Below are 57,671 nucleotides of genomic sequence, written 5' to 3'. Positions count from 1 at the left end.
GCCCCTATCGGCAGGCATCATCAACAACACCGCTCATACAATGGTATTAACCATGTATAGGGCGGTGATTTTTTTTGGACCCCTTGAAACGATTCGGTAAGCAGGCGATCTTTGTTTATTTGCTCGCATGGTTCATCGGCAGTCTCTGGATGATGGCCGTACTCGGCAGCGGGTCCGTTCAGGGGAAGCTGTTAGGCATTGACGTAAGCCTATATCATGAATATGCCTGTTTTGGCTTTGCCGGCGCCTTGGGCGGAGCCTTATACGGCCTCAGGATGTTCCACGAACATTATCACGACCTGACTTCACAGTGGATGTACTGGTACTTCATGCGGCCTATCCTCTGTTTCGGCTCAGCGATCATCACCATCGTCTTGTTCGAGAGCGGCATCATGCTGCTGCAGGTCGGCGATTCCATGTCCGCACGCATTTCTATCGCTTTTTTGACCGGTTACGGATATGGTAAATTTATGGAAAAGATCAAGGCGCTTACGACGACCTTTTTCAATGGAAATGGAACGACAGGCGGGAACGGAAATGGCAATGGCAGTGAAAACGGAAGTGGACCGCCGAAATCTTGAATTCCTTTCAGGAGAATTGGAAACGCTACTTGTACCAAATCAACGAAGGAGACATCATGAGAATCATTGCAGCTTTGTGTATTTGCTTGTTTTTGATGCAGCCATTAGCAGCCAGCGCCGCCCCTAAGAAAGACCGCAGCTACTATGAAAACCGTGGAGAAATTGTCTGGGAAGTGAATACGGATGAGAAGGTAATAGCCCTTACTTTCGATGACGGACCGCATCCTAAATATACGGCGCAAGTTCTGGAACTGCTAAAGCAGTATGACGCGAAGGCAACCTTTTTCGTCGTCGGCAACAAAATTCAGCTCTATCCCGATGTGCTGGAACAAACAGCCCGAGAAGGTCATGAGATTGCTAATCATACATACAGCCATGCCTACATCGGGCGGAACACCAATATCAAGAAAGAGCTGAATACGACGGAGGATCTGATTGTTGGAAAAACAGGGCAGCGGTCACAATTGTTCCGTCCGCCTGGGGGCTTCTACAACGAACGTCTTGTGTCCGTTGTCAAAGATGAAGGCTACAAAATGATCATGTGGAGCTGGCAGCTGGATACGAAGGATTGGGATACACCGGGGGTCAATCGGATTGTGAACACGGTACTGAAAAATGCAAAAAATGGGAACATCGTTCTTTTTCATGACTATATTGAAGGCCCGACGCAAACCATCGCCGCCTTGAAGATTATTTTGCCTGAATTAAAAAACAGGGGATACAAGTTAATCACCGTATCGGAGCTTCTGGGCTATAACAAGGCCATCCCCGCGAAAATTCATTAAGACAGCACACGCTTGGCCTTAACAAAACGATCTTTCCAAACGGCATCCAGCTCCGAGACCGTTACACCGATGCCGGAACGGAAGGTATGCAGGATAAGTCCATTGCCTATATAGACCGCCACATGGCCGATCTGTTCGGTACCTTCTTTGTTTTTGCGCTTGGGCGTCGTGAAAAACAAGAGATCTCCCTCGCGCAATTCGCCCATGGACACCTCGGTCCCTCGTTCACTTTGCTGACCTGTATCACGAGGCAAGCTTACCTCTTGGGCCGAAAACAGATATTGGACAAAGGAAGAACAGTCGAACGCATTGGTTTGGCCTCCCTTCGCTCCGAGTACGTAAGGGGTACCAAGGAAGCTCATTCCTTCGATAATGAGAGGGTCGGCTTTACGTTTCCACATTTCATCCTTGCTATCGGAAGCCGCCTTTTGTTCGTACTGTTCTTTGATTTTCACAATTTCGGCGGAGGCGAGATTCACCTTCTTCACACCCGGAACAGGGTCATCTCCCTCTCGAACTTGTTCGATCGCAGGCTTTATTGAAGGCGTCGCAGCTATGACCACTGTCGGTGTCGGGCTTGCCTGCGGTGCCATGTTTTCTTGTGCTTCTATCGTTGCAACAGGTGTCGCCGCTGGGAGACTCTCCCCTTCACCAGGTAGAGTCGCAGGTGGCGATAAGCTTGAGGCTGCTGCTTTTGGCGTCGTTGATGGTTTCGCTATTGGCTTCGCTGTCCGCATCGGAGATGGCGTGGAAGGTGTTGCCTCTATCGTACTTTTTATTATAGGTGCTGCCGAGGGGGTTGGTTCCGGCGTCGCCGATTCGGCTGATTGTGCCGGTTCTTTTGGTATGGTTTGATGATCGTTCGTATTCGTCAATGTCGCGTTCAGCGCCATGTTTTCCGGATTTTTCACCGTAAACCCAATAAGTACGGCAAGTGCGATGACTAATGTAGAAATCGTATATTTAGGGGCTAGCATGTCTGACCTCCTGTGTATGTGCAGATATAGCAAGTCTCTACATACCATTCTAACACTACCTCCGTGGTTAGGGGGTCGTAATGATTGGAATTTCATGGATGAGAAAAAGCCTTACCGTTAGCCATCAGCTTCCGGTAAGGCTTTTTGTTATTTCGGCGCATCGAAGGTATGCGCCTTCGTCCAGTTCACACCACCTGTGCCGGTGGTGTACATCACGCCCCGCTGCTCATGGTCATTCGTGATCAGCCAGCCTTGATTCGCATCTGCCATGCCCAGCAGAAGCTCGCCGTAGCCGGTGAACGTCTCTTTGCCGTTCACCCAGGTTTTGCCGCCGTCCTTCGTCCATCCGACGGAGTTCGGCTTGTCGCAGCTCGGGCATTGGCCGCCCATGAAGGCTACGTCGGGACTTACGACGTAGAGCGGCCCGGGCTTCGAGCCCGTGTTCTTCGGACCTGCGGTATCCCCTGCAGGGATTCCGGGGGCCGGCCCGCCTCCAGCGGTGCTGTTCGCGAGCACCGTCTGCCAGGTCTTCCCGCCGTCCTTCGTGTGGAACAAGGAATACGAGGTTTGGGTCATCCCTGACTCCCCGATCAGCTCAATCCAAGCGTCGTTCGCTCCGGCGGAACGAATGACAGCGCCAGTGAGGCCCGCGGCACTTTTGCGGGACATCACGTTGTTCCAGGTTTTCCCACCATCCTGGGTTCTCATCACTTCCACCGTGTCTTTTCCTTGCTTGACGGCCCAACCATTACTGGCATCATGGAAATAAGCATCTCCTGTAATACCTTCAGGTACAGGCATATTCGTCCATTTTACGCCGCCATCCACGGTGTGTGCATTCCCGCTGAACGCTTCCCCCTTCGATACAAAATGAAAGAATGCGGCGTTCGGCATTTGACCGACAGATGCCCAATGTTGGCCTCCGTCCTGAGTGCTCAGCAAGCTGCCTTCCGTCCCGACACTCGCCCAGGCTTCTTTCCCATTCAGAGCAAACAATTGTTTGACTTCGCCTTTGCCTTCATATTGAACCTGCCACTTTGCACCGCTGTCCACCGTATGTGCAATCCACCCATTACCGCCAATCCAGCCGGATTTGGCATCCGCCAAGCGAACAGCCGTCACCCCCGTCATCGCAACTTTTGATGGTTTATCACTGGTTCCGGAGACGGGTGTGCCAGAGGGAGTTGTCGTTTGATCCGTCGGTTGTACGCTTGGTTCTGCCGTTGGTTGTGAACTTGCAGCCGCTGTCGACTGAGGTGAATCGGACACGCTCACAGCCCCGTTCGTCGTTCCGGACGACTCGCATCCGGCGAGCGTCATAGCAGCTAACGCCAATACAGGTATATATTTTTTCAGCATCCTAATCACTCCTTTCACTTCTTGTACTGCGCTACTCTTCCCTATAGACGTAATTTTCCCTAAAAAAGTTGAAACGGAGACATCCTGCCTACACCCAAATGTATACCCAAATTTAGTATGTCCTGCATCAAGTAATTCATTGGCTGATTCTTGCAATTTAATAAATTAGGCATGACTCTTCTACTTTTCGAATACAATCCAATCAAGGAGGGGGGACATTTATTACGGAAAGGAAGAGGATCGGTTGAGATTCATTTGGGGTAAAAAAGAATTAACCTTCATGATCATTCCGGGCGCCAACCGCCGTACCGTAAGATTTAAGCTGCCGCACAGTAGCTTGTATATTGTGCCTAGCGTGATCCTGCTCGTGCTGATTGGTTTTTTTGTCACGATATACTTTATGAATACCTACTCCCATCAAACGAAAGAAAACTTGCAGCGAACGTTCGATGGACAAGAACGCCAACTAGTTAATCAAATTACACTTAAAGATAATGAACTTGAGCAGCTTCAAGCAAATTTGATTGACTTATCCCAGCAAGCAGATGAGTTTAAGAGCAAGCTCGAAGAAATTAAGAAACTGGATCATGTCATACAGTTAATGAGCGAATCAGAAGAACCAAACAGGACAAGCAAAAAGTTGTCCGCATTAAGTGACTCTACTTCCAACTCGGATGTTGGCGGCAACGAGGTCCCGGTCACTTCACAGGAAGTGACTCAGCTTGTGAGCAATACCAAACAAGGGCTTTCCTCCTTGGTCGGGGATATCAACGCACTGCTTGTGAATCTCAGCGAGTCGGAAGCGCGATTGAAGGAAGCCGACTATTTGCGCAGCATCACGCCAACCCTCTGGCCCATCACCACGCATAGTCTTACTTCCGGTTTCGGCATTCGCAAAGACCCCTTCACAGGCAAGCCATCCATGCATACGGGCCTTGACCTCGACGGTGAGTTAGGTGATCCCGTCTATGCAACGGCTTCAGGCAAAGTAATCGAAGCCAGCTTCGACAATGAGTACGGCAACCGTATTATTGTCGATCATTCGCGTGGCATTCAAACCGGTTACATGCATCTGAATAAAATGCTCGTGAAACGCGGAGAATCAGTAACAAAAGGTCAACTGATCGGCCTGCTTGGTTCCACAGGACGAAGCACGGGTTCTCATCTGCATTACGAGGTACAGAAAAACCGTGTCCCCATTGACCCCACCCCTTATCTAATAAGCAATAGAAAGGATGAACGCTAATGCTTGGAAGCTCGAAATCGAAGCGCATAGATACGAAAACAACGGACACGTTAATCGGGGCAAGTACGATCTGCGAAGGAAAAATCATGTCCGAAGCCAGCCTTCGTATTGAAGGCCAGCTGCATGGCGACATTGAATGCGCAGGCGACATCACCATTGGCGAAAATGCTGTCGTCCAATCCAACATCCAAGCGCGCGACGTCATCATTGCCGGCAAAGTGAAAGGCAACATCCACACCAAAGGCAAGCTCCTCGTCACCAGCTCCGGCGTGCTGGTGGGCAACATCGATGTCCGCTCCTTCATTGTTCAGGAGGGCGGGATTTTCCAAGGCAGCAGCGCGATGCAGATCACTGCCGTGAGCGACAAAAGCGGCGGTGGCAAGGTCATCGACGCGCAGGCGCATAAGCAGCAGAAAAACGAGCAGCAAGCTGCTTCGGGCGGAAATTAATAAGGACTGTCCTCCAAAGAAGTAAAGTTTCTTTGGGGGACAGTCCTTATTTGTGTGTGTCCAAGGGAATTACAGGGCCTAAACCAATTTCTTCTCCAGCTCTAACAAGTTGGCTAAACTGATAGCCAGACTATCCATTGGATTACCTGGGCAATAATCCTGCTCGACAGCGAACCATTCAACGCCATTTTGCAATCCCCATGTCAGAATAGGCGCAAAATCGATGAGTCCTGTTCCGATCTCGGCAAAATATTGTTTTCCGTCAGAAGTCATATCCTTCAAATGAAGAATCGGCATACGGAACGCGTAGTTGCTGATAAAAGAAAGCGGGTCTTGACCTGCTTTTTGGACCCAATACGTATCGATTTCCGGATAAACAGCCGGGTCTTCCAGCAGATATTCGAGCGCAAATTTTCCATCCAGCGTCGTATGAAATTCAAAGTCATGATTGTGGTAACCGACTCGGTAGCCTGCGCCGCTTACCTGTGAAGCAACTTGATGCAAATCGTTGCGCACGCTGAGGTAGCCTTCCGGATTTTGCAGGCCATTCGGCAAGGAATGGCAGATAAAATCCCTCGTATCGAATAATTTGGCTTCCTCCAATACAGCCTCAAGATCGTATTTCATCCGCTCTAAGCCTACATGCATGCCTGCCGTTCGCAAGCCGGTTTCCTTCATGACAGCCGCAATGTCCGCGGCAGGATACCCATGCAATCCGTCGATTTGGACGGCTGCCCACCCCATCTTTTTCAACTCTCTTAACACGCCCGGAAAATCCTGTTTAAGTTCGTTTCTTAACGTATACAACTGGGCTGCCAGCTTCTGCCTAATCATTTCGCAGCATCCTCCCGTTCTAAATTCAACCACGCAAGATCCTCCGTCGTAAACGGAATATGCATAGCTTCAATCGATGATTGCAGTTCTTCAGGATTCCTCGGACCAATAATCGCACAAGTCGGAAAAGGCTGATTCAGCACATAGGCTAACGCAATTTGAATCGGGCTGACGTTTTTTTCCGCGGCAAGTTTGGCCGCACGGCGGTACCGCTCCCAATTGTCATCGCTATAGTAAACCCTAACCATTTCAGGATTTTCGTGATTATCCGGCGTAAACTGGCCAGAGAAAAAACCTCCAGCCTGCGAGGACCACGCAAGGAGCGGCAGTTGAGTGCCTCTATGCCAAGCGCAGGTGTCTGCATCAGCCGATACACAGCCTTCCCATCTGGGCTCTTTCGGCTTAGCAAGGCTTAGATTCGGGCTGCTGAATGTAAATCCGATCAATCCATGGGAAGCAGCATATTCATTCGCTTGCTGAATACGCCCAAAGGACCAGTTCGAAGCTCCGATAGCCCGGATGCGTGATGCCTGAATGTGCTCATTCAATTCTTCCACGATCGGGCCTACCGCTATATCAGGGTCATCGCGATGGAGCGCGTACAAGTCGACATAATCCGTGCCTAATCTGTCCAAGCTCTCCAACAGATCCTTGCGAATGGCCTGCGGATTCACCCGAGGACCGGGACTGCCGTCGTCATGATGAGCGCCCTTCGTGAGAATGACAACCTTCTCCCGCAGCTGCTTTTCCTCCAGCCACTGGCCGAGAATAACCTCTTTATTCCGATACTGGTGTGCCGTATCGAAGGTATTGCCGCCTGCGCGAATATAAGCATCCAGCATCATCCTCTGCGGTTCCTCTAACTTCCTCAAATCCCCAGTCCCCATGATCAATCGGGAAATGGCTTTGTCTACACCTTGTATGTGCATAGTCTGCATGCCGAATCCTCCTCACCTGTTTTGCCTGATAAAAGCTTCCAGCCCTTCACGGTCTGGCGTTCCTGTGCTGCCGCCGTAAGCTCCAACTGACAAAGCTCCGCATACATTGCCGTATAGCAGGCATGTCTCCACATCCAGCCCCGTCAAAAAACCATAGATATAGCCGGCGTTAAACGAATCCCCTGCTCCTGTCGTATCAACAGCTTCAACCGGGAATCCTGGGCTCATCGTTTGCAAACCGTCTTTCATCGCTGCCGCTCCTTGCGGTCCAAGCTTGGTGACGACATGAGGACTGAAACCCGACATGTAGCTTAAGCTATCCTCGATGCGCTCAAATCCTGTATAATGGAGGGCCTCCGTTTCGTTCATCAAGAAAACATCCACATGCTGCATCAACTCAAAAACACCCGAATACCATTCTCCGGTATCATCCCAACCTACATCGCAAGAAAGGGTGGCCCCCGCTTCCTTTAATCGCTTAGCCATGGCCACGAATTCCGTGTGGTTGCGCCGCCCTCTGTAGCCGGTAACATGCACATGTCTGCCTAACGCGATTTGCCCTAAATCCAGTTCCTCTACATGCAGTTCAGCATTGGATCCCACATAGGTAATAAATGAACGATCCAGCTCGGGATTAATCGCTATCGTGATCCCTGTCCGACTTGTTCCGCTTGTTCGGACCATACTGGTATCGATACCATATCCAGCAAAACGTTCCCGGATATAATGACCGTAGCCATCATTTCCAAGAACACCGTCAAATGCGACATGCAGCCCCAGCTTGGCTAATGCAATCGTAAATAAAGCTGCGCCTCCGCCTACATGCATCATCATGTTATCTACGAAAATTTCTTGTCCAGGTTGAGGGATTTGATTACAGCCCACTACCACGAGATCAATATTGACATCGCCGATGACTACCGCATCAAACTTCTTCACGCCGCTCTCCCTCTTCCGCTCTGTTCTCTGCCTATCTCTCTTTTGGATATATCTTACAGCTATCGCGAACGACAAGCTTGTGCTTCAGTATCAAATCTTCCCGCGGACTGGAGGCGGGATTCGAGATGATGTCAATCATCGTATTTACCGTAATTTTCCCCATCTCCTGAATGGGCTGCTCCATCGAGGACAACCGCGGTCGTACAAGTTCTGTCAGTTGGCTTCCATCAAATCCGATAATCGATATATCGTCAGGGACTTTAAGCTGATGGTCATGAATACAGTTCATAGCGCCTACTGCCATATCATCACTCACTGCAAATAAAGCGGTAGGACGAGGTTCACAGGCCAGCAGCTCCTTCATCATGTCATATCCGCTTTGCGTCTTATAGTCGCCAAATCGGATATAGTCGTTGATGATTCTCACACGTTGGTCCTTCAAGGCATTCCGATAACCTACGTAACGATTCTGACCTGAGGTAACGTCTCGCATATCCCCGCCTATAAAAGCGATCCGCTCGTGGCCGAGCTCGGTTAAATACTTGGTCGCATCATAAGCCGCCTCGTAATCATCGATAATGACAGAAATAAACTTATGATCGACAGGTCTTACACTAGAAAAAATGATGGGAATATCCAATTTATGAATGAAATTGCGAATTTCCTCACTTAACTTTTCATGCATAATAATGATGCCGTCTACACGCATCTCATGAAAGACATTCAAATATTTCAGTTCTTTATCCGTATCCTCGATAATGTTGCAGACCAGCAGGTTGTAATCATTCAAGCTCGCCGTTTCCTCGATACTGCTCAAGATCGTCGAATAGAAGCTTGAGGTTAGATCGGGAACAATCACGCCAATTAGGTTCGTTTTCTTCCGTACCAAACTTCTCGCGATATGGCTGGGCGCATAACCAAGCTCGTCAATCGCTCGTTTTACTTTGGCCTTCAGATCGTCCTTCACGTACTTCTCTCCGTTTAATACTCTGGAGACCGTGGTGACGGATACTCCCGCTTTTTGGGCTACATCTTTGATTTTGGGCGCCATGATTATCATCCTTCCTTACTCGCAACATGAACAATTTTCTCTGTTCGTCGACAGAACCATATTTATACATTTTATCACACATTGGGCATGGCGAAGGTCATCAATTATTCGGCTGCAAACCGTTTATTCTTTGACCGATCCGATCATGGCTCCCTTTGCAAAATATTTCTGTATAAATGGATAGGCCGCAATAATGGGCGCCACAACGACAATAATCGTCGCCATTTTCAGAGAATCACCAGTTAGCTGTATCCTTTCGAGCATTTGAAACTGGGACGAGCCTGCCGCCTGCATCAGGGACTCCCGAATGGCATCCTGTTTGGTTAGCATCTCCTGCAGCAAGGTGGATAACGGTCTCAGCGATGCGGTTCTGACATAAAAAGCCCCTGTGAACCAGTCATTCCAATGACTCACCGCCGTAAACAAGGAGATTGTTGCCAGCACAGGCTTACTTAACGGCATGATGATTCGCATGAAAATGCCGAAATCGCTGCAGCCATCCAGTTTCGCCGACTCTTCCAGACTGATGCTGATCTGCTGGAAAAACGTCCGCATGATGATCAAATTCCACGCGCTATACAGGCCCGGAAGAACATAGACCCAGATGGTGTTCGTCAAATGCAAGCTTTTGAGCAGCATGTAATAAGGAATAATGCCGCCGGAGAACAGCATGGTAAAAAAAACCATCAGCGTAAAAAATCGGACGCCCGGCATCGTCTTGCTTTTTAGCGTATACGCAGCCATGGCGGATAGAAATACGCCGGCAATCGTACCCAAAGCCGTACGAAATATAGAAATGGCAAAGGCTCTGCCGATATTAGCCGATGTGAACACTTCACGGTAATTTTCCAGTGTCCATACGCGGGGCCAGAAATAGATGCCTCCTCTTTCGGCGTCCTTACCAGCGTTAAAGGAAAGCGCCAATATATTCAGAAATGGAAGCACGATGGACAAGCACAGGAGAATAATCAGGGCATAATTAACGAACTTAAATATTTTCTCGCCTGCCGAGAGCTTATAGAATTCATTTCCCACGTTAATCTCTCCCCATACTAGAAGTGCGCTCCCGCTATTCCTGCGGAAGCGCCAGCCTCCCAACTCAGCTTTGGACTATTTGAGAATAACTTTCGTTTTAGGATCGCTGTCTTTTTTCTGAAGCAGCGCTTCAAATTGATCCAAGCCCGCTGCCTGCAGCTGCTTTTTCGATGCATCTAGAATTTTCTGCGCTTCATCCATGCTTTTGGCGTAAAATGCACGAATGATGCTTTCATTATAGTTGGTTAAAGCCGTCTTCAACTCATTGCCCGTTGGAAGCTCGTTAATGAAGGAGAGCGGGCGATAACCATCGTTGATATTGGCGTTTTTCTTTTTCTCATCGTAGCCCCAGTAGTCGGCAATTTTCAGCGGTGTCTCATTAGCTTCCGGAGAGACGCTATCAGCATACTGCATTTCGCCGAAATCACCCAGCCTGTTGATATCCGTACTGCCGAGATAACCTCCCCAGCCATTGCCTACGCCGTCAAAGCCCAATTCTTTGGCCGCCTTCGGATCTTTGTTGCGAAGCTCCAGCACTTCTTTTTTGACCAATGGATTGCCTTTGGCATCCAGCGTATAGTCCCGCCCTTCCAGACCGTACTGCCAGATCAGTTTCCCTTCGCGACTAGCCAGGAAATCTGCAAATTTGACGACGTCTTGCGGATTTTTCGTTGTTTTTGGAATCGACCAGGCCATATACCCGCTCTTATAATCAACGTTCATCCGGTAAGTTCCATCCACAGAATTAATAGGCCCTAGCGGGATGTAGCTCATATCTTTATTGAACTCCAGATAGTTATGCATATCGCCGATAATACCAAATGATCCGTTAATGGCTCCTTCCGTTGCTTTGTTTTCCTGCATGGCGTAATAATCCGGCACCATCAATTTTTCCTTCAAAAGCTTCTGAACAAACTCAATGCGCTTTAGCGGATATTCCGTTTTGCTTTCATGAACAATTTTACCGTCCTTATCCTTGTCGAAACCTTGATCAATGGCCCCCCAGGTTAAACTGCTGAATAGCGTGCCGTTCTCATGGTTGCTGTTTCCCCAGTAGCGAGGACCAATCGGCGTGATATCTTTACCGTTTTTATCCTTGAAGTTGCCTTCTTTAATCTTCTGGGCGAGCTCATACACTTGATCGGTTGTGTTAATCTTCCGTGGATCAACGTTCAGCTTCTCGGCAATGTCTTTACGGATATAAGGGCCGGAAACATACTTGCGTTCTTCGTAGCCGCCTTCTCTTGGGACGTTCATATGGACAAAATAGCTGGAGCCGTTAAATTCCGGCCGGAACATCACACCGTTTTTCGTATCCAGCGGTAAATACTTATCATCCAGGTACTTGCTGAACACCTTGGTTCCTTTTATAAGAGGAGTTAGATCGGTTAACATGTCTTCTTTGGCGGCTTTCAAAATGACGGGCATTTCCGGGCGGCCGCTGTTGTTCAGATAATAGACGATGAAGTCCGGCAAATCATTGGAAGCCAACCCTGCAATGAGTCCATCAATCGCATGCTGTGAATTTACACCCTCCATTTGCAGCGTAATCCCTGTCATTTCCTTCACTTTTTTAGCAATTTCCGGATTGATATCTTTCGTTATGTCATCGCTGTCAATAAACAGTAGTCCTTTAATGGTTCGATCTGCAATCCAAGTTGCGGGCTTACCGCTGCTGACTGTAGATGGAGATGTCGTAGAAGCCGTGTCCCCTCCTGCCGCAGGCTGAGTGGAGCTTTCACATCCTGCTAGCAGCAAGCTTGCCGCCAAGGGCATAGTCACCCATTTAACCCATCTTTTGCTCATCCCATACTCCCCTTTTCCATTAAATATTATGAAAACACCTGGCGGTGATCTTCAACACATCCTCTGTCGAAAAGCGAAAGATTTCTGGTATCGCTACCATATTGACTCATCAAAGAACTTTTTTGAAGCCCGATTCGCAGCCACAACAAGAATCAATCCGATAATGCCTTGCATTAAACCAACAGCTGTCGCATAGCCGTACTGTCCATTTTGAAGTCCTACCCGAATGATGTAGGTATCTAGAATATCTGCGAGTTCCATATTGCCAGGAGTACGCATGAGATAGATTTGATCAAACCCCGCCTGCAAAATGTTGCCTAGCGATAAAATAAACAGAATGGAAATCGTTAATCGAATACCTGGCAAAGTAACGTGCCAGATTTCGTGCCACTTATTAGCGCCATCTATTTTTGCGGCCTCGTGCAGTTCAGGATTAATGCCTGCTATAGCGGCCAAATAAATGATAGAATCCCAGCCAATGCTTTGCCAAATATGGCTGCCGAACATGAGAGAATAAAAGTACTTGCTTTCCATCATGAAAAACGTACTTCCGTCTCCGCCAAAAAATCGGATCCCTTCATTGAGCAGTCCAGTATCTGGAGCAAGTATCCGCTGCATGAGGCCGATCACGATAACCCATGAAAGAAAATGCGGCAGATACGAAATGCTTTGGGCGATTCCTCGGAATCTCCGATGTCTGATTTCATTAAACATTAGGGCAAGCAGAATCGGAAAAGGCAATCCCACGAAAACTTTAATGCTGCTAATAATCAATGTGTTTTTAATCAGTTTCCCGCTTTGATAGTCGTTAAAAAATGCCTTGAAATACGTGAGTCCCACCCATGGACTGCCCAGTATCCCCTTGTTAAACTGATAATTCTTAAAAGCCAGCATCAATCCGCCCATAGGGATATACGAGAAAATAACGAAAAATACAAGACAGGGAAGGAGCATGAGGTACATAATCTTGTGCTGTCGTATTCGTTTTCCCAGATCAGCATTTCTCTTCTTCACCGCAGCGCCGACACTAGCTTGCGGCAGATTCGTTTCCATGTCATGACCACCTTCCTAAGACATTCTCATTTTTCTGGTATCGATTCCAGATTGTTGTCAAATAAAATCCTCATGACGAGGATTAGGTGTAGGAAAGCGGTTTCTGGAATCGCTTCCATATGGAACTAATCTCAGTATAGATGAGTTGGTTATATTTGGCAATGACTTTTTTAGTTAAAAAAGCCCATATCCATCCAACGTTCGGACCAACACAGGCTTCTCGCTTACTTCCCACTCTTCACTTCTTCGAGCATGGATAAATCAACAAACTTGCTGAGATCCAGCTCATTTTCCTTAATGCCCTTAATATATCGGGCAGCAATCGAGACCCTTGCCATCTCTTCCATCACTTTGACATCAACATCAGTCGTGAGCTTCAGTCGGCTAAGCGAGGCTTGGATCAAGCCTTTGTCCATTCCTTTGCCGCTATACTGCTTCAGCTGGTTGTTGATGAGCTCATAGGCTTGCTCCGGGCTGTTCTGAATGAACGCGATACCGTCCATATTGGCTTTAATCGCGCCCTTGACCATATCCCGGTGGCGCTGGATCATCGGATCGCTCGCCACCATAATGACTGTCGGGTAGTCTCCGTTATTCGGCGGGATTGCCTGCCAATCGACGACGACCTTGCCGAGCCCGGCCTTTTCGATCTGCGTCCCCCATGGCTCGGGAACGAGCGTTGCGTCAATTTCCTTCTGCCGGAAGGAAATCAGCGCATCCGACGGGGAGCGCACGATGAGATGTGCGCTTCCCGCTTCTCGACCTAAAGAGATGCCTTCTTGCTGCAGCAGCATCCGCAGGGAAATCTCATTCGTATTCCCTTTAGACGGGATCGCAATCGTTTTATCCACCAAATCTTTAACGCCATTAATTCCTGCGCCATTACGGGCAACAAGAACCGCACCGCCATTATTGGAGCCGGAAACGACCCGATAGTTCCCGCTTTTCAGAAAAAAGGTTGTCGCAGGTCCCGGACCTACGAACCCTATATCAATATCACCTGTCGCCATCGCAATCGATAAGTCAGAGCCGTTATCGAAGGCCGTGACCTCGATCTTCACGTCATCGCCCCACTCTCGGGCGAAATAGCCATTTTCGAGTGCGATATAGGCTGCGGCATGCGTGACATTTTTAAAAACACCAACCCTGACCACCTGCGGCTTGCCGGAAGCTGTAAGTTTCTCCTCGCAGGCGCTCAGCATCGTAATGACGAGCAAAAGCAGCAGCAGCATCCATGCTTTTTTTCTCATGCGATCCGCTCCCTGCTAAGATTTCGAGCCGGCGAGGCCGTAGCGCTCCAGCACTTTATCTTCCAGTTTCTTAAAGCAGAAGTGGTCAGAGACCGTACCCAGTACAGCGATAATGATGACGATACACAGCATCAGCGAAGTGTCGCCTAAATTACGCCCATCCTGCAGCAGTTGGCCGAGCCCCGCCCCTTTGGCGATAAGTTCCCCGGCAACAAGGGCGCGCCAAGCAAAAGCCCATGCCGTACGAACCCCGTTGATCAAGTGCGGGAAAGCCGCTGGAATCATGATCTGCACGAACATTTTATACCCGTTGCCTGTTCCCATCGTCTGTGCAGCACGCAGGTAAATTGGAGGAATGTTTTTGATCCCTGTGCGGCTTGCCAGCGCCATCGTCCAGGTCGCACCAAGCGTCGTAATGAAAATAACCGAGGATTCGTTAAGACCGAACCATATAATAGCAAAAGGCAGCCAAGCAATACTAGGAATCGTCTGCAGCGAAACGACCAGGAAACCAAGCGTATCATCCAGCAGACGGTATCGTGCGAATAAGAAACCTAATGTCGTCCCAATGGCAAGCGACAAGGCGAAGGAAACCAACAGCCGGATCATACTGGCCAAAGTCGCTGCAAGCAGCTCGCCATGCACCAATCCGTCATAAAAAGCTTGCAGCGTCTGGGTCGGAGAAGGAAATTTCCAGCCCCAATTAAACAGCCTAAATCCCGCCTCCCAAGCTATCAGAAGCAGTACCAGAAAAATCGTTCTTCTTAATGCGGTACTCATCGCCCGTCTCCTCCCTTACCACCTTCTCAAGCTCGTCCGCCAGCGCGTCCATGGCCGCATTCTCCACATGGTGCAGCAGCGGATCTGCAGCATCCCGGGGTCTTGCCGCCTGTACGGTGAATTCCTTCTTAATCGTACCAGGGCGTGTGGACATGACGACAACGCGATCTGAGAGGATAACGGCTTCCCGAATGTTATGGGTGATGAAGAGAATCGTTTTACGCGTCCGCATCCAGATTTCTTCCAATTCCTTATGCAAAATAAGGCGGGTCTGCTCATCCAAAGCCGCAAACGGCTCATCCATCAGCAGGATCTCGGGATCCATCGCCAGCGCTCTCGCAATCGCCGCCCGCTGCTTCATCCCGCCGGATAGCTCATGCGGGTAACGATCGGCGAAGCGGCTGAGATGCACCGCTTTGATCTGCTCCATGGCGAGCTCGTGGCGCTCTTTTTTGGGAATGCCCTTCTGCTTGAGGCCAAAAGCCACATTGTCCAGCACAGTAAGCCACGGAAACAGACCGTGCTCTTGGAACACGACCACGCGGTCGGCTCCAGCGCCGGTAACCTTTTTACCCTTCACTTCAATCGTGCCTTCACTTTGCGTATCGAAGCCTGCAACGAGGTTCAGCACCGTCGATTTCCCGCAACCGGACGGCCCCAGAATGGAGACGAATTCTCCCTTTTTTATCGTTAACGTGATATTGTCCAGCGCCTTATAATTGCCGCCGATTCGCTGTACGAACGTCTTGCTGACACCTTTTATCTCGATCAAAATGCTTCCCCCCACTCGGGTATATCCCGTAGTCGTTTCCCTTAAAACAGCATCTTTAATCCTGCCAGACCAAGCCCGATGATAAATCCGCAGATCGCACCGTTGACACGAATCCACTGTAAGTCCTTGCCAATCTTATCTTCCATCAGCTGAGTCAGCTTCTCGTTATCGAATTTATCCAGGTTCTCTTTGACAAGTTGACCGATTTTGCTATGATTTTTCTCCAAATAAGAAGCAATTTGCTCCTGCACCCAGATCTCGCCGCGCTGCAGCAAAGCTTCGTTCTCCTTCACGGATGCAAGCACATTCCGAAGGATCGGAACGACATGGACAGGGACAAAATCAGGCTGGTCCACAAACTCTTCAGCTCTAGCTTTCAGACGTACAAGAAGTGCAGACAGCTTCGCATCCATTTCGAACATATCCGGCAGCTTCGTTTTGAGTGATTCCAGCTCGGCCAAAAGCTTCGGATTTCTCTCCAGCTTATTCAGTTCATTGCGGATAAATGAAAGCACGGCCTCTCTACGCGGATGCTGTTTCATGCGCATTTGCTCAATGTAGGAAAGCAAGAAATTCTGGATAATGCCCCCGATTTTCTCCTCATTGACCATCCCGATGAACGCATTCACGGCAAACGCCATGAAGCCATTGGATTGCAGCCCCTCGAACGCCTTAAGCGCCATAGCCCCAAGCTGATCGCGGGTCTCTGCTTTAAATGCCCAAGCTTCCACTTTATCGAGGACAAAATCAAACGTCTTGCCGTCATAACCGCCATCCTTGACCGTATCGACAAGCGCGCGAACCAGGCGGCTCGTATCCACGTCCTGGAGCGCTTTGCTAATCTCATCCGCCAGCAGCGGTGTTAATTTTTCAAGATCAATAGCGGATAACGCTTGTTTGGCAAGCGTACTCAGGCCTTTGTGAAGCGCCTCGCTATCCAGATGGCTTTCCGCCAGCTCAAGCCCTCTTTCCAGAAAACGAATTTGCTGCAAACGGGCGCGGATGGTTTCTTTGGAAAGCAGCTCATTTTGAACCGTGGAGACAAGGGCGTTCGTAATTTTCTCGCGATTCTTCGGCAGCAGCGCCGTATGCGGAATCGGAATGCCCATCGGGTGACGGAATAAGGCGCTAACCGCGAACCAATCTGCCAAACCGCCCACAACCCCGGCTTCGAAGCCGCCTTGCAGGAAACCTCCCCACACCGTGGAAGCTACAGGAAGTGTAGCCAAAAAACCTGCTCCCATCACACCTAAGGAGACCGTTGCTATATACTTTGCTTCTTTTTTCATCGTCATAACATCTCTTTCTTTCTCGATTTTCAATCGCTATTCGTTCTATTTTACCACAAATTCCGACGAAAGCTGTTCTCGAACCTGAATCTGTTGAATACACTTCGGTATGTGAAATATCGGCAAGGCTTGACCCGAAGTTAAGAGACCTAGGAGGAACCTTTCCATGAGCCTGAATGAAACCATTACGCCTTGGCAGGAACATTTGTTTTGGGTTGAAATCCTGCAGGATCATGCCATTTTTGTGGACGAGGCGCTTGCCAATGAAGAGGTGCAATGGATCGGGATTGCCAAACGGTACATAGCGGCATTCACCGAACTGCGCAACCGTATTTTGAAAACAGATCCTTCCCTCCCGGTCTCCTCGGAAACCATGATTCAGCTCTCTAAAGACATATACCCCGTTGCGCATGGGTACTACCAGTTTGAGGGCTTTATGCAGCATTTACGCATAGAAAATAAGATCGTAATTTCGCTGACGCCTGTGTATTTCAACGGAACTTTATTGGAAAACGGCGAGTATCTGCGGATTTTGCACGCTTGGATGAACGGTGTGCCTTACGAGCCCCTGCCGCTTGTTGCGCTGATGGAGATGTGGCTGGAGGATCAACTTGGACATACCGTGCTGCTGGGCAATCATTTGGATCCCACGGAAATGGAGCTGCTGAAAAGCACCCAGCAGTACGCGCAGCAATTCAGCGCCCATATCGTCAAAAACACCGCCATCCGCGGGTTCCTCCGCTTCACAGCACCGGGTTTCCCGGTTCAGCAGAAGTTCGCCAGACAAGTTGCAGAGACAGTGATCGGCTTCTATCGACTCGTCGAAGAAGTCATCCGCGAATATCAGGATACGGAGCTGCTTAGCCGCCTGACCTTGCGTTTCCTTGAGCACCACCTGCCGGAAACTTGCTATTTCTTGCATAAGCTGGCTAATTACAACGTGGAGATTCTTAGTTTGCCGAATTGTCCGCTGACGAAGCCGTCCTTTGAGTGATGGAGGTGGCGCCTAGCTGGAAAAAGACAAAAAAAACCGTCAGGCTCTTTATTCTTAGCCTGGACGGTTTTTTATAATGAAATTAGCAGGAACAAATGGAGCAAATTTCATCATGCGTCGATCAGTCGATCGATTGAGCTGGAAAAAATACTGTTAATTCGAGCACATTCACCTACTTTTGGGGTTCCATTGGAATTTAGCTGGAGCAATTCCAGTTATACCTCCAAGTTGGCTTCATCCGTGTGAAATTAACGGGAGATTATCCCGTTAACAGCCAAACCCGAAAGTCGGCATCGCACGCCGCTTCCTACCTCAAAGCAAAGCAATTACCGCTCACCCTCCCACTCGGCATAAAACTGCTCAAGGTACTGCTCCATGAAGCGGTGCCGCTCCTCCGCAAGCTTGCGCGCGTAGGCGGTATTCATCAGCTCCTTCAGCTTAAGGAGCTTCTCGTAAAAGTGATTGATCGCGGTGTCATTTCCCGCGCGATATTCCGCTTCCGTCAGCTGCTCGCGCGCCATGACGGAGGGATCATGAATCGGGCGGCCCTTCCAGCCCGAATAAGCAAATACGCGCGAGATGCCTACCGCGCCTATGGCATCCAACCGGTCGGCATCCTGCACGACCTGGCCCTCAAGCGTGCGCATCGGAGGCCGCGCGCCGCCCTTGAACGACATCGTGCTGATGATCTCCAGCACGTGATCCACGGCGGCCGCCGGCGTACCGCTGGCGGCCAGCCATGCTTCCAGCTCGCGCTGCGCAGCGGCTGGATCGGCGTTCAGCTTCTCGTCGACGACGTCGTGAAGCAGCGCCGCAAGCTCGCAGACGAAAGCGTCGGCGCCCTCTTGGGCGGCGATGCGCTTCGTCGTCTGCACGACGCGATAGATGTGCCACCAGTCGTGGCCGCTGCTATCGCGCTCTAGCTTTTCCTTCACGAGCGCCTCCGCCGCGAGTAAAATGCTCTCTTGTTGTTCTATCGTCAAGTGTTCTCCATCATGCGGTATCATTTCTTCTTTTTCCTCTTTCCTTCACCTGTTTTACTTTCATCCATTGTAGATGCCGGTTCTCCCTCAACGGGTGGCATATCCTTCTCTCTGCCTTCGGAAGCAGTATATTTCTGGATAATTTTCTTAAAATTTTTCCCATATTTATCTTCGAGCTTCGCGCCCATATCCTGCTGCAGCTCGTGAATCACCACATCACGCCAAAAACTATTGAGCAGCAGCTCAACCATCGCTGGATGCTCGGTCAACATCGCAAGTGTCGGCTCATCGCCGCCTCTTGTACCGACAATGGCCAGCTTGCGGTCGATCAGCAGCGTAAATTTCCTCCCGCTCTGTTCATTCCACGTAGCATCACGTTTATGCGAGAACTGCTTTACGCTGCTTAGCAGAGCCGCATCTCCGATCGCCGAAACAAGCAGGCGCACACCTTGTGCGGGTACTTTCCGCAGTTCTTCCTTCAGCAGCTGCGCTTCCTGCGCCCAAAGATCGCAAAGGACTTCCTCCTTCGCTTTCCTCAGCTCTGTTCGAATACGATCAAGCACCTTCGTGTCGCCTTCCAAGCTGAAATACTCCGACCGGTGCGCACCTTGCTTCGGCATGTGCTCTTTCACGTAGCGGATTGACGCTTGCAGCTCCGCCTCAACACGATCGCCGATCTCCTCGATCGGCACGCTTTGGTAGTGCGTCGGCTCACCGTGACTGGTGAGCACGGCGCCTTTCTCCGCAAGCTTCTGGAGCGCGGAGTACACATTCGAACGCGATACGCCAAGCTGCTTGGCGATTTCATAACCCGTCTGTGTGCCGCTTTCGGCAAGCACATGCAGGCACTTGGCTTCCAAGTCGGTGAAACCGAGATTTTTCAAATGCAGGTGGATATCCTCCATGCCAGTTCCCCTTTTCATAAGCTGCGATAAGTTCATGTTTTCGATATTGTAACATGATTTCTTCCTCGAAGTCGTATAGTCCTTCCTTGCCGGCCATCACAGCAAAAAATGTTCATTCTCAATATATTCTCAATTATATATTGACAATGATAATCATTATCAAATAATATGAAGATGGTTGGTAACAGCAGGATATTTACAAGATGACTACATACCTATAAAAATATTACGTGGAGGGATTCCCATGCCAAAAATCATTATCGTTTACGCCAGCATGTCAGGAAATACGGAGGAAATCGCTGAAGAAATCGCAGCAGGTATACGTGAAGCAGGCATTGAGCCTGTAGTGAAATCCGTCATGGATGTGAGTGGTGTAGATCTCGTGAACTACGATGGTATTCTGCTTGGAGCTTATACATGGGGCGATGGCGATTTACCAGACGAATTCGAAGATTTCTACGATGAATTAGAAGATCTGGATCTAAGTGGACGCAAATCCGGTGCTTTCGGTTCCGCTGACTCCTCCTACACACACTTCGGTGCAGCTGTAGACACAATTGAGGAGAGACTTGCCGAAATTGGAACTGAGAAAGTGTTTGACGGTTTGAAAATCGAATTTAATCCGACTAGCGAGCAAAAGAAATTATGTCGTGAACTAGGCGCAAAATTCGCTGCTGCTGTCGCTGTTTCGGCCTAATACATGTTGGCGGGCTTTGGCATTTCGCTGGGCTCGCTTCTCATTGACACTCCCACCAATGTTGCACTTTTTACAATCAAATTGATTGTTTTTAGCACCACGTTCGCTTTTCGTTGTACAATGTGCAATTATTTTAGCTAAAATCGTCCCATTCACCGCCATTTGGCTGATTACGTTGTACTTAGTACAACGAACTGCTCTTCATTCTGCAAAAAGCACCACTTTCACTGCAAAAAAGGCAACGAAGCTCTCCAAGCCGCTCAATTGGGCTCCAAACAAAAAGGATCGGAACCCAGCTGCTTCGCTGCTGCTCCAACCCCTATCTACAAAGTCTCTACTTCGGCCATTTCAATATACGGCATACTCTTTAACTCTTCATATACTTCAGATGCATACTTACGGTCAATGAAAACAATGAAATTGAGTTCCTGCAGCTCATGACTCAACTCTTTGATGTGTACACTTTTCATTCTATACCCTCTAGCAATAATGTCCTTGATGATATGCGTTAAACTACCCTCATGGGATACGATGAGCTTGACCCGCAGATCCTTCATCAATAGCGGTCTTGGCCCCATTTTCTTAATATAATACGGCAATACCACGACACTCACCATAATTAGCAGCAGTCCCACAAACGCTTCAACAAAAAAACCTGCACCAATGGCAATTCCCAGTCCAGCCGCTCCCCAAATCATTGCCGCCGTCGTTAGTCCAATAATGACATCATTATGCTTCCGAAGGATGACTCCTGCACCAAGAAAGCCGATTCCGCTAACCACCTGCGCTGCAAGCCGCATAGGATCCATGACATGAAGCCCTGGAACCGCATATTTATTCGCAGATTCAATAGATACTATTGTTAGCAAGCAACTGCTTAAACAAATGACTAGAGAGGTTTTGAGTCCAAGAGGTTTATTTCTGATTTCTCGTTCTAGGCCAATAATTAAACCGAAGATAGCTGCAATTCCTAATTTTATTAAATCATGCATGTCTACAGTTACTAGCATCGTTGTTGTCTCCCCTATTCTAGATGTCATTTACAATATATTAACATTTAAACCTCATAGATATATAGGTATAGATGTTTTACTTTTTAAGAAAAAACAAAAAGGCTCGGTTAGAGTTCGTACTCTTTCCAAGCTTATTCTAGTTTTCATGGTTACCTGCATTTCATAATTCTATCCTCTGATTCACTCCTAACCCCAAAATAATATTGACCACAAGTCATTTTATTGTTATAAATGTACTTATATAATGTTAATCATTAGGTTTTTATTGTACTTCCATAGACCACGTATCAAATATCCTTACTCATTCGAACCGCTCAAATCAAAAAGTTGACCAAAAGTCATACTTCATGCAATATCAGATCTTATACACCATTAATAATTAGGGGGCTCAATCATGGCTGCTCGTTCAAAACAACCGAAAGACGATATCGTAAGAACAACCGGAAAATTCGTACATAAAACGGGTTTTCTAGTCATCCTGACCGCCGTTGCGCTCGCAGGCTGCTCCAACGAAGCCCCATTATCTACCGCAACAACAGCTGAGCATGCGGCCGAGGCAGCGATCAAGCCTGTAAAAACGGCTAAGGTTGCCACACAAGCATGGGCAGGTGCTAAGACACTCACAGCCGACGTGGTTCCTTCATTAGAGTTGAATGTCGTGCTCAAAGTGGATGGCGACGTGAAGTCCGTCCTGAAGAAACGCGGGGAACAAGTCCAAAAAGACGATGTGATCATTGAGCTGGATAATAAAGATTTGCTTCGCCAAAAACAAAAACTGCTTTATGCCAGAGCCAGTCTTGAAGAACAGTCGTCCAAAGCCAAAAAAGATTGGGATGACGGCATTCTGGAGTTAACCAACAATATTGCCATAACCCAGCAGTCCTTGGACGATGCCAACAAGCAGTATAACCGGATTCTGAATGATTATGACACCGGACAGGCAACGAAAGATCAGAAAGAGCAAATGGAATCTCAGGTCAAACCGTTGAAACTTAATCTTCAAACTTTACAGCAAAAGCTTCAAACGCTTCAAAACACGCAACCGCTAGCCGCCATCCAATACCAATTGCAGGCTAACGATATTGATTTACAGGATGTTGATGTCAATCTCGCTTATTTTGAAGTCAAGGCGCCTGCGTCCGGACTTTTGACCGAAATGCCTATTGAAGAAGGAATGACGCTGGCCAGAGGACAAAAAATCGGCGTCGTGCAGCGGCAATCACCGATCAAAATCCGCGCTGAAGTAACGGAAGCGGACTTACCGCTCGTGCAGGGCAAACCGAGCCTGTCCTTTCAAACGTCGGACTCACCAGATACATATGAAGGTAAAGTGATTTATTTGGCGAACACGGCCAATACCCAGACGAAAACCTATTCACTGGAACTTGAAGCCGCAAATGAAAACGGCCGCCTCAAACCCGGCATGCGCGTGCAGCTTCAACTGGCTGGAGGAGGCGAACAGCAGGTCATCTCCGTGCCGGCGGGCAGCATTCTACGCGAAGATGGCGAGCCGTATGTATTCATTTTGAATAGAGACCATGCCGAAAAAAGGACCGTCAAGCTCGGCCGCAGCAAGGATGACATGACGGAAATTACACAAGGGTTAAAGGCAGGCGAGATATTGATCGTCTCCGGTCAGTACCAACTTAAACATATGGAGAAAGTAGCGCCCGGCCAGTAGTTTATGATTTTCTAACTGGAACAGCTGGACAGAAGGAGTGAACCCGCTTGATTGCCAAACTGATCAAATATCAAAAGATTACCCTGCTATTCTTTGTCGTGCTCGTGATGCTGGGCGCCTTCAGCTTTTTATCGTTAAGCCAGCGTGAGAATCCGGAAATCACAGTATCCATGGCTACAGTAAAAACGATCTATCCCGGCGCTTCACCCGAAAAGGTCGAGCAGCTCGTCACCAAGCCATTGGAAGAGGAAATTAGAAAGATGGAGTCCATCAAGTCGATCGATTCGACTTCCTCTACCAATGTGTCCCTCATAACTGTGGAGATGCAGCCCGGAGTCGATAACAGCCGTGCATGGGATACGCTCAGACAAAAGGTGCAGTCAGCGCAAGGCAAGCTGCCCGCAGAAGCGGATCAGCCCGTGATTGATGATGATCTAGCCAAGACTTCTGCGCAAATCATTCACTTAATTGTGGAAAACCCATCTGAGCTGGAGTCCTTGCGGTCCATTTCTACAACATGGAAGGACCAATTGCGCACAGTTTCCGGTGTCAGTGATGTTGAAATTGTTGGGCTTCCCGATCAGGAAGTGAAGGTGATTCTGGACAAGGAGAAGCTCGAAAGCCTGCAGCTTCCTTGGACCCTGGTTATGCAGGCGCTCACCACCTCGCACGACCGCACACCGATTGGGAATGTGGTTGCCAATAATAACAACACTTATGTTCAATTAACCGGCGAATGGAAGTCCGCCAACGATATTGCCGATACGGTTGTTTACCGCCCTGCAGGGCAAGGCAATTCGCTGAGCATTAAAGATGTCGCTGAAGTTAAAATAGGCCCTAAGAAAACGGAAGAGGAGGTCTTCTATCAAGGAAAACCCGCCGTTGATGTTGTCATTTATCCGGCTAAAGGACAAAATATTCCAACTTTGCAAGATGGGATTGATGCAAGGGTTTCCGAATTGCAGGCTCAGCTCCCTGCGCATGTGACGATGGTTTCGTTATTTACGCAAAAGGAGAACGTCGATCATCTGTTTGCCGATTTGTCGCGGGAAATGTTGATCGGGATGGCTGCGGTACTCGTTGTCTGTATCTTGGGGCTCGCTTTCGGAACGTCGATTATTGTCGCACTCGCGATTCCCGTTTCCATCGCGCTCGGCTTCCTCCCGATCAGCATGACGTCCATCGATCTTAATCAGATCTCCATTGTCGCGCTGGTCATTGTACTTGGTATTCTTGTCGATGATGCCATTGTCGTTAACGATAATATCGAACGCAGATTGTCTCTGGGCGATTCTCCCCTGGACGCCTCGTTGAAAGGCAGCCAGGAAGTTGCGGTTTCGATTCTTACCGCAACGATTGCTACGGCAGCCGCTTTTTTCCCACTGTTTTTCTTAAAAGGAAATATCGGGGACTTTATCAAGCCGATTCCCGTCGTCGTTAGCTTAACTTTAGCCGCGTCGATGGCCATGTCATTAACCATCATTCCGATTTTCCGCAAATGGAGCAGCGAACGCAGTCTCCGCAAAGGAGTCTCAGCTCAGAATAAGCTGCCTGGACTTTTGGGTAAGCCTATATGGCTCCTAAGCGAGTTCTATGAAAAGCTCATTCGCCGGCTGCTGCGAAAACCGCTTTTAACTGGAATGATAGGCCTTGTCATCGGTACGGCCAGCTATGGGCTTTTGCCCTTTCTAGGCGTTCAGTACTTTCCGAGCGCGGAACGAAGCGAATTTTTGCTTGATGTGAAAATGCCCGTGAACGCCGACTATAAGCAAACCGCCGATATGATGACAAGTTTATCGGTTTGGGCGGCTAAGCAGGACGGGGTTCAGTCTGTTTCTACCTATGCCGGTAGGACAACACCTAAGTTTTACTATGCGGAAACCGCTAATGTCGGAACAAGAATAGGCCAGCTATATGTCAAGGTCGACGAGTCCCGAACCCAAACTGGCAAGCTTGTTTCCGAGTGGCGAGATCAACTTAAGCGTATATATCCGGACATCGAGTTACTGCCCAGAGAACTGGAACAAGGCCCTCCTGTCGGTGCGCCGATTGCCGTTCGAATCAGTGGCCCGGATTTGAGCGAACTAACATCGCTTTCCAAACAGCTGCAAACGATACTGAAAAACATCCCGGGCACGACTAACGTCTCCGATAGCGTCGGTGATGAAACCTATACCGTAGATCTGCAGCTCGATCAGGAGAAAGCACGTTATTACGGCGTCACGGAGAAGGATTTGTCGGGAACCGCCCGACTCGCAACCGACGGAATTGAGGTTTCCAAATTGCAACTAGGCAACGAGGATATTCCCGTTACCTTATTCAGCAAGGCCAACCAGATGACGTCCGACGAAACGATTGGCGAACTGCTCGTTCCTTCGCAATCCGGGCAACTGTATCCAATCAAGCAGTTCATCAATGTGCAAAACGACCGAATGATCACCTCCGTGCAGCATCGCAATCTGGTACGAACGATTACGGTAAGAGCTTATACGGACGGAAGATTGCCGGCAGATATTGTCACCGAGCTGCAGCAACAAGTAAATAAACTGGAAAAACCTAACGCCTACACGATTGAATTTGCAGGCGAGAACGCTGATCGGAACGACGCCTTCACCTCCATCGGCAAGCTTTCAATTGTTGTTGTATGCCTCATTTTCATCATTATTGCAATTCAATTCTATTCATTGTCGATACCGTTCCTTGTCATGATGACTGTTTATTTGGCTATGGGGGGAGCTTTAATCGGTTTATTCATAACCGGTGCGCCAATTGGATTCATGGCGCTCATGGGCTTTGTCAGTCTGGCGGGGATTGTCGTGCGCAACGGCATCGTGCTGGTTGAGTTTATCGAAGACGCCAGACATCACGGCATGGCCTTGCACGATGCCATTGCCGAATCCGGCCGTGCGCGGCTTCGCCCCATACTCATGACGTCTGCTACCGCAATCAGCGGCCTCCTGCCCATGGCGATCATGGGAGGCAGCCTATGGCGGCCGATGGCTGTCGTCATCATCTCAGGGCTTATTGTCTCCACGATCCTTACGCTCATTATCGTCCCTTCCTTCTATTTGCGGCTAGCTCTGTGGAGAGATAAACGCAAGCTGAAGCGGAAGGCGGCGACAGTGACAAACCCTCCGTCCCATGGCGGAACAACTTCTCTATAAATTCCAAACACAAAAAGACTGCACATGCCCCACATCCGGGAGCAATGGCAGTCTTTTTCTTCTATATAAAGCTAAATCCGGAACCGGTACCCCGCACCCCAGATTGTCTCAATATACTGCGGATTCGAAGGATCCTGTTCAATCTTCTCGCGCAGCTTGCGGATATGCACCGTAACGGTCGCGATTTCGCCCATGGCATCCATCCCCCAGAGGAGATCGAACAGCTGCTCTTTGCTGTACACGCGATTGGGATTCATCGCCAAATGCGTCAAAAGGTCGAATTCTTTGGTCGTAAACACGACCTCTCGCTCATTCACAAATACGCGGCGCGCCGTTTTATCAATCATTAAACCGCGAATGCGGACCTCATCGTTTTTCGCTTCTCGCCGCCCCATTAACCTTTCGTAACGGGCCAGATGCGCTTTGACTCTTGCCACCAATTCGCTGGGGCTAAACGGTTTGATCATGTAATCATCCGCGCCGAGGCCCAAGCCGCGGATTTTATCGATGTCTTCCTTTTTCGCGGAAACCATCAAAATCGGAATGTCCTTTTCGCTGCGAATGCGCCGGCATATTTCGAAACCGTCGATTTTCGGCAGCATCAAATCAAGAATAATCAGGTCATACTCCGTCGAGAGCGCAACCTGCAGCCCTTTGTCCCCACTGTTCTCGATGTCGACCTCGTAGCCGCTAATTTCCAGGTAATCCCGCTCCAGCTCGGCGATGCTTTGTTCATCCTCTATGATTAAAATCCGGCTCATTCCTGACTCTCCTCCTGCTTGTTAAGCGGTAATGCCATATAAACGGTCGTCCCCTGTCCGATCATGCTGGTTGCGCCAATACGTCCGCCGTGCTCTTCCATGATTTGTTTGGCGATCGCCAGACCCAGCCCGCTTCCCCCGGTCGCGGTGTTGCGCGAAGGGTCCGCCCGGTAAAACCGGTCAAATATATGAGGCAGTGCCTCTTCGGATATGCCTTGACCAGCATCTTTTATTTGAATGACGGCGTTACCGTCGATTTCTCGGAGTGTTAAGGTGATGCGGCAATTGCCTTCATCACTGTATTTGATTGCATTTTCGATGATGTTCAGCAGCACACGCCGCAGCTTATCGCGGTCTGCCGTTACGAGCAAAGGCTCATCTGGCAATTCCGCCAGCTTGAACTGTACGCCTTTTTTCTCCATATCGAATTGCAATTCTTGCGCGCAATCCTGCACATACTGGCCTAGATCCACGGTTTCGAACTGAAACGGGACTTTCCCCAAATCCAGCTTGGAAAATAAAAAGAGCTCGTCAATCAGTCGATCCATATCGGCCGCTTTCGTGTAAATCGTTCGAATATACTTCTCCAGCTTATCCGGAGAGTTCGTGACGCCATCCATAATACCGTGGGCATATCCTTTAATGGCGGTAACCGGCGTCTTCAGATCATGCGAAATATTAGAAATCAGCTCTTTGCGGTTTTCTTCATATTGCAGCTGAAGGTCAACGGATTTCTTGAGCTTGCGCCTCATTTCCTCAAAAGCTCTGCTGAGCTCCCCGATTTCATCATCGGACTGCTGCACCACTTCAAAATCCAGATTGCCTTCTTTGATCTCCTCCGCCGCTCGTTTGAGCGCCTTCAGAGGTTTAATGATGCTGCGAGAAACGAAATAGGTCAGCACACCGTTCGTACCCACAAGGATGAGGATGAATGTCAAAACAACCGATTTGGAAAACTGGTGCAAATATTTCTGAAAGGGGCCTCCATCCAAGAATACAAAAACGGATCCTTTACTTTGATCGGAAAACAGGAAATCCTGCTGCCGAGTTATCCACAGGGAACCCTGATTGCGCTGAAATTGGCCTGATGAGGTACCATAAGCGGGAAGTTTGGAGCTGTTCTGCGCTTCGCCCTCTTTCAAATAGGGAGAGCTATACGTGATTTCTTTATCCTTGCGGATGATAATGCCCATATTGATTTTATGAAATCGGTCCTCCAAATCCTGAATAAACACGGGATCGAGGAACGCGTCGGGTTCGGTTTCCGTTTTTGCTTTCATGTAAGCGACGTTCTCGAGTTCTTGTTCAACGACGCGTTTGATCGGGTTGCCTTGGGAGAAGTCGACCTGAAAGCCGGACTTCAATGTGCCGAACGTTGCGATGGAGATTAGAATCACGGCTAGCCCCGATAGGACGAGAGGTACAAGCAGCATGGCAATGTATGAGAGTACCAGCCGTAAGCGAATCGACATCGTGCTCAGATCTCCTTTTTATCGAACAAATAAAAACCTGCTGTAAAAAACAATATACTACACGCTATCAAAAACATAAAGATGCTGCTCACCTTGCCAAGCGCCATGCCGCTTCCAATCAGAAGCATATGCCAGTCTGTGTACGCCGTAGGCGAATAAGTGGCGATTTGCGGGATGAAAAAGGCAGCCACCTTAAACGCCAAATAAAGAAGTATGCTCACCGTCAATGCAGAAGAGGAGCTGGAGAAGAACTGTGCCAGAAACACAGCGGCAATGCTGAGCACAAGCAGTGGCAGAAAGGCCGCACCATACGCGAGGAACCAATTCATCACTGCGCCAAAGCCGCCAAAGTGCTGGAAAAATAGCGCTGAGATAACGGATGCCAGCAATCCGGCAATTAAGTACAGCGCAATAAAAACACCAAGCGCTATCTGCTTGGAAGCGAACACTTTGAACCGCGAAATGGGCCGCGTCAATGTGATCTTCATCGTACGGTCGCCCATCTCACCCGAGAATACATCGGCAGCTCCCATGAAAACGAATAACGGCAGAAAAATACTCGTTAGCAGCCCCAGCATGATGATAGGAAAATCCTGCGAGGCAATTGCTCCGATTCCGATACCGCTTTGAAACTGCGATAACAGCAGCCCTGCCAGGAGCGGAAGCAGCAGCGTAACCGCAAGGAAAAAGATCGTTTTTTTCTTGGACGTTATTTTGACCGTTTCGTTCCAAACGTTGGCGGTTAGGCTATGCATGCGCAGCGAGCCTCCTTACTTCTTTAATTTCGCGCAGATACGCTTCTTCCAGCGTCGCGCTTCCTTGCGCAATCTCCGACACAAGACCCTCACGGACAAGCCGTCCTTGATGGATGATGCCCATGCGATTGCACATCAGCTCCATTTCATGAATCAAATGGCTGGAGATTAGAAAGGTGATGCGCTCTTCTCGCGCCAGGTGCATAATAATTTCGCGGATATGAACCATCCCCTCGATATCCAGTCCGTTCGTCGGCTCATCGAGTATGAGCAGTTCCGGCTTCGACAGCATCGCTGCCGCGAGCCCTAGCCGCTGCTTCATGCCCAGCGAGTACCCCGCTACCTTTTCCTTTTGAAAAAGGGTAAGTCCGACGATCTCCAAGACTTCGTCTATGCGATGCTTATCGATGCCCGGGTAAAATCTCGCGGCCAGCTCCAAATTCCGTCTGCCGCTCATATAGGAATACGCTTCGGCGGTTTCGATCAGGACGCCTACCTTGGCCATCGCCTGCTCATAGTGCGTTGACACAGGATGGCCAAAGAGTTTCACTTCTCCTTGCTGCGCTCTGGCAAGGCCGGTCATGATCTTCATGACGGTCGTCTTTCCGGCGCCATTGGGTCCGAAAAACCCATAAATGTCGCCTTGCTGCACGGTCATATTCACCTCGTGGATACCACGCAGGTTATTGTAAATTTTCGTGAGACGATTGATTTCTACAACAGGCTTCATGCATTAGCCGCCTTTCAAGATAATAAGGAGGTGGGGGGTGCCCCTGCCTCCTTCCTTTTTCCCCTTAGTTTCTGTGGTGGGACTTCTCAGGGTCGATCTTGACGGTTTCCAGCTGCTTCCCTGTCAAATCTACCGTATCCGGCGTTGTCGAGTTCAGGCTGGACAGTGTCATATCCACACTCAATACGACGTTGTGTGCTGCACCTTGTGCATCTTTACCGGAAATATGAATTTGTGCGGTTTGATTGGTAATATGATTATCGCTGTCCACGCTGGCGTTCACCTCAACTTCATCCATTTTGATGTCGGAAGTTAATTGCGGTAGGCTGTTTTTGAGTGTCGTCACATCAACACCAAGCGTATCTGCCTTGGATGGCATTGGCCGTTGACTATTTTCCATCGTAGCATGCTTGATAGCCAGCGAGCCGATCGTGTTGACAACCGGAGAAATTTGGCTGCCTGACAATTTGAAATGAATCTCCTTCACGTTGCCTGCCGCTTCATCCATGGTGACATAGTTTTTGAGATTGCCGACAAGGGCGTCAACCACATTTTCCACTTCGCTAACGACTTGAGGGTCCGGTGTATGCTCTGCGCCTTCATGATCTTTGAATTTGCCGCCCATGCCCTCTCCTTCCAGCACTTTGTACACATCGGAATCATTTGTTTTTATAATTTGTTTGCCGTCTTGGTTGTAGAAATGAATGGTTTGTTCGTTCGTGCCGTTATTCACGGTCACTTCTGCGCTTCCTGCGTGATTCTCACCGCTGCTTTTAATCGTGGATTTTACGTTAAGCAATGGAGCTCCGTTATCCTGCAGCGTCACGTTCACTTGGCGTGTTACATTGTGCACGGTTGCCGTCTGTTTCACGGCTGATTTAAATGTCTCATACCCGGGCGCATCGCCCACACCGGCGTAAACCGACGTCACCAGCATCATGCTGCCTACCGCCACGCCTAATCCTATCATTGCTAATTTCTTATTCATACCTGCCTGCCTCCGCGTCTTCTAACGCTTTATCTAATTTGGATGCGTTCCCCGCTTCCATGTATTCATCTTATCCCCCCGATCTTAATTGCCTCTAAAACACCTATTAACCTCGCCTAAAACAATTCTTAAATATTTCTAAACTGATCGGGTCGGGCTGCGCGAAACTGCGGGAGATTTTCCAGTTATTTGGCTATACAACAGAGATATGAATAAATTAGCGGTAGTTTTTCCAGCTAAAGAACAAATAAAAAAAGGCAAGCTTTCGCTCACCTTTTACAATTACTGCGTGCAAAGTACTATTTACAAGTATCAGTACTGCTGATCTTGTACCCTTTCTTTCAACATCCCAGTATGCGTGAGTTGAACGTCCACTTGAACGTCCCCTAACTGGTACCCTTCAAGCGGCTGCTCGCCATTCGAGGTCAGCTTGGCCCATAACTGGAAATTCTGCTTATATAAGATGTGCTCCAGCTGATAGATATCGACGCCTCGGTTTTTTCCCTGTTTAAACGTTTCTTCGATTTCATCTGCGATCTGCTTTTCAATTTGTTTGCGCACGGAAGCCTCATCTACGGTCTCCTGAGATTCAATCGTGATTGACTTGCATCTCATGTGAACATCAAAGATCAGATTATCTCCCTTGCGCAGTGTGATCCGCGGTTTCGGACTATGGATGGAAACGGTTTGCACGGGCTTCCCTTTGATATAGACCACTAAAGGCGAACGGGCGGTGCTTTTCTCCATCCAACGGTCTCCTATAAACTGATTATCTGAAAACCATTCGACCACATTGTTTTTTCCCAAAGCATAGACACCGCTAACTTCCAGTTTGGGATCCAACTTCTGATTTTTCTTCCAAACATCGTCCCGAATGCTCAAAGTCGGTATCATCAACGTATAACCAGGTTCACGCAGCAAGGCGGCTGCCCTGTACAATCGGAATGGGCGTATAAAGGAAAGTTGGCGATAATTTTCAATAGGATTCATCAAAATGGAAGCCATCGGAGAGACATTAAAGAAAGGAACAACAGAGAAAATAGCTTCAATTGATTCATCTGTACTATAGATCCATTGAGTAAATCTGGTTTCACTGTATCGAACCGACCCATCCATAAATTTACTGATCCCTTGCTTCAAAGCCGCACTAGAGAACAAGTAGGCGCCGACATGTCCCCAAAAAACACGCTGCTGCGTCGTTTTGTACAATCGATTGAAGGCTTCATTCACCGTGGCTCCTTCTTCGCGCCCTACCCAAATCTGAGGCGGCTGCCCGGCTTTGCCCCCCTCCTGTTTCGCGACGGAGCTGAAATCCAGCATCTGCGCATAGACGATGTAACGCCCCTTTTGGAAGTCGAAGCCTATCGCTGTAAAGTAGTTCGTGTCCTGGATTGTTTTGATATCCCAACAGCCTGTTTGACTGACGAGAATCAGCACGCCAAAAATCATCCGTCCAATTCGTTTCATCATGATCATTGAGGATCCTCACTCTGGCGTGTATCATCCTTTGGGCTTAGCATCTTCGGCCTGCTCTTCATACTGCTGAAAGGTTTGGCGAAAATCGCCGTAATCATTTCCCTAAAGCGGGGTGGCGACAAAGGCGACAAGTATGGAACGCCGAATGACTCTAAGGTCGACATGTATAAAACAAGCCCGATCAGCGACACCATGAACCCATAGATGCCAAAAACCGTCGATTCCAATAAGATAATTACCCGCAAAATCGTCACGATCCCTGCAAGTGTCTGGTTCACGAGGGTATACATCGCTATCGTCGATATCGAGGTTATGACAAGAGTCGTCGGGCTGGTGATACCCGAACGAATCGCCGCGTCGCCCACAATCAGCCCTCCAACAACGGTAACCGTTTGTCCGACGACTTTAGGCAGCCTCGCCCCAGCTTCTCGAAACAATTCAAACAGCAGCAGCATAATGATAAAATCCATAGGACCCGATAGCGGTAATCCCAGCCTGGAAGATGAGATGGTAGCGACTAAAGAAAAAGGGATTTGATCGATATTAAAGGCGGACAGCGAAATCCAGAAACCGGGTAGAAGTGTCGCAACGACAAGGCCGCCCAAACGCAACACTCGTTCGAAAGCCACATAGTAAAAAGGGCTGTGCACATCTTCTGGCGATTTTAAAATAAACATCAAATTTGCCGGGGCGATGAGGGCCATCGGGGAACCGTCGACAATAATGACGAATCTTCCGCGCAGCAGACAATCCGCTACAAAGTCAGGTCTTCCCGCATAGTCCAGCAGAGGAAAGAAATTGTATTTTTGTTCCGATAACAGTTCTTCCAATTGCGCACTGGAAATGACAGCATCAATATCAATTTCTTGCAATCGGCGCCTGGCTTCCTGAAGCACATCCGAATCGATGACATCATCGATATACATAAGAGCTACGGAAGTGTGGCTCCGCGTACCAATTTCCATTTTCTCGCAACAAAGACTGCGGGTTAAAAGCCTTTTGCGAATCAGAGCGATGTTGGTAATGATACTCTCCGTGAACCCATCCCTTGGACCTTTAATCGAAGTCTCCGTATTGGATTCTTCCGGCGACCGGTTAGGCGGGTTGGACAAATCAAGGCCAAAAAAGCGCTGCTGCTCTTCAAAGTACATCACGAGAAACCCTGAATATAGATTCACCGTCATCGTTTCCATAAGATCAGGTCCGGTCATCTCAAGCATTTGAAGCAGTGTAGGGAGCGCAAAGACGGACATGTTCCCTTCCCGGTGATGTGAGATGACCTGTTGAAGGTTAGGAAGTACACGCTGCTCAATATGATCCTTATTGATCATGCCCTCGCAATACATGAGCAGGATTTTTTTACTGGCATCCCCCTCTGATAACGGGAACTCTTTCATGATGACATCAGCCGACGTGGCAAACCAATCTCGCAAATCTCGCTCGTTCACTTCATCACGTTCTCCTTTCGCCTCATCGGCAGGAAAATCAGCACAAGCAGGACCAGGAGCAATCCTGCTCCGGTAACAAACATCATGGGGTAATACCAGTTCTGGATAAAATTCACCATTTGATTGTCCGTGACCGGCAATAGACACATCGTAACGAAAAACAAGCTTATACCAATCAGCAGCCATGTTCGGGTACGTTTCTTTTGGATCATCAACACGTCAATGGTGAGAAACATCAGCATGGACATGCGGATACATGCGCCTGATATCCACTGGAAAATCGATAAAAAATCCAAATGGGAAATATATTTCCCAAGCGTCACCATACGCCATTGTTCAAAGGCCGGATACCTGAGTTCATCTGCCTCAAACGGCCCGAAAATCGCAATGGCGCCCATTAAAGGTCCGATGGTCAATCCAACTAAACAAACCGCAACGATGAGCAAGGCAGGCAGCCGGATACGGGTATCTGCATGATGCTGGAGAAAAACAATACTTAACAGTTCAAACAAAGAACCGCTGGTTAAATACATCGATTTCAGGGCAGGTCCGTAGCCGTGAGTAAATAAAGGCGTAAGCAAGCTGTAATCTTTGTATTGAAAATTGGCGCCCATTACAAAATAACCCAACAATACAACCACGGGGAGTAAAATGCCCGAGGTTATCGCGATGGCGCGTATCCCTTCACGGGCAGCAAAAAAACAAAAAATCATAAACGCCAACGAAATCATGATCGGCGGAGTCCGAGGCAGATAGGAGATGTGCGTCCATGTCACCATATCCTGCATGGTAATCGTGGCATGGGTCATGGCGATGCCAATGACGACTACTTTGAGAAAAAATACAACGAAATTTCCATATCTCTGTCCGACCCATAGCAGTAAATTCTGCTGCTTAGAGACTTTGATGATGATATATACGAGACATACCAACATTATTGTAGGCAGTATCGATAAACCCGCCCCTACCCAGGAATCACGTTTGCCGTAATGCAGCAGGACAGGGATTAAGAGCACATGATTCGTAATGGCAATTGAAATAATAATGACGTAATACAATTGAAGCGCAGTAATTTTCCGATAACGTGCAGCCATGAAGTAATCTCCCACTTTGGTATTAGGTGGAAACTTTTTATTTGTTAAGTTTTCCAATCCATGTGGAATTATGCAAATAAAAAACCGCCCCTCGATTTCTCGAAGAGCGGTATCTTAACTTTAAACTTTCTAATTTTGCGGGAGAAAGGGTGTCAGTTCACCTAGATAGCACACATCCAGGTGATGCAGCGCACGGGTGCAAGCCGTGTAAAACAGCTTGCGCTCCTTCGCCTCCGCATAGACAGCCGCACCGGCATCGTAGAGAATCACGGCGTCGAACTCGAGCCCTTTGGCGAGGTACGCCGGCATGATCATGACGCCTGCCTCATAGTGCAGCGTCTCCTTCGTAATCCGCGCTAGGCCTGGCAGCAGCGGCTTCAGGGCTGCGTGCGCGGCTTCCGTCTCGCGCTCGGTTTTGCACAAGATCGCGACGGAGCTCGCACCGCCGTGCTGACGGGTCAGCGCCGTATCCGCGACCAAGCGGCTGAGCTCGGCCGCGTTCGCCGCGCGCAGCAGACGCGGCTCTTCGCCGCTGCGGCTGAACGGCTCGATCGGCTCGCCGAACGGGAGTACGCGGCTGGCGAACAGGGCGATTTCGCGCGTCGAGCGGTAGCTTTTGACGAGACGGATCGTCTCCGTCTCCTCCTCTTTCATCAGCTCGCTGATCGAGCTGTACTCGTTCTTAGGGCCGCCTGCGCCGCCCTCGGCGTTCGCGTGCGTGAAGATCCCTTGGTTCCAGTCGCCAAGCAAGGTAAATCGGGCGCGCGGAAACAGCTTCTTAAGATACGCGTAGTGGAACGGTGAATAATCCTGCGCCTCATCCACCAAGCAGTAGCGGATCGTTCCAACGCGCAGCTGCCCTTCAACAAGCCCCTTCAGATACACAAGCGGTGTTGCATCCTCGTAGTGCAAAATCCCTTGTTCCAAGGCATCCGACGTGAACGAGCTGATGCTCGCCCAAGCCTCGGGAAGCTGCTGGCCGGCTTGCGCCATCAGTTCCTTATGCAGTTCTGTACTCGTATACAGATCCCGATACATGCCGAGTACGTCGACATAAGCAAGGTTGCGGGCCTTCTCCTTCAGCGGAGCGATCGCTTTATGCGCCTTCATTTTGCTCATCTTCTTCATCTCGGGCTCTGTACCCACATATTTGGGCTCGCGCACCATTTTGCGATAGAAACGTTTCTGCGCATCCGCTTGGATTTCATCCAGCTTCTCCAGCAACCACTCGGACATTTGCTCCATCCGTTCTCCAAGCGCGAGAATCGAGGTCTTGCTATAGAACCGTTCGCTTAACTCTTCAGCCGTAATCAGTACTTTCTTGCCGACCGACAAATCAAGGAAGCGTATTCCGCCATGCTTCAGTTTCTCGCCATAAGCTTCAATGACGCTGAGGAAGGCTGCTGACGTTTTGTACATGATGCTTTGCTGCCTTGCTTTGTAGGCTGGATCTTGCTCTGTCCCGGTCAGAATGAATTCCAGCTGATCGTAGGGATCTTCCAGCTTCAAGCCCGTATCGCTTAATTTATGGGTTAAATAATCTTGAAAGGTCGTCTGCTGCATGGTCGCTTCGCCCAGCTCCGGAAGAACGTGCGAAACGTAATCGCTGAACAGCGAGTTCGGCGAGAACAAAATCATATTATCGGCGCTGAGCGTCGTCCGGTATTTGTAGAGCAAATACGCGATGCGCTGCAGCGCGACCGAGGTTTTGCCGCTGCCGGCCGCGCCCTGCACGACAAGCACCTTGTGCCGGTCATCGCGGATAATCTGATTCTGCTCGCGCTGGATCGTCGTCACGATGCTGTGCATTTTCTCATCGGCGCTGCGGCTGAGCATCTTCTGCAGCATCTCGTCGCCGATCGAGATCCCGGTGTCGAACACATCCTGCAGCTCACCGGCTTTGATGATGTACTGGCGTTTGAGCAACAGCTCCCCGCTGACATCCATCTCCGGCGTGTGGTACGTGGCCGGCCCCGGCGGGTAGTCGTAGAATAAGCTGGCGATCGGTGCGCGCCAGTCATAGATAAGTATCTCATCTGTCTTTGGATCAATGAAGGAGGTGAGACCGATGTAGATTTTCTCGCGCTCCTGTTCCCCGCGTTCCTGAAAATCGATACGCGCAAAATACGGCGCATCAACGACACGCTGCAGTTTGTACAGCGCATCCTGCGCCACCTGAAAGCTGCGCTTCTGACCCATCAGCACATGCTCCTGCTGGGCCATACTCGCGGCTGTCTCAATTACGTCGTCGGCATTGTCCGCATTAACGGAGATATCGTCCCAGAAGCTGCGTCCAATCTCCGTTACTTCCGAACGGCGTTGATCCACCGTCTCCCCCAAGTCCATAATTCGCTCTTTAATTTGGGAGCGTACCGAGGCAACCCGCTGGTCTTCCCGCTCCCGTTCTTCTTTATCAATTGGCATTTATTCTCCCTCCTGCCTATTTGTATACCCCATGGATGACTTCTTCAAACTCAGGCTCTTCCATATGTACATCGTCCATATCGCCCCATAGACTGACCAATCGCAGGACATCCATCGCTTTCAGTTCCTGGCGATTGCAGGCGATCGTCAGCACGTTCGCCTCCTGTTCCACTACGCGGAACGGCAGCTCCCAGCTCTCCGGCACTTGGACATCCCCTCGATACGTGATCTTCATCATCGTCGGCAAACCGATTCTGTCTCTTAGTGTATCCAGCGAGCCGTCATATCCGATCTGGCCGTGATTAATCACGATCACCCTTTTACATAACTGCTCGATATCATCCATGTCATGCGTCGTCAGCAAAATCGTTTTCCCAAACTCCTGGTTTAACGTCTGCAGGAAGCTGCGTATATTCTTTTTGGCTACAACATCCAGCCCAATGGTAGGCTCATCAAGGAACAAAATATCCGGATCATGCAGCATGGATGCCGCCAGATCAGCACGCATCCGCTGACCGAGCGAAAGCTTGCGAACCGGCATATCCATCAGTTCTTTAAGCTCCAGGAGTTCATTCAACTCGCCCAGCCTGCGGCGTGAGGTGCTCTCCTCCACGCGATACATCGCTGTTAGAATTTCATACGAATCCTTAACCGGCAAATCCCACCATAGCTGGCTTCGCTGCCCGAACACGACGCCAAGCTTGCCTACGACACGCCTTCGGTGTTTTTGCGGACTTAAGCCATGGATCAGCACTTCACCCGATGTGGGATGAAGGATGCCGGTCAGCATCTTGATGGTCGTTGATTTCCCTGCACCATTAGGTCCAATATACCCGACGAACTCGCCGGATTCAATCTCAAAGCTGAGATCTCGCACCGCTTCCTTTTCTTTGTAAGCCCGCGAGAACAAGGTGCGGATACCTGAAAATCTGCCTTCTTGGATAACCGGGGTTTGAAACGTTTTGCGCAAATTCGTGACCGTGATCATGTTGATGCCTTCCCTCCTTGTTATTAACGATATTAACTACCTGTACTCTGATAGCGGGATAAGCCCAGCTTCCAAAACCGCATAGCCAGCCAGAGCGCAACCCAAGCGACGCCCACGGTTCCCAGCAGCATGCCGATGCCGCCTTCGTGTCTTAACAAATATAAGGTGGGTATATAGTTCACGAAACCTACCGGCACAAGCACTAGAAGCGCGCCTTGCAGCCATTTCGGATATAACGTAAGCGGATAACGAGCCGCCGTTTGAGAAGCGTCTTCCGTCATATTTTGTAAGGATTCGATACGTGTAAGCCAAAAGCCCGCAGCCGCCGTAGCCAGCCCGATCGCGAATAAAATAACCGCTCCCGTACAAATCATTAATGCCGTTAACGGTACGGCCGACCACTCGATTTGCCCTTTGGCCATCAGCACTCGCATGGAAATGACTAGCAGGACGATTCCCTGCCCGATTTCAGCGAAGAGTATCCGGGAGTTTTGCGTCATAAGCGCCAGCAGCACCGGGACAGGGCGCGTCAATAACGCATCCAGGTCACCGGATACGAGATATTTTTCCAGATGATGCACATCCGAAGCCAGCGTACGGTAAATCGCTTTGGAGATCATCATGACACCATAGAGATAACAGACTTCATACAGCGTCCAACCTTTGATATTGCCGAAACGCATCATGACCAGCGCCACCATCAGAAATTCTGAAACTTGTATGCATGAGGCCATGGCCACCGAGAAAAGAAAGTTAAACTTATACTGCATCCGGCTGCGCAAACTCGCCTTGATCAACAGGAGATAGAGCTTAACTGACATCATCCTCCTTGCACCTCCAGCTTTCTTCGCACCGCATGCGTAACGGCCAGACAGACACAAGTAAACCCGATGCCCCATAGAAGAGCTCCGAGCACAATCGTGCCTTGTTCAAATTGCATATAAATTCGAGTTGGATAATAGAGAAGGTACGGATAAGGTGTAAAACTGCTTATGGCGCGAAGCCAACCCGGCAGCCATTCGAGCGGTATGAAAAATCCGGAGAGCAGCATACTGAAAGAGTAGTTCAACCAATACAACCAACGGGATTCCGTGGTCCATAAAGCGGCGATGCCAATCAAATAATTCATGCAAATGGAGATATAAGCTGCTGCAACCAGCGCAATCGCCGTCCAGCCGTAAACGGAAGCCTTCTGTGGAAGCTGTAAGGAGAAAATAAAGATATAGAGGACGTAAATCGGGATAAATTTATACAGAAACTGATACCATACTTGGCCCCACTCCCTGCTCATGGCCTGATAGAACAAGTGAACAGGTCTCATGAGATCAACCGCAATCTGGCCTGTGCGAACCGACTGTTCGAGTCCCAGTCCGTTCGTCGTAAACTGCGTAATCCACAGGACCGCCTGGTTAAAAGCAATGTAGCCGACCATCCCTTTGGCTCCGTAGTCGCCGAGCGAGGAGTCGCTCCCGAGCCCGGACCAGATACTTGCATAAATGAAGCCAAACACTGCACTGACGGCATTATGGAGCAAATGCGAACCGCGATATTGCAAATTCCTTGCGTATGCCTTACGGGCTAAAACCGCGAAAAGCATCGTACACCTCCTATGTTTTTTCGTGCAAAAAAACGATTTTCCACTGCAGCCGCAGCGTAGAGACGGAGTTTCATATTACCAAAATTCCCCACGGTATGGCAATCTTTTTTTTTCAAACAAAAAGAAGCAACCCCAGAGTCATCACCTGACTGACTACGGGATTGCTTCTATATCTTTTACTGCGCGCTCACAGGCTTAGCTTCCGGAGGACTGCCGCTATCCCCTTCAGCCCGAAGTTTCGTATCAGGGTTATCAAACTCGGCATTGTAACTAGGCTGCGAGGCCTTCGTTAAATAATCATGATCAAGGTATCCGGCCAAATACTGCTTACCGAAGAGGAGATCGTATTGGACGTTCCTGTAATCGTCAATAAGTGCTTTGGCTGAATCAGGCGCCTGCGCATGAAGCGTTTGGTCTGGTTCCACAACCAGATTACTTAACAATCCAGGTACTTGGGCGGCTATTTCCGCGTTCAATGCGAAGTTAGCCGGTTTCTCCATGTGCAGCATATCGAGAACGTGAGAACCTAAGAAGGAATCGCTAAGCAATGGGATATCCTGTTTGGGCATATCGAAATTCGACCAAGTCACCAGCGGAATGCTGTGCATTTTCTTGATTTCATCCAGTGACCAATCATTGGCGTTGCTTGTTGAGATGAACCCGGCTTCTTTGTACACTTGGTAGTCGAGGCCAAGCATCGGCAGATGGTCCCCGTAGAAGACGATCATCGTTGGTTCATCCGAATTCTGATAATGATCGATCAGCATTTTCAGACTTTGATCCGCATCATGCGCACCCTGCGTGTAAGTTTCCAAAATCGTTTTGGCTTGCGGCGTCAAATTGCCTTCCGCCTTGAACTGATTCTCGCCGTACCGCGGATCATCATAGGGTCCGTGGTTTTGCATCGTAACCGTGTAGATAAACATCGGATCTTCCGTTTTATCCACTTCATCGATAATGTTTCGAGACACCTCGGCATCCGAGATGAAGTAACCCTTCGTCTCCGGATTCACGAAATGCTCGCTGCTTTTGAAAGATTCAAAACCAAGCTGTTTATAAACGGAGTTACGATCCCAGAACCAACCTTCGTAGGAGTGAATCCCCATGCTTTTATAACCCTGACCGGCAAAATAACTTGCTAAACTTGGCACAGGTTTACTTACATATTGCTGATACGGGATAGATCCCCCCGGCAAGAAGCTCATAGAATTACCAGTGAGCACTTCGAACTCTACGTTGCTTGTTCCCCCACCAAATTGAGGAGATAACAAGTATCCGGAAGTCGACTCTTTCTGCAAACGATGGATCGTAGGCAGCGGGTCTTCACTAAATTTGACATTCGTCAGCAACGTTGGGTCCCAGAACGCCTCGCTCATTATGAAAATAACGTTTGGCTTCTTCCCTTGCAGATCAACCGACGCCTTTTTCATAGTTGGCTGTGTTTGTGTGACTTGCTCAATATTCGCCGCTACAGCCCCAATAGCTTCATTGCTGTAGGTTTCCGGCTTTTGAACGATGGAGTTTTTGACATTGAGTGTAAAAGCGAGTGCCGTACCATTATTCGCATAATTTTCTTGCTGGTTCCATACAATTTCATTCACACCGATATGGTCCAGGATTTTGCCTGCTAATGGTGTTTTGATCCCAAAAGCATATAAGGCATAGAGCGAGAACAACCCTAAACCAATTCTTGAGATAATAGAAATCGTGGCACGCGGAATAATCCATCTTAATGAAAGTACTACAATAATTGAAGCAGCGATGGCTCCGATTCTGATCAGAGCGGCTTTACCCGTCACGAGCGAAGCGATATCCATACTTTCTTTGTTAAGCAAAATATCCCACGGGAAGAACGGCTCCCCGATCATAGTCACCTTCATGTAAGAAATTAATGCCATTAGGCCGAGAAGTAAGGTTGAGATGGCTCCTGAGATCGCCAAAGATCCAACCAAAGCATAGATAAAAACAAGCAAACAAAAGGTGATTCCTGCGTTTAATAAAAAAAGTGATTGATTGTTGGTTATCCAATCCATCGTATTATGCAGCGAGCCGCGCTCGAGCAGCTCCATGCCGGCTACTGATAATACGGGTAATAAAATTAAAAAAAGTACTAACGAAATCGTCGCACCCAGTCGTTGTGGTCTCATCTTCTTATTCGGCTTCTTGCGAAGACGGCTCCGGGGCTTCAAATTCAAGTGCATCTTGCATCACTCTCCTCTTGCCCCTATTGTAAACCCCAATTGTGAAGAAAATATGTAGATAACCTTAAAGGAACCTTAGGATACCCATTTATTCCCTTTACTTGAGACCTGCCAACCATGCAGCCAACACCTTCAATTCCTCTTCTTTGAGCGCGACTTGGAACGGCGGCATCCCGCCACCACCCTTTTGGATGCGCTTTATGATCTCATCTTCCGTTAAGCGTTCTCCGACTTTTTGAATGTTGGGGCCTTCTCCGCCCTGTAATTGATTACCATGACAAGAGATACAAAAGTTCTGATAAACCTTATGCGGATCGGCTTGTGCAGGCGTTGTCTGCGCATTATTGGGTTGTTTATTTCCATTTCCGCAGGCCGTCAGTCCCATAGATAAAATGATCGTACTCATCAGCAGCAACTTTATTTTCATACAGAAACTCCTTAAGGGAAGATTTCCCTCCATCATACCAGAGCATGGCCTGCAAAATAAAGAATTCACCAGTCTGAACGACTGAAAGACTTCCCGCGGGGCTGATTGGTCATAGTATGTGATGCCCGAGGACGATTTATTTTGTTAAGATGATGCAAAGATAAGGCTGAAATAGAACAACATAAAGACATGGCGGAAGCACTTGCTCCTTCTTACCATGTCTCATTTTACTTTTAACTAGCTGATGAACCTAAGCCAACTTCAAACGGATCACATTCCATGACGCTTTGCCAAGGGTAGCATGAATTTGGCCGTTCGAGTCCACCGCTGCATTGCCGCCGTTATGCGGTTTCACGCGATCCTGGGCAGTTAGCGTATTCGCGGCTTTCAAATCGTCGCTCTCCAGCACGATATGCTGAGTAACTTGGCAAGCGCCGAAGCTGCGAAGATCCAACTCCAACGGCAGCGCCTCAGCCAAATGACGGTTAACCGCGAAGATCGTTACTTCCGACTTCTCTTCATTATGAACAGCAACGGCCTCCAAATAAGGCACATCGGTGTAATCCTTGGCATCATATTTAGGAGATTTAATGAGCGGCACGAGAACTGTTCCACGCCCGAATAAGCTTGCATGCATATAAGGATAATAAATCGTTTGCTTCCAGGCGGCTCCGCCGTTCGCGGTCATAATCGGCGCAATAACGTTGACGAGTTGGGCCAAACAAGCCATTTTCACACGATCCGCACGCTTCAGCATGGAAATCAGCATACAACCCACGAGGAGCGCATCCTCATGATTATAAATGTCCTCGAGCTGCGGCGGCGCAATGGACCATGGTTCGATTTTGCGGTCTGCTTCATTAGAATGGTACCAGACATTCCACTCGTCAAAGGAAAGGTTGATTTTCTTTTTGCCGCGCTTTTTCGCCTGAACATAGTCTGCTGTAGAGATGACCGTATTAATGAAACGATCCATGCCCATGGATTGTGCAAGGAAATTCGCTGAATCTTTATCGCGGTTGCCATAATACTGATGAAGTGAAATATAATCAACATGATTATAGGTATGCTCAAGCACAGTCGCTTCCCATTCCGGGAATGTCGCCATGGTTAAACTCGAACTGCCGCAAGCGACCAGCTCAATCGAAGGATCCACCCACTTCATGACTTTCGCTGTTTCGCAGGCTGTACGACCGTACTCTGCAGCTGTTTTGGCTCCAGTTTGCCATGGACCGTCCATTTCATTGCCCAAACACCAGGTTTTGATGTTATGAGGCGCCTGGTAGCCATGAGAAATCCGCAAATCGCTCCAGTATGTACCGCCTTGGATATTGGAATATTCGATAATATCTCTAGCCTCATCCGGTCCGCGAGTTCCCAGGTTCACCGCCATCATGGCTTCGGTGTTCGCCTTGCGGCACCAATCCATAAATTCGTTAAGTCCTACCAAGTTGGGCTCAATTGTGCGCCAAGCAAGATCTAATCTTCTCTTACGCTGCTCAATCGGCCCAATACCGTCTTCCCAATTGTAACCGGATACAAAGTTACCGCCTGGGTAACGAACGATAGGGACATCCAGTCCTTTGACCAATTCCAAAACGTCGGCACGGAATCCTTGCTCGTCAGCCTGCGGATGGCCAGGTTCATAAATGCCCCCATAGACAGCGCGTCCCAAATGCTCAATAAACGAACCGTAAATACGGGAATCCACTTCTCCGATTTTAAAATCTTTGTCAACAATCATGCTTGCTTTCATAGACATTTCCGTCACCTCATCGTATAATTAATAAAAATATGAATCAGTTAATACAATTATTATGTCGTTGACTCTATTAAACAATAATCAGTGCTTGATTTCAAGACTTTCTTTGCGAATGTTTTGGATTTATATTTATATGAATCAGTCGGAATGATGAATCGATAGGAATAGAGGAGATTTGTATCATGATACACGCGTCAACAGACCGCAAATGGCTGCCGCTCTATGAAGCTTTGGCCAGCGATGTACGGCTTCAGATTTTGGACTTGCTTGCCGAACAAGAGATGAACGTGAAGGAGTTAGCCCAGACGCTCGGCTTAAGCAGCGCCATCGTGACCATGCACGTGAAAAAGCTTGAGGCCGGCGGCCTGATTCACACAGCGTTAGTACGTAAACAAGGCGGCACGCACAAAATGTGCACGCTTGCCGTTTCGCGTGTCGAGATCCAGCTGCCGCAGCAGGGCGAGCCGAAGCGCGTGTTCGATGAGGTGTCCATTCCCATCGGACATTACACGCGCTTTGAAGTGCAGCCTACGTGCGGTCTCGCTACGGCCGATCATACGATCGGACAGTACGACGATCCGCGCTATTTTCTTGAACCTGAGCGCATGCATGCGAAGATTCTCTGGTTCGGGAGCGGCTTCGTCGAGTACCGCATCCCGAATTATTTACTCCCCAGCCAGACGCTGGAGGAGATTGAGATTTCGCTGGAGCTTGGCTCGGAAGCGCCGGGCATTGCCGAGAATTGGCCGTCGGACATTCATTTCTATGTCAACGACACGCTGCTCGGCTATTGGACGAGCCCCGGCGATTCGGGGCAAGGCCGCGGGCATTACACACCAAGTTGGTGGCCGGACTCTATCAACCAATACGGTTGGTTGAAGGTGATTCGGATCACCGAACAGGGCACTTTCCTTGACGGGCAGCGGCTTTCCGACGTCACAATCAAGGACATCCGCATGTCGCGCAACGAGTGGCTGCTACGGATTGAAGTGCCGGATCATGCGGTGCATGTCGGCGGGCTTACGCTGTACGGTGAAGGCTTCGGCAACTACAACCGGGATATTATTTTCCGCACCTACCGGCGGTAAGTGCAGGTGTGCGCGTAAAGCCGCGGGCAGCTAATTCTGTCAGCCTCAAGGCATATATGGGGCTCTCTGGCAATACAGTAAGGTAAATGACTGCGAGGGAGTTGATCTTTCGATGCCAGAGCAAGAAAATGCGCCCGTACTAAGCGTCAAGGATTGGATGATTACCATTCTGTTGATGGCCATACCGATTGTGAATATCGTCTTGTTATTCGTGTGGGCTTTCAGCAAAAATGAAAACCCGTCGAAATCGAATTATGCCAAAGCCAGCTTAATCTGGGCGGCTATCGGTCTCGTGCTCTATCTCATTTTCGTAGTCATTCTATTCGGAACCGTGATGTCCAGTTTAAATACATAGAATACCTATCTCGCAGCTATCCCTCATCAGGCGGTCCCATCCGCCTAGGGATAGCCTTTTTTATTTTCAACCGCGCAATAAATGGCATCGAAGTGAAGTATGCTATACTGGAAAAAAAAGAAAAGGAGCCTCTCTGATGCCTGCACCCTTACATTGGAAAAAGTCACTATGGATATTATGGGGGGCTAACTTTTCCATCATGTGCGGAATGAACCTTATTCTTCCGTTTCTGCCCTTATACGTTGGACAACTTGGGGTTCACGAGGTCGGCGATGTCGTACGCTGGACAGGCTGGATTGTTGCCGCTCAATTCATTACCTCGTTTCTTACTCAGCCTCTCTGGGGAGCCATCGCAGATCGCCGTGGCCGCAAAATCATGCTGCTTCGAGCCGGGTTCGGCATGGCTGTTGTGACAGCCTTGATGGGAATTGTCACGGAGCCCTGGCAGCTGCTTGCGCTTCGGCTGCTGAACGGCTTCTTCTCCGGTTTCATCTCCATGGCGGTCTCCCTGCAAGCATCCGTGACACCCCCGGAGCACTCCGGGAAATCACTCGGCACGCTGCAAACGGGCTCCATCGCCGGATCACTTGTCGGACCTTTGATCGGCGGGTTGCTTGCTGGTATGATCGGTTATAGCCACATCTTTTTTGTTACCGGCGGTCTCATGCTCTGCGCCAGCCTCATCGTGATGATTTTCGTTCAGGAGGAGCGCAAAGCCCCCGCTCAGAAAAAAGTGCGCCAGCGTACAGAATGGCGCCTGTTTCGACCGCTGCTGCCAGTCTTTGCCGCTTCGCTGATTACGCAAATCGGGATGATGAGCATCGAGCCGATCGTGACGGTCTATGCCAAGACGATTTACTTCGGCAATCATTTGGAGCTGTTCGCAGGTTTAATCGTGGCGATTACGGGTATCGCCAACTTGTTTGGCGCACCCTCCTTAGGGAGGCTTGGCGACCGTATCGGCCAACGCAAGCTACTCGTCATCGCCTTGTCGATGGCGGCACTCGCCTTCATTCCGCAGGCTTTCGCCACCAGCATGACAATGCTGCTAATTGGCAGGTTCCTGCTGGGGCTGTTCATCGGAGGCATGATTCCTTCCCTGAACGTGCTGGTTTTGAAGCTCGCCCCCACTCAAATTCAGGGAACGGCCTACGGCTTTAACACGTCTTCGCTGTTTCTCGGCAATCTGATCGGCCCCTTGCTTGGCAGTCATTTTGCGGCAGCGTATGGGTTTAAGTCGGTGTTCTATATCACCATGGGTATCCTGCTGCTCTGTGCGGTGTTCGTTTACTTGAACCGCAGCCTGGAGACCTTGCGCCAGACGAATTCGGCGTAGCTTTTTCAAATTTTACATATTGATGGAGGATGATTTATGAAACACGAGATTTTATATAAGGGCGCATTTCCAATGCTGCGCGTCGAGCTTGAAGCTGGAGAAAATATTAAGGCTGAATCAGGGGCAATGGTTTCAATGTCGCCTAACATTGAGCTCAAAGGAACAGTAGATGGCGGTATTATGAAAGGTCTTGGCCGTATGCTGAGTGGCGAGAAATTCTTCTTCCAGGAGTTAACCCCCACTCGCGGTGGCGGAGAAGTGCTATTGGCACCTTCCGTAATTGGCGACATTGAAGCTGTCGAGCTGGATGGATCGTACAAGCTGTACGTGCAAAAGGACGGCTTTCTTGCCGGAACATCCGGCATTCAAGTGAATACGAAAATGCAAAACCTGATGAGCGGCTTCATGTCCGGCGAAGGATTTTTCATCGTTGAAATTAGCGGTAGAGGCACCGTTTTCCTCTCCTCCTATGGAGCTATTCATGCTATTAACCTTGCTCCCGGGCAAGAGGTTGTCATTGATAACGGGCATCTGGTCGCATGGCCGGATTATACGCAGTATACAATTGAGAAAGCTGCCAAAGGCTGGCTCTCCAGCATCACCAGCGGTGAAGGCGTCGTATGCCGATTCCGCGGCGAAGGCGTTGTGCTTATTCAAACGCGGAATCCGCAGAGCTTCGGCGGATGGCTGAAGCAATTCATACCGGGCGCTAGGTAGCGTAGCGTTAAACCTCACAAGAGACTATCCCTCCGTCATTTTTATGACTTATAGGACAGTCTCTTTTCTTTTCACCCACTACTTTTTTGCACAAGCCTATGCTATGATAGTTTTAATTAGTAAACTTAGTTTTGTATAGTAAACCAAATGAGCTGGGAGGCCTACCATTGGACGATAAATACCGCGTTCCAGCCATTGAACGTGCTCACCTTATTCTCAAGGAAATCTCGCTGCAGCCCAGTCAACTGAAACTCATCGATCTATCACGTTCGCTTGGCATCAACAAAAGCTCGATGTACTCGCTGCTTTTAACGTTGGAGAACTTGGGCTGGGTTGAGAAGGATACCGGCGAGACATATCGCCTTGGCCGCGAGCTCTCTCGCTTGGGACATGCGGCTGTCCAGCACCGCGACCTGAACGAGTCCTTCCACAAGGAAGCCTCACTAATCAAGCTGAAACTGGGTGAATCGCTGCAATTAGCCCGACTAGATGGCAATGAGGTTCTGTATCTTGCGAAAGAGGAAGCGCTTACGCCAGTTCGGCTCGCTTCTGGACCAGGCATGCGCCTTCCAGCGCACGCCACTGCACTCGGCAAGGTCATGCTGGCGGATCTTGGCGATGAAGAGCTTGATAGATTTTACCGCGTAGATCAAGAACCATTTTCACAGTTAACGCCACATTCCATCGTCTCTTTGAAAGAATTGAAACAAGACTTGGAGCACATCCGCAAACAAGGTTTCGCCCTCGATTTGGAGGAAGCTGTTATCGGATTCAACTGCGCTGCTGCTCCAATCCGCAACTCGCATGGGAAGGTCATCGCCGCTGTCAGCTGCTCGATGATGCTGCCTCAGTGGCAGCAGAAGAAGCAGATCTGTATAGAAGAAGTTTGTAAGCTTGCTCATCAACTATCCGAATAGCGAAGGAGAATTGAACATGCGGTTACATAACAAAGTCATTCTCATCACAGGCGCAGCTTCAGGTATTGGCAAAAGCACAGCGCTCTTATTTGGGCGGGAAGGCGCCCAAGTTATCGTCAATGATCTCGATGAAGCCAAGGGAATCGAGACCGTGAATGAAATTACAGAGGCCGGCGGGGCAGCCCGCTTCATTCAGGCAGACGTTACACATTCCGATTCAGTCAAAGCGATGGTTGAACAAATCATTCAGGCTTACGGCCGAATTGACGTGCTTTTCAACAACGCAGGCATTAGCGGCGTCGGCGCGCTTCACGAGCTGGAACCGGATGCTTGGGACCGCATCATGAGCATTAATGTGAAGGGCGTTTTCCTCCCTTCGAAGCATGTACTCCCTTATATGATGGAACGCAAATCGGGTTCAATCATAAACATGTCTTCTTGCATTGCCGAAATCGGGCTTGCTCGCCGTGCCTCCTATGCCGCAACGAAAGGCGCCGTCCTTGCGCTGACCAAATCCATGCAAGTGGATTATGCTTCATACGGCATTCGGGTAAATGCTTTGCTGCCGGGAACGATCATGACTCCTTTCGTCGAAAATTACATTCACACTTCTTATGATGATCCAGAAGCGGCTATCGCCTCTCTGAAAACCAGACAGCTCAGCAATGAATTGGGCCGTCCCGAAGATGTAGCGTCAGCTGCCTTGTTCCTTGCTTCTGACGATTCCAAGTTCATGATGGGGTCACCGTTATACATTGACGGCGGGGTCACGTTTGGCAAGAATGCTTAACCTGTTCTTTATAAACTCTTCATATATATTATTTCTTAGGAGGTTTTCACATGAAACTACTTACATTTAACCAAAACAATGCTTCCCGTCTAGGTATTCAAACCGATTCCGGTGTACTCGATGTCGTTCAAGCTGTCCAACAGCTTTCACCGGCATTCGCAGTTCCAACCACGGTTACGGAGGCTATTCAAGGCGGGGCAGCCGCAACCGAAGCGCTGCATCAGCTCGTCCACCTCGCTCTTGAAAGTAATGAACGTGCTGCGCTGCTGCATAATGAAGAGAATTTGAACTATGGTCCTTGCGTCACAGAACCAGACAAAATTATTTGTGTCGGACTTAACTACCGTAAGCACGCAGAAGAAACGAATGCCCCTATCCCTCAGTATCCGATTCTTTTTAACAAATTTAATAATACGCTGACTGGACATGGCCATGAGATTGCCCTCCCTCGTGTCACCAAAGAAGTCGATTATGAGGCGGAACTCGTTATCGTAATTGGCAAGCAGGCGAAATACGTTTCCAAAGAACAAGCATTAGACCATGTCTACGGGTACTGCTGTGTCAACGATCTCTCTGCACGCGATCTGCAAATGCGTACTGCGCAATGGCTGCTTGGGAAATCGTGTGACGATTTCAGCCCGCTTGGCCCTTATCTCGTCACGGCAGACGAAGTCGGCAATCCGAACGACCTGAAGATCAGCACCACGGTTAATGGCAAAGTACGCCAAAACTCGAATACGGCGGATATGATTTTCCACTGCGACGAGATCGTCAGCTATATTTCTCAGCATATGACTCTGTACCCGGGAGACATCATTCTCACAGGAACGCCAGAGGGTGTTGTGCTTGGCGATCCGGTTGATCAGCGCGTTTATTTAAAAGACGGCGACGTAGTCACTATTTCCATCGAGAAGCTGGGAAGTTTGACGAATCGCATGGTTAGCGAGTAGCCTGTTACCGGGATTCTCGTTCTCTAGGCGCGGTTGCTGAGAGGGTTTTCCTCGGCTTAGCTTAGGGGAACTGGAGGCCTCTATTTTGTGAAAAACAAGCTATTTTCTCTCTGAGCGGAACCACAGGTTCTTATTTATCCCCTGCGGTGACGTTTTCAGGTGAAATTGCCAAAATAGCGGTTTGTAGTTCCCCTTGCCTGTGGAAACTTCGATTTTTCAAGGAAATAGAGGCTTAATGTTCCTTTAAATTCCAAAAAAGGTAGAGGATATATAATCCCCTACCTTTTTGTCATCTGATGCAAGCCAGGAACGACACAGTGCCTGGCCCGGGCCAACTTAACGTTGAACCGAGCACTGCCAGCTAGTAACCTATTACAGGATCAACTTAGCAATCGCTACGATATCCACAATGTTAATCTTACCGTCCTGATTAATATCCGCGCTTTTCGCCACATTCCAGTCGCTGCTAGCTGTTGTCTTCCCATAATGCACGGCCGCCTTGCCTAAGTCGCCAATATCAATGGCGTTATCTCCATTGACATCTCCACGTTCATAATCCGTAACGATCTTCCCGTAAAAAGCTTGCAACGCCTGATTTAACGTAATGGCCGCATCATCCAACTGTTGCTGGGTAGCTGCCGGATTCGCGCCCACGGCGGCAGCCGCTTGAATAGCAGATAACAACGCTGCTTTGGAGCCGGCCGCATATTGTCCGACAAGGGTTCCTTCTATCGCACGATCAAAGACGGATTGCGCCAAATTAATGACCGTATTCAGCGTTGTCTTATCTGTATCTGCCCCTGCCGAAATCGTAACCGATAGATTCGTCAGAGTCGCATCCACTTTTTGGCCCAACGCGTTGGAAAAAGTTGCCTTGGTCAGCGCTAGGTTGGTCGCAGCGGAAGCGAGCGGCTTCGCTTTCCAATTGATCTTGAATACATCTTCGTTAGCTGTAATCGCACCCGCTTCGCCTTCGCTAATCGCGATAAGGCGAATTTGACCCGGTACATCCGTCTTCGTTGCAGCTATTTTAAAACCGGACTTCAATTCATCTACAGATACAAATTCAACCGCATTCGCATCAAAATGGAGTGTGATATCTGCTGCATACAAGGCGGAAGATGCACTATTCGTGACGTTTGTTAAACCAAGGTTGGTCGAGAACGCAGCTCCTGCATGAACCGCAGCAGCTCCCGTCAGCACCGTTCGGGGCACGTTGGTCGGAACCGCTGTCTGGCCGCTGATCACGACATAGGTGGAACCTTGCATGCCGCTTCCGTCTGCTGCTGTCGCCACTACTTTCACAATGCCATCTTTATTCGCAGTCAGAAGACCTCCCGACGTAATCGTTGCCTTATCGGTCGTCATTCCACCGTCGGCTTCCCTAACGCTCCATACAACTTGACCGTTCGCATTCGTCGGCAAGACAATCGCCTGCATTTGCAGCGTACCGCCCTGACTTGCTATCGTATTCACTCCGCCAGCGCCGCTTACCGAGATGGAAGTAACCGATGGCTGACCGGACACAGTATCCGTTACTGTTACATTGGCAACTGCAGGTATCGCCGTGCCGCTTACAACACCGTTCACGCTAAAGCTGCCCGCTGACGCATACTTGGACGGGTCGATTGTTGCCCACTGCACCGCTTTGCTGGCCGTTGTGTTATCGCTGTTCACGGCGGTGACAAACGCTGGCAGGACAGGCGAAACGCCAACGGCCGTCGTGACATTCACCGGGTTCAAGGTAGTAATCGCTGGCTCACCTTCATTGACAACAAGCGCTTGCGCTTCTCCTACGCGCACGATTTGTTGATTGCTATTCACCTCGGCGACGAAAATCCGCTGTCCATTATCCGCTTCGATGATGCCGTTCGCCGGGAAGGCTGTCCATCCGTTCAGGGCCGAATCGCCGGCGTTGATGGCTGACAACACGTCGTTCCCGCCAACTTTCTTGTACCAGAAACTGTTCCCGGCATCGGTCGCAGCCGGCAGAGTGGCTTGGGTTTTGCCGTTATTCGCAAGCCCTGTGACGTCCGCGAATGTGACCTGATTTTGCAAAGCAGGCGCAGGGCTGGCGCAAAATTCGATTTTCCACTGCAGATTCGGACTTGAACTCCATGGCCATTGCTTTACATTTGAACCGGACGAAACTTGCCCACCACTATCAAGTGCCATACCATTCGTACGGTTGACAATCTTGGAATATCCGCCGGTTAGATAAACGATTTGCCATTGCTGGTCATTACTGCCCGTCCAATTCGTTTGCTTCGCATAGGCCCCTTCGGAAACGTTGCCGCCGCTGTCAAGCGCCAATCCGTTGGTACGGTTTTTAATTGCGAAGTACCCGTTATTCAGATCAATGAAATTCCATTGGAGATTCGGATTTGAATCCCATGTCCATTGTTTTACATTTGAACCGGACGAAACCGATCCTCCACCGTCCAGCGACAACCCGGTTGTATTGTTTGTTAATTTAAAGTTAGCACTCGGGTTAAAGGACACTTTAATCGATGAAACTGTACCGTTATTAGACTTAAGATCGGCATTATCGCCAGCGAGCTTCCACGAGGTTCCGGTGAAATTGTCGCCTGAATACAGGGTAATGTTGAAACCGTCTGGAACGCGAACCGATGAGATGCTGTCATTTGGAATCCCGGCGCCCTGCATCTGAGCAAGCGTGTAGCTGCCAGCTCCAAGGAAACCGCTATTGCCTCCATAATTGGCATCGGTATAAAATATAGGCACATTCGTCGAATTGAGCGACGGAATCGGACCGGAGAAGTTCAGCTTCACGACATAGGCCGAGGCTGAATACGGTTGCGAAGACGGCATCGTGATCTTGAGACCGCCTGTATCCTGCTTATAACCCGTTAGATTGATATAAGTTCCGGCTGTAGAACCAAGAAGTTGTACCGAAGACAAGTTGCTCAAATCTGCGTTGTTGGCATTTAAATTACTCAAATTCAACGTTGCGCCGTCCCCAGGCCAATCCATAACGATGGCGTATAGACTATTGCCCGCTTTATTCCGTGTATAGCGGATGTCTTGATTATTACCGGCCGTCGGTGTCATATAGGTGCCGCCCCCCATTTTGGTCGGGCCTTCTCCATATACATCCCATGCACGTGTAGAATAAATCGATTCTCCGAAACGATTCAGCCAACCTCCCATGCCAAGCAAAATGTCTTTTTGCCCTTGCGGGATGGTGCCGTCAGCCATTGGAGCAATATTCAACAGCATATTGCCATTTTTGCTGACGCGATCGATCAGGGCATCCAGTATGGCATTTGCAGAATAATATCCTATGCCGTCTGTGTAGCTCCAACTTGAACTGCTGACACTATCGTCTGTCAGCCAATAATTCGTTTGCATGTCCGCCGGGCCGCCACGTTCGTAATCAAAAACCTCGCCGTTGTTGTCATATCCGTCTTTATACGTAGCAACGACCTCTTTGTTCCAATCGATTCCTTTATTGTAATAGTGTGAAAGGAACTTCAATCGCTGCGTTTCATCTACACCCCCAAGGTCGAAATCTTGCCACAAGATGTCCGGCTGATAGTTATCAACCACTTCCTCCAGCTTATCGTACCAGAGCTGATCCTCCTGGGCACGTGGCAGTTGGCCGTATAATTTCTGCAAGCTGGGATCGGTTTGTTTAGGCGCGTATTCATAAAACCCCGTATAGTTGTAAGCGTGATGCATCGCGAGCAAGAGTTTCAAGTTTTTGTTGCGGATAGCCGTTGAGAATTGGCTGACCAAATCTAGTTTCGGCCCCAATTTCACGGAGTTCCATTCGTTCACCTTGCTGTCCCACATCGAATAACCATCGTGGTGCTCTGCAACAGGTCCTGCAAATTTGGCTCCGGCGTCAACAAACAATTGAACCCAAGCTTCCGGGTCGAAATTGCCGCCTTGCGAAGTCAGTTTCGGCGCAAATTCTACCCAATTCCCGGCGAGATCACTGGCACCGGTTAAGAAGTTACTATAGGGCCAAATTGAGGGGTCACCATAAGTTGCTTTATGATGTTGATTCTCGGAGCTGCCGGATTTATACATTGTGCGGGGATACCACTCGTTGCTGTATGCCGGAACGCTGAAGGCCCCCCAATGGAAGTAGATGCCGAACTTTGCATCCCGGAACCAATCCGGTGCCGCATTATGCGGGTCAACTGACGGCCAGTTGGGCTGGTAAGCGGTCTCAGCGGCTTGAGCGGTAGAACCCGCAATTGGTGTAAATGGCGCTGCCAGACAGACAACGGCGATCGTGCAAGTTATCATTTTCTTTCCCAAGTGTTTGATCATAAGGTCCTCCATATAAAGTAACAACCATACTTTCGATTATTACTTGATGAATGCGTTTTCTTAAAAAAATAAGTTCATTACACCGATCGGGCTATCGATCACCCTTCTGCAAAAAAAGGCTGTACCCCGGATTAAGAAAGTAACAGCCTGTGTTTCATCCAAAAATAGCATCCATTTCTTCAAAATCACTTTTCCCGCTTAGGCCAATCCAACCTTATTATTGCAGGATCAGTTTAGCGATTCCTACGATATCACTAATATTAATCTTGCCGTCAAGATTGAAATCCGCGCTTTTTGCCTCATTCCAATCGCTGCTAGCCGTACTTTTACCGTAATACACGGCTGCTCTGCCCAAATCTCCAATATCGATGACGTTGTCTCTATTGACATCTCCTTGCGCATAAACCGTAATAATCTTCTCGTTAAAAGCTTGCAACGCCTGATTTAACGTAATGGCCGCATCATCCAACTGTTGTTGGGTACCCGCTGGGTTCGCGCCCACGGCAGTTGCTTCTTGAATAGCTGATAACAACGCTGCTTTGGAGCCGACTGCATATTGTCCGACTAGGGTTCCTTCTACAGCTCGATTAAGGACGGATTGCGCCAAGTTAATGACCGTATTCAGCGTTGTCTTATCTGTATCTGTCACTGCCGAAATCGTAACCGATAGATTCGCCAAAGCAGCATCCGCCTTCTGACCTGTCGCATTGGAGACAGCTACTTTGGTCAGTACCAGGTTCGTTGTCGTGGACGGGCTATTCAGCTTCGCGATCCAATTGAGTTTGAATACATCCCCGCTTGCTGTTACTGCCCCCGTATTCCCTTGGGTCTTAGCAACAATCCGAATTTGGCCAGGTACGTCAGTATGCGTCTGCACGTCCGTAAAGCCGGAAACTAACGGATCTGCGGATACAAACTCAATGGCGCCGGCATCATAAGCCAGAGTGATATCCGCCGCATAAACCGCGGAATATACGCTGCCAGTTACAATGTTCAAGCCCACATTCGTCGAGAATGCAGCGCCTGCTTGAACCGCAGCCGGGCCCGTAAGCGTAGCCTGCGGCACATCCGTCGGCAGCGGCGTCTGACCGCTGATCACGATAGAACTGGAGCCTTGAACACCGCCGCCGTCCGCGGCTGTTGCCACCACTTTGACGACCCCATCTTTGGCAGCCGTCAACAAACCGCCAGCTGTTATCGTCGCTTTATCAGTTCCCGTAACACCATCGGATTCCCAAACACTCCAAGTAACTTGACTGTTTGTACCCTCCGGTAATACGGTTGCCTGCATTTGCAGCGTGCCTGCCTGGGTCGTGATCGTATTCACGCCGCCTTCGCCGCTCACGGAAATGGAAGACACTTCCCCTTCATTGATCTCCCCTACCCCCAACTGGATGTCCGCACGGTCGATCGATAAAAAGCTATTATTTGCGTTCGCATTCTTCTGACCAGTCACCCGGATGCGCAGCACATGCTCTCGATTGGCCAATTCTTGGCTTTCAAAGATTATCTGCTGATCGGATCTTGATGGAGCATACGTGTCGACTAACGTTTCAGGTCCACCATCGATCGAAAAAGCTGCGATGCCCTGATTATTGTTTTTGGCACCGTATAACTGTACTTTGGAACCAGTAAATCGCAATAACGCGTAAGCGTCCGCCGTGTTCGAATAGTGGTTATCATTCTGATAAGCTCCGTTTTGACTTCCGTAGTATCCCCAGCTTCCCACATAATCGAACTGATTATTTCCTGCACCTGTTGTGTTGTCATTCTCTGTTCGTGTTATAGGGTTGTACGTGATGCTGTAACTGTCGTTGTCAGTAAGTCTCATCTTAACGGTGTTGCTGTATCCCGAAGGAACTGTAATTGATGTTTCATAGTTCCCCCAATCCAAATCGTCATAGCCCCATTGGTTGTTTATAGCCATGGCGATGCCAGTGGATGAAGTATCCAGCTGTTCAAAGGCATCAATGACAACATATCCGCTTTTAACAACAACCTTGATGGTATGCGTACCATTTGAAAGGCCAGTATGGGTATAAAGCGCCTGTTGGAAATTCTTGTTTGCCTCATAAAGCCCGATATCGGATTGAACGAGGGTTCCGTCTATATAAATATCAGACGTACCCAAATTGTTGCTCTTGGGTCCAACCAGGCTTATGCCCGTACCCGTGAATGTATATTGCGCATACGCGCCTACCGTGTTGCTGTACTTTTCCGTACTTTTGTAATCTCCCGCATCATCGTAATCTGACCATGTCCCGCTATAAGAAATAGAGGGATCACGATCATCAACCCTATTCTTATTGATTTCCATTCTAACCGACGCCGTACCGTCCGATTCGGCCCTTAACCGGTTATTAGAGCCGGACATGATGGCTGAGGCATAATGGATGTATTCCTTCTGGCTTCTGAAATCATTCGTACCGCGTCCCCCGGCATCGCCAGCGCCAAAGAGGAAGAAATTCTTCATGTCCTGCGACCATGACCACGTAGGTTTGACTCTGTACGA

49 protein-coding genes (2 of these 49 only partly in view) are annotated in these 57,671 nt (G+C 49.2%); 16 read left to right on the top strand and 33 right to left on the bottom strand.

Annotation, left to right across the window (positions count from 1 at the left end; all coding sequences use genetic code 11):
- The 3 genes in view from AC3WTJ_RS14980 to AC3WTJ_RS14970 are tightly spaced (at most 56 nt apart) and all read left to right on the top strand, a layout consistent with a single transcriptional unit that may run on beyond the window.
- A protein-coding gene (locus AC3WTJ_RS14980; RefSeq protein ID WP_492522449.1) for an MGDG synthase family glycosyltransferase crosses the window boundary here: on the top strand, positions 1-50 show its final stretch. It extends 1,132 nt beyond the left edge of the window; 50 of the gene's 1,182 nt are visible here — the last part of the coding sequence; the start codon falls outside the window, past its left edge; the stop codon is at positions 48-50.
- Between the two features lie 24 nt (positions 51-74).
- Positions 75-581 (top strand): hypothetical protein, encoded by a 507-nt coding sequence (locus AC3WTJ_RS14975; protein ID WP_492522448.1) that lies wholly within the window; start codon positions 75-77, stop codon positions 579-581.
- Between the two features lie 56 nt (positions 582-637).
- Positions 638-1,366, top strand: coding sequence for a polysaccharide deacetylase family protein (locus AC3WTJ_RS14970; RefSeq protein ID WP_164819546.1), 729 nt, complete (start codon positions 638-640; stop codon positions 1,364-1,366).
- On the opposite strand, the gene AC3WTJ_RS14965 is transcribed toward AC3WTJ_RS14970, so the two are convergent.
- Positions 1,363-2,343: a C40 family peptidase gene (locus AC3WTJ_RS14965; protein ID WP_492522447.1), complete on the bottom strand. Its 981-nt coding sequence runs from the start codon at positions 2,341-2,343 to the stop codon at positions 1,363-1,365. The two genes, AC3WTJ_RS14970 and AC3WTJ_RS14965, sit on opposite strands and share 4 nt — an antisense overlap.
- A 147-nt stretch (positions 2,344-2,490) precedes the next feature.
- Positions 2,491-3,702 (bottom strand): YCF48-related protein, encoded by a 1,212-nt coding sequence (locus AC3WTJ_RS14960; RefSeq protein ID WP_492522446.1) that lies wholly within the window; start codon positions 3,700-3,702, stop codon positions 2,491-2,493.
- A gap of 244 nt (positions 3,703-3,946) precedes the next feature.
- Between AC3WTJ_RS14960 and AC3WTJ_RS14955 the strand changes: the two genes are divergently transcribed.
- Positions 3,947-4,948: a M23 family metallopeptidase gene (locus AC3WTJ_RS14955; RefSeq protein ID WP_492522445.1), complete on the top strand. Its 1,002-nt coding sequence runs from the start codon at positions 3,947-3,949 to the stop codon at positions 4,946-4,948.
- Positions 4,948-5,397: a bactofilin family protein gene (locus tag AC3WTJ_RS14950; RefSeq protein ID WP_492522444.1), complete on the top strand. Its 450-nt coding sequence runs from the start codon at positions 4,948-4,950 to the stop codon at positions 5,395-5,397. Before AC3WTJ_RS14955 ends, AC3WTJ_RS14950 begins: the two co-directional genes overlap by 1 nt.
- 78 nt (positions 5,398-5,475) lie before the next feature.
- On the opposite strand, the gene AC3WTJ_RS14945 is transcribed toward AC3WTJ_RS14950, so the two are convergent.
- The 11 genes from AC3WTJ_RS14945 to AC3WTJ_RS14895 all read right to left on the bottom strand — a co-directional run bounded on the left by AC3WTJ_RS14945 (position 5,476) and on the right by AC3WTJ_RS14895 (position 17,144).
- Positions 5,476-6,231: a sugar phosphate isomerase/epimerase family protein gene (locus tag AC3WTJ_RS14945; protein ID WP_492522443.1), complete on the bottom strand. Its 756-nt coding sequence runs from the start codon at positions 6,229-6,231 to the stop codon at positions 5,476-5,478.
- On the bottom strand, positions 6,228-7,169 hold the full coding sequence (locus AC3WTJ_RS14940; RefSeq protein WP_492522442.1) for an aldo/keto reductase: 942 nt from the start codon (positions 7,167-7,169) through the stop codon (positions 6,228-6,230). The genes AC3WTJ_RS14945 and AC3WTJ_RS14940 overlap by 4 nt, the downstream gene beginning before the upstream one ends.
- Positions 7,170-7,181: 12 nt before the next feature.
- The gene (locus AC3WTJ_RS14935; RefSeq protein WP_492522441.1) at positions 7,182-8,108 is read right to left on the bottom strand and encodes a carbohydrate kinase family protein; all 927 of its coding nucleotides are present in this window, start codon (positions 8,106-8,108) and stop codon (positions 7,182-7,184) included.
- Positions 8,109-8,139: 31 nt separating this feature from the next.
- Complete coding sequence (locus AC3WTJ_RS14930) at positions 8,140-9,159, bottom strand: LacI family DNA-binding transcriptional regulator (RefSeq protein WP_492522440.1); 1,020 nt, start codon at positions 9,157-9,159, stop codon at positions 8,140-8,142.
- A 123-nt stretch (positions 9,160-9,282) separates the two neighbouring features.
- Positions 9,283-10,194: a carbohydrate ABC transporter permease gene (locus tag AC3WTJ_RS14925; RefSeq protein WP_127453624.1), complete on the bottom strand. Its 912-nt coding sequence runs from the start codon at positions 10,192-10,194 to the stop codon at positions 9,283-9,285.
- A 75-nt stretch (positions 10,195-10,269) separates the two neighbouring features.
- The gene (locus AC3WTJ_RS14920) at positions 10,270-12,000 is read right to left on the bottom strand and encodes an extracellular solute-binding protein (RefSeq protein WP_492522439.1); all 1,731 of its coding nucleotides are present in this window, start codon (positions 11,998-12,000) and stop codon (positions 10,270-10,272) included.
- 93 nt (positions 12,001-12,093) lie between these two features.
- Positions 12,094-13,053, bottom strand: coding sequence for an ABC transporter permease (locus AC3WTJ_RS14915; RefSeq protein ID WP_492522438.1), 960 nt, complete (start codon positions 13,051-13,053; stop codon positions 12,094-12,096).
- Between the two features lie 224 nt (positions 13,054-13,277).
- On the bottom strand, positions 13,278-14,303 hold the full coding sequence (locus AC3WTJ_RS14910) for an ABC transporter substrate-binding protein (RefSeq protein WP_492522437.1): 1,026 nt from the start codon (positions 14,301-14,303) through the stop codon (positions 13,278-13,280).
- Between the two features lie 15 nt (positions 14,304-14,318).
- Entirely contained in the window at positions 14,319-15,083 is a 765-nt protein-coding gene (locus tag AC3WTJ_RS14905) for an ABC transporter permease (RefSeq protein WP_407869581.1), read from the bottom strand.
- The gene (locus tag AC3WTJ_RS14900) at positions 15,016-15,855 is read right to left on the bottom strand and encodes an ABC transporter ATP-binding protein (protein WP_492522436.1); all 840 of its coding nucleotides are present in this window, start codon (positions 15,853-15,855) and stop codon (positions 15,016-15,018) included. The genes AC3WTJ_RS14905 and AC3WTJ_RS14900 overlap by 68 nt, the downstream gene beginning before the upstream one ends.
- A gap of 41 nt (positions 15,856-15,896) precedes the next feature.
- Complete coding sequence (locus AC3WTJ_RS14895; protein WP_492522435.1) at positions 15,897-17,144, bottom strand: DUF445 domain-containing protein; 1,248 nt, start codon at positions 17,142-17,144, stop codon at positions 15,897-15,899.
- A 166-nt stretch (positions 17,145-17,310) separates the two neighbouring features.
- On the opposite strand from AC3WTJ_RS14895, the gene AC3WTJ_RS14890 reads away from it, so the two are divergent.
- Complete coding sequence (locus AC3WTJ_RS14890) at positions 17,311-18,138, top strand: DUF2935 domain-containing protein (RefSeq protein WP_492522434.1); 828 nt, start codon at positions 17,311-17,313, stop codon at positions 18,136-18,138.
- Between the two features lie 326 nt (positions 18,139-18,464).
- Here AC3WTJ_RS14890 and AC3WTJ_RS14885 read toward each other — a convergent pair whose 3' ends face one another.
- Entirely contained in the window at positions 18,465-19,121 is a 657-nt protein-coding gene (locus tag AC3WTJ_RS14885) for an HD domain-containing protein (RefSeq protein ID WP_492522433.1), read from the bottom strand.
- A gap of 20 nt (positions 19,122-19,141) precedes the next feature.
- Positions 19,142-20,026, bottom strand: a complete 885-nt coding sequence (locus AC3WTJ_RS14880) for a TrmB family transcriptional regulator (protein WP_492522432.1) — start codon at positions 20,024-20,026, stop codon at positions 19,142-19,144.
- Positions 20,027-20,270: 244 nt separating this feature from the next.
- Here AC3WTJ_RS14880 and AC3WTJ_RS14875 point away from each other — a divergent pair, with 244 nt between their 5' ends.
- On the top strand, positions 20,271-20,723 hold the full coding sequence (locus tag AC3WTJ_RS14875; RefSeq protein ID WP_127453647.1) for a flavodoxin: 453 nt from the start codon (positions 20,271-20,273) through the stop codon (positions 20,721-20,723).
- 323 nt (positions 20,724-21,046) lie between these two features.
- Here the strand turns inward: AC3WTJ_RS14875 and AC3WTJ_RS14870 are convergent, their stop codons facing one another.
- Positions 21,047-21,733, bottom strand: a complete 687-nt coding sequence (locus AC3WTJ_RS14870; protein ID WP_492522431.1) for an MgtC/SapB family protein — start codon at positions 21,731-21,733, stop codon at positions 21,047-21,049.
- Between the two features lie 397 nt (positions 21,734-22,130).
- Between AC3WTJ_RS14870 and AC3WTJ_RS14865 the strand changes: the two genes are divergently transcribed.
- Together AC3WTJ_RS14865 and AC3WTJ_RS14860 are read left to right on the top strand one after the other, a co-directional pair.
- Complete coding sequence (locus AC3WTJ_RS14865) at positions 22,131-23,417, top strand: efflux RND transporter periplasmic adaptor subunit (RefSeq protein WP_492522430.1); 1,287 nt, start codon at positions 22,131-22,133, stop codon at positions 23,415-23,417.
- A gap of 47 nt (positions 23,418-23,464) precedes the next feature.
- Positions 23,465-26,581 (top strand): efflux RND transporter permease subunit, encoded by a 3,117-nt coding sequence (locus AC3WTJ_RS14860; RefSeq protein WP_492522429.1) that lies wholly within the window; start codon positions 23,465-23,467, stop codon positions 26,579-26,581.
- 71 nt (positions 26,582-26,652) lie between these two features.
- Here the strand turns inward: AC3WTJ_RS14860 and AC3WTJ_RS14855 are convergent, their stop codons facing one another.
- From AC3WTJ_RS14855 to arfA, 15 genes are all read right to left on the bottom strand, one after another.
- Entirely contained in the window at positions 26,653-27,342 is a 690-nt protein-coding gene (locus AC3WTJ_RS14855; RefSeq protein WP_326060775.1) for a response regulator transcription factor, read from the bottom strand.
- The gene (locus AC3WTJ_RS14850; protein ID WP_492522428.1) at positions 27,339-28,814 is read right to left on the bottom strand and encodes a sensor histidine kinase; all 1,476 of its coding nucleotides are present in this window, start codon (positions 28,812-28,814) and stop codon (positions 27,339-27,341) included. The genes AC3WTJ_RS14855 and AC3WTJ_RS14850 overlap by 4 nt, the downstream gene beginning before the upstream one ends.
- A gap of 5 nt (positions 28,815-28,819) precedes the next feature.
- Entirely contained in the window at positions 28,820-29,569 is a 750-nt protein-coding gene (locus AC3WTJ_RS14845; protein WP_492522427.1) for a DUF2705 family protein, read from the bottom strand.
- Positions 29,562-30,299: an ABC transporter ATP-binding protein gene (locus AC3WTJ_RS14840; protein WP_492522426.1), complete on the bottom strand. Its 738-nt coding sequence runs from the start codon at positions 30,297-30,299 to the stop codon at positions 29,562-29,564. Before AC3WTJ_RS14840 ends, AC3WTJ_RS14845 begins: the two co-directional genes overlap by 8 nt.
- Before the next feature lie 64 nt (positions 30,300-30,363).
- Positions 30,364-31,287: a hypothetical protein gene (locus AC3WTJ_RS14835; protein ID WP_492522425.1), complete on the bottom strand. Its 924-nt coding sequence runs from the start codon at positions 31,285-31,287 to the stop codon at positions 30,364-30,366.
- Positions 31,288-31,599: 312 nt separating this feature from the next.
- A complete protein-coding gene (locus AC3WTJ_RS14830) occupies positions 31,600-32,757 on the bottom strand; it encodes a Ger(x)C family spore germination protein (RefSeq protein ID WP_492522424.1) in 1,158 nt (385 codons plus the stop codon).
- A gap of 2 nt (positions 32,758-32,759) precedes the next feature.
- Positions 32,760-34,211 (bottom strand): spore germination protein, encoded by a 1,452-nt coding sequence (locus tag AC3WTJ_RS14825; protein ID WP_492522423.1) that lies wholly within the window; start codon positions 34,209-34,211, stop codon positions 32,760-32,762.
- Positions 34,208-35,305 carry an endospore germination permease gene (locus AC3WTJ_RS14820; protein WP_492522422.1) on the bottom strand — a complete coding sequence of 366 codons (1,098 nt, stop codon included), beginning with the start codon at positions 35,303-35,305 and terminating at the stop codon, positions 34,208-34,210. Before AC3WTJ_RS14820 ends, AC3WTJ_RS14825 begins: the two co-directional genes overlap by 4 nt.
- 129 nt (positions 35,306-35,434) lie before the next feature.
- Positions 35,435-37,729, bottom strand: coding sequence for an RNA polymerase recycling motor HelD (gene helD / locus AC3WTJ_RS14815; protein ID WP_492522421.1), 2,295 nt, complete (start codon positions 37,727-37,729; stop codon positions 35,435-35,437).
- A gap of 16 nt (positions 37,730-37,745) precedes the next feature.
- Positions 37,746-38,717, bottom strand: coding sequence for an ABC transporter ATP-binding protein (locus tag AC3WTJ_RS14810; protein ID WP_492522420.1), 972 nt, complete (start codon positions 38,715-38,717; stop codon positions 37,746-37,748).
- Between the two features lie 32 nt (positions 38,718-38,749).
- Positions 38,750-39,541, bottom strand: a complete 792-nt coding sequence (locus AC3WTJ_RS14805) for an ABC transporter permease (protein ID WP_492522419.1) — start codon at positions 39,539-39,541, stop codon at positions 38,750-38,752.
- On the bottom strand, positions 39,538-40,314 hold the full coding sequence (locus AC3WTJ_RS14800) for an ABC transporter permease (RefSeq protein ID WP_492522418.1): 777 nt from the start codon (positions 40,312-40,314) through the stop codon (positions 39,538-39,540). Before AC3WTJ_RS14800 ends, AC3WTJ_RS14805 begins: the two co-directional genes overlap by 4 nt.
- A gap of 176 nt (positions 40,315-40,490) precedes the next feature.
- On the bottom strand, positions 40,491-42,515 hold the full coding sequence (locus tag AC3WTJ_RS14795) for an LTA synthase family protein (RefSeq protein ID WP_492522417.1): 2,025 nt from the start codon (positions 42,513-42,515) through the stop codon (positions 40,491-40,493).
- A gap of 97 nt (positions 42,516-42,612) precedes the next feature.
- A complete protein-coding gene (locus tag AC3WTJ_RS14790; RefSeq protein WP_315953070.1) occupies positions 42,613-42,942 on the bottom strand; it encodes a c-type cytochrome in 330 nt (109 codons plus the stop codon).
- 250 nt (positions 42,943-43,192) lie between these two features.
- Positions 43,193-44,704, bottom strand: a complete 1,512-nt coding sequence (arfA, locus tag AC3WTJ_RS14785; RefSeq protein ID WP_492522416.1) for an arabinosylfuranosidase ArfA — start codon at positions 44,702-44,704, stop codon at positions 43,193-43,195.
- A gap of 182 nt (positions 44,705-44,886) precedes the next feature.
- On the opposite strand from arfA, the gene AC3WTJ_RS14780 reads away from it, so the two are divergent.
- From AC3WTJ_RS14780 to AC3WTJ_RS14750, 7 genes are all read left to right on the top strand, one after another.
- Positions 44,887-45,792: an ArsR/SmtB family transcription factor gene (locus AC3WTJ_RS14780; RefSeq protein ID WP_492522415.1), complete on the top strand. Its 906-nt coding sequence runs from the start codon at positions 44,887-44,889 to the stop codon at positions 45,790-45,792.
- Positions 45,793-45,904: 112 nt separating this feature from the next.
- Positions 45,905-46,147 carry a hypothetical protein gene (locus AC3WTJ_RS14775; RefSeq protein WP_407869607.1) on the top strand — a complete coding sequence of 81 codons (243 nt, stop codon included), beginning with the start codon at positions 45,905-45,907 and terminating at the stop codon, positions 46,145-46,147.
- Between the two features lie 136 nt (positions 46,148-46,283).
- Complete coding sequence (locus AC3WTJ_RS14770; protein ID WP_492522414.1) at positions 46,284-47,483, top strand: MFS transporter; 1,200 nt, start codon at positions 46,284-46,286, stop codon at positions 47,481-47,483.
- A 36-nt stretch (positions 47,484-47,519) separates the two neighbouring features.
- A complete protein-coding gene (locus AC3WTJ_RS14765; protein WP_127453701.1) occupies positions 47,520-48,200 on the top strand; it encodes a TIGR00266 family protein in 681 nt (226 codons plus the stop codon).
- 167 nt (positions 48,201-48,367) lie between these two features.
- Complete coding sequence (locus AC3WTJ_RS14760) at positions 48,368-49,117, top strand: IclR family transcriptional regulator (protein ID WP_492522413.1); 750 nt, start codon at positions 48,368-48,370, stop codon at positions 49,115-49,117.
- A 16-nt stretch (positions 49,118-49,133) separates the two neighbouring features.
- Positions 49,134-49,907, top strand: coding sequence for an SDR family NAD(P)-dependent oxidoreductase (locus tag AC3WTJ_RS14755; RefSeq protein WP_492522412.1), 774 nt, complete (start codon positions 49,134-49,136; stop codon positions 49,905-49,907).
- A gap of 50 nt (positions 49,908-49,957) precedes the next feature.
- Positions 49,958-50,857, top strand: coding sequence for a fumarylacetoacetate hydrolase family protein (locus AC3WTJ_RS14750; protein WP_492522411.1), 900 nt, complete (start codon positions 49,958-49,960; stop codon positions 50,855-50,857).
- Positions 50,858-51,229: 372 nt separating this feature from the next.
- Here AC3WTJ_RS14750 and AC3WTJ_RS14745 read toward each other — a convergent pair whose 3' ends face one another.
- Both AC3WTJ_RS14745 and AC3WTJ_RS14740 read right to left on the bottom strand, forming a co-directional pair.
- Positions 51,230-55,159, bottom strand: a complete 3,930-nt coding sequence (locus tag AC3WTJ_RS14745; protein ID WP_492522410.1) for an alpha-L-fucosidase — start codon at positions 55,157-55,159, stop codon at positions 51,230-51,232.
- 217 nt (positions 55,160-55,376) lie between these two features.
- Positions 55,377-57,671, bottom strand: partial view of a glycoside hydrolase family 2 TIM barrel-domain containing protein gene (locus AC3WTJ_RS14740; protein WP_492522409.1) — the final stretch only. It continues 2,523 nt past the right edge of the window; the window shows 2,295 of its 4,818 coding nt (coding positions 2,524-4,818); the start codon falls outside the window, past its right edge; its stop codon occupies positions 55,377-55,379.

It is taken from the genome of Paenibacillus sp. FW101-FHT12H11 (assembly GCF_058790355.1).
Note: the sequence above shows the minus strand (reverse complement) of the source record. Positions and strands in the feature narration are given on the sequence as shown.

Bases quoted from the DNA above. Each gene is read 5' to 3' on its own strand.
- AC3WTJ_RS14970 (WP_164819546.1), top strand. From the start codon at position 638: ATGAGAATCATTGCAGCTTTGTGTATTTGCTTGTTTTTGATGCAGCCA.
- AC3WTJ_RS14965 (WP_492522447.1), bottom strand. From the start codon at position 2,343: ATGCTAGCCCCTAAATATACGATTTCTACATTAGTCATCGCACTTGCC.
- AC3WTJ_RS14960 (WP_492522446.1), bottom strand. From the start codon at position 3,702: ATGCTGAAAAAATATATACCTGTATTGGCGTTAGCTGCTATGACGCTC.
- AC3WTJ_RS14950 (WP_492522444.1), top strand. From the start codon at position 4,948: ATGCTTGGAAGCTCGAAATCGAAGCGCATAGATACGAAAACAACGGAC.
- AC3WTJ_RS14945 (WP_492522443.1), bottom strand. From the start codon at position 6,231: ATGATTAGGCAGAAGCTGGCAGCCCAGTTGTATACGTTAAGAAACGAA.
- AC3WTJ_RS14940 (WP_492522442.1), bottom strand. From the start codon at position 7,169: ATGCAGACTATGCACATACAAGGTGTAGACAAAGCCATTTCCCGATTG.
- AC3WTJ_RS14930 (WP_492522440.1), bottom strand. From the start codon at position 9,159: ATGGCGCCCAAAATCAAAGATGTAGCCCAAAAAGCGGGAGTATCCGTC.
- AC3WTJ_RS14920 (WP_492522439.1), bottom strand. From the start codon at position 12,000: ATGAGCAAAAGATGGGTTAAATGGGTGACTATGCCCTTGGCGGCAAGC.
- AC3WTJ_RS14915 (WP_492522438.1), bottom strand. From the start codon at position 13,053: ATGGAAACGAATCTGCCGCAAGCTAGTGTCGGCGCTGCGGTGAAGAAG.
- AC3WTJ_RS14910 (WP_492522437.1), bottom strand. From the start codon at position 14,303: ATGAGAAAAAAAGCATGGATGCTGCTGCTGCTTTTGCTCGTCATTACG.
- AC3WTJ_RS14905 (WP_407869581.1), bottom strand. From the start codon at position 15,083: ATGAGTACCGCATTAAGAAGAACGATTTTTCTGGTACTGCTTCTGATA.
- AC3WTJ_RS14895 (WP_492522435.1), bottom strand. From the start codon at position 17,144: ATGAAAAAAGAAGCAAAGTATATAGCAACGGTCTCCTTAGGTGTGATG.
- AC3WTJ_RS14890 (WP_492522434.1), top strand. From the start codon at position 17,311: ATGAGCCTGAATGAAACCATTACGCCTTGGCAGGAACATTTGTTTTGG.
- AC3WTJ_RS14880 (WP_492522432.1), bottom strand. From the start codon at position 20,026: ATGGAGGATATCCACCTGCATTTGAAAAATCTCGGTTTCACCGACTTG.
- AC3WTJ_RS14875 (WP_127453647.1), top strand. From the start codon at position 20,271: ATGCCAAAAATCATTATCGTTTACGCCAGCATGTCAGGAAATACGGAG.
- AC3WTJ_RS14870 (WP_492522431.1), bottom strand. From the start codon at position 21,733: ATGCTAGTAACTGTAGACATGCATGATTTAATAAAATTAGGAATTGCA.
- AC3WTJ_RS14865 (WP_492522430.1), top strand. From the start codon at position 22,131: ATGGCTGCTCGTTCAAAACAACCGAAAGACGATATCGTAAGAACAACC.
- AC3WTJ_RS14855 (WP_326060775.1), bottom strand. From the start codon at position 27,342: ATGAGCCGGATTTTAATCATAGAGGATGAACAAAGCATCGCCGAGCTG.
- AC3WTJ_RS14850 (WP_492522428.1), bottom strand. From the start codon at position 28,814: ATGTCGATTCGCTTACGGCTGGTACTCTCATACATTGCCATGCTGCTT.
- AC3WTJ_RS14845 (WP_492522427.1), bottom strand. From the start codon at position 29,569: ATGCATAGCCTAACCGCCAACGTTTGGAACGAAACGGTCAAAATAACG.
- AC3WTJ_RS14840 (WP_492522426.1), bottom strand. From the start codon at position 30,299: ATGAAGCCTGTTGTAGAAATCAATCGTCTCACGAAAATTTACAATAAC.
- AC3WTJ_RS14835 (WP_492522425.1), bottom strand. From the start codon at position 31,287: ATGAATAAGAAATTAGCAATGATAGGATTAGGCGTGGCGGTAGGCAGC.
- AC3WTJ_RS14830 (WP_492522424.1), bottom strand. From the start codon at position 32,757: ATGATGAAACGAATTGGACGGATGATTTTTGGCGTGCTGATTCTCGTC.
- AC3WTJ_RS14820 (WP_492522422.1), bottom strand. From the start codon at position 35,305: ATGGCTGCACGTTATCGGAAAATTACTGCGCTTCAATTGTATTACGTC.
- helD (WP_492522421.1), bottom strand. From the start codon at position 37,729: ATGCCAATTGATAAAGAAGAACGGGAGCGGGAAGACCAGCGGGTTGCC.
- AC3WTJ_RS14810 (WP_492522420.1), bottom strand. From the start codon at position 38,717: ATGATCACGGTCACGAATTTGCGCAAAACGTTTCAAACCCCGGTTATC.
- AC3WTJ_RS14805 (WP_492522419.1), bottom strand. From the start codon at position 39,541: ATGATGTCAGTTAAGCTCTATCTCCTGTTGATCAAGGCGAGTTTGCGC.
- AC3WTJ_RS14800 (WP_492522418.1), bottom strand. From the start codon at position 40,314: ATGCTTTTCGCGGTTTTAGCCCGTAAGGCATACGCAAGGAATTTGCAA.
- AC3WTJ_RS14795 (WP_492522417.1), bottom strand. From the start codon at position 42,515: ATGCACTTGAATTTGAAGCCCCGGAGCCGTCTTCGCAAGAAGCCGAAT.
- AC3WTJ_RS14790 (WP_315953070.1), bottom strand. From the start codon at position 42,942: ATGAAAATAAAGTTGCTGCTGATGAGTACGATCATTTTATCTATGGGA.
- arfA (WP_492522416.1), bottom strand. From the start codon at position 44,704: ATGTCTATGAAAGCAAGCATGATTGTTGACAAAGATTTTAAAATCGGA.
- AC3WTJ_RS14780 (WP_492522415.1), top strand. From the start codon at position 44,887: ATGATACACGCGTCAACAGACCGCAAATGGCTGCCGCTCTATGAAGCT.
- AC3WTJ_RS14775 (WP_407869607.1), top strand. From the start codon at position 45,905: ATGCCAGAGCAAGAAAATGCGCCCGTACTAAGCGTCAAGGATTGGATG.
- AC3WTJ_RS14770 (WP_492522414.1), top strand. From the start codon at position 46,284: ATGCCTGCACCCTTACATTGGAAAAAGTCACTATGGATATTATGGGGG.
- AC3WTJ_RS14765 (WP_127453701.1), top strand. From the start codon at position 47,520: ATGAAACACGAGATTTTATATAAGGGCGCATTTCCAATGCTGCGCGTC.
- AC3WTJ_RS14755 (WP_492522412.1), top strand. From the start codon at position 49,134: ATGCGGTTACATAACAAAGTCATTCTCATCACAGGCGCAGCTTCAGGT.
- AC3WTJ_RS14750 (WP_492522411.1), top strand. From the start codon at position 49,958: ATGAAACTACTTACATTTAACCAAAACAATGCTTCCCGTCTAGGTATT.
- AC3WTJ_RS14745 (WP_492522410.1), bottom strand. From the start codon at position 55,159: ATGATCAAACACTTGGGAAAGAAAATGATAACTTGCACGATCGCCGTT.